Raw genomic sequence first — 57,671 nt, forward strand, 5'->3', positions numbered from 1 at the left:
GTCATCGGCGGCAAGGCGGCGCGCGGATCGATCTCAGGCAGCATCGTCAGCGCCACCGCATGGGTGGAATGAAGATGGACGATGGCGCGGGCGCTGCCGCGTGTGTCGTAGAGGGCGGTGTGCAGCGGGATTTCCTTGGTCGGTTTGTCGCCGGACAGGAGCCGGCCTTCGGCATCGAGCCTTGAAATACGCGCCGGATCGAGAAAACCGAGGGAGGCGTTGGTCGGCGTGACCAGCCAGCCGCCGTCCTCCAGCCGCAACGATATATTGCCCGACGAGCCGGGCGTCAGCCCGCGCTCGAACAGCGAGCGGCCGTATCGGCAGATTTCTTCACGCTGGCGCGCGTCGGACATGACACTTCCTCCAATATCAGGCAGTTGCCCCCTCGATCAGTTCAAAGCCGAGATCGACGGCCTGGGGCGGCGCGTTGGCGACGATCAGCTGCGCGGCTATCTCACCCGTCGCCACGCGCGGCGTCCGGATGGTCGACAAGGGTTGCGGTATCGCCCGGCCGATATCGAGGCCGTTATAGCCGAAAATGGCGAGCTGCGACGGGATCGCGATCCCCTGGGCGAGACAATGAAAATAACCGCCCAACGCCATGTCGTCATTGGAAAAATAGACGGCATCGAGATCGGTCGCCCGTGCAAGCAGTCGCTCCAGGCCCAACCTGCCGTTCTCCACCGAGGAAGGGCCGCCAAGAATTTCGTGGGCGACCAGGGGCGTGCCGTTGGCGTCGAGCGTTTCGCAAAAGCTGGAAAAGCGCTTCCCGGCGCGGGTATCACGGTTCAGGTCGTGACCGACATAACCGATCCTTCGGTAGCCGCGCCTGAGCAGGAAGGCAGCGCTCTCCCGCCCGGCCGCGCGGTTCGAGAAGCCGACCGCGATGTCGAGCGCATCCCCGTCCAGATCGAGCAGTTCCACGACCCGGCAGCCGCTGGCGCGCAGCATCTTCGCCGTGCCTTCGGTATGTTCGTATCCTGCCAGCATCACCGCCGCCGGCCGCCAGGCGAGCATCGCGGCGGCGAGCGCTTCCTCCTTGCCCGGATCATAGTCGGCGACCGAAAAAACCGCCTGATATCGGTTTTGCTCCAGAACGGCGCTGGCGCCGCGCAGCACATCGGGAAAGACGATGTTGGACAGCGAAGGGATGACGAAAGCGACGAGGCGCGAACCGGTGGAGGCCAGCGTTCCGGCGATCCGGTTCGGCACATAGCCCAGCCGCTCGACGGCGGCCATCACCCGCTCCCGGGTCTTGCCTGAAAACGAGCCATGATTGCGCAGCACGCGCGACACCGTGCTCTCGCCGACGCCGGCCGCTTCTGCGACCTCTGCAAGGGTGACCGTCGCTTGGTGTTTGAATTCCATAGTCAATTTTGAACCCGACATGAGGCAGCTTCCGGCGCGAAGCGGTCAGACAACACCGTCGCTAGGCGGGCTTCATTTTTCACTACTTCAGGCAAGAAGCAAGATTTTTTTGGCAGCGCTGCCAAATTGCGGTTGGCAGCGCTGCCAAAATGAGTTAACCAGAATGGCAGCGCTGCCAAAAAAGGCTCAGCGTACCGCGGGAGGACCTGTCGGAGACCGCGGCAACGATCGGAGGAGAGAATCATGACGCTGCATACAGAGGCGCCAATCGCTGGCGCATATCCCGCAGAGGCGACGGAAGACCGGGCCTATGGCAAGGTATTCTGGCGCATCGTGCCGTTTTTGATGTTGTGTTACGTCGTCGCTTATCTCGACCGCGTCAATGTCGGCTTCGCCAAGCTGCAGATGTCGAGCGAGCTCGGCCTCTCGGAAGCTGCCTATGGCATCGGCGCCGGTATTTTCTTCATCGGCTATTTTCTGTTTGAAGTGCCGAGCAATATTATCATGAACAAGGTCGGCGCGCGGGTCTGGATCGCCCGCATCATGATCACCTGGGGCGTCATCTCCGCCGCCTTCATGTTCACCTCTTCGGAAACCGTCTTCTATGTCCTGCGTTTCCTGCTGGGCGTGGCCGAGGCAGGATTTTTCCCCGGCATCATTTTATATCTGACATCCTGGTATCCGGCGCATCGCCGCGCCAAGATCATCACCACCTTCATGTCCGCAATCCCGGTATCCGCCATTTTCGGCAATCCGCTTTCCGGCCTTCTGATGGACGGCTTTCACGGAACGCACGGGCTTTCCGGCTGGCAATGGATGTTCCTGATCGAAGCCGTTCCGGCCATTCTTTTCGGCATCGCGACGTTCTTTTATCTTGATGATAGGATCGCTGACGCGACGTGGCTGGACGATGAGGAAAAGCGGGTGCTGACGGCCAATATTGAAGCGGAGAATCAAGCCAAGACAGCAAGCCCGCACAGCATCTCGGGCACGCTGACCGACCGTCGCGTCTGGCTGATGTGCCTGATTTATTTCTGCTTCGTGCTCGGGCAATATGGCCTGAATTTCTGGATGCCGACCATCGTGAAGGCGTCGGGCGTCAGCGGAAATCTCAACATCGGCCTCATCTCCGCCATTCCCTATATCTGCACATTCGTCGCCATGTTGGCGCTCGGGCGTTCTGCCGACAGGCTGCGCGAACGCCGGTGGCACCTCGTCGTTCCGGCTCTCATCGCCGCCGGCGGCTTCGTTGCCGCAACGATCGCGACGAGCACGACGGTGTCGATCATCTGCCTCTCGCTGGCCGCTGCGGGCGCCATCAGCTGCGCACCGCTCTTCTGGTCGCTTCCGACCGCTTTCCTCGCGGGCACGGGCGCTGCGGCCGGCATCGCCTGGATCAATTCGGTCGGCAATCTCGCCGGGTTCCTCGGACCGTTTCTAGTCGGCTATCTGAAGGACTTCACCGGTACCAACAGCGCCGGCATGTATCTGCTGGCGGCCGCACTGGTCATCGGCTCGCTGGCCGTGTTGACGGTCCCGGCGAAAACCGTCAATCGCTAAACCACAGCCCCTCCGGGACGGATTCCGGGGGGGGGCACGGATCTTTCCTCACGAGACTGGAGAACCTCCTCATGACACCGCTTGCTGAAAACCCGGGCCTTGCCGTCGTCGTGGCCGTTATCGGTCTTGGGTCCATGGGGCTGGGAATGGCCCGGTCGATGAAGCGCGCAGGTCTCGACGTCGTTGGATATGACATAACCCCGGCAGCGGTGGACCGTTTCGTCGCCGAAGGCGGGCGAGGCGCGGCGACCCCAGCCGACGCCGCCAAGGACGCCGACATCGTCGTCTCCGTGGTGGTCAACGGCGCACAGACCGAGACCGTGCTGTTCGGACCGCAGGGCGCTGCGGATACAATGAAGCCTGGCGCCGTCTTCATCTCGTCGGCAACCATGGATCCAGCCATCGCGCGCGATCTCGCGGGGCGGACGGAGGCCCTCGGCCTGCACTATCTCGACGCGCCGATTTCAGGTGGCGCGGCCAAGGCCGCGCTTGGCGAGCTGACGATCATGGCTTCCGGCTCCGGCCGAGCTTTCGATACGGCGCGCCCCGCCCTCGACGCCATGGCCGGCAAGGTCTACGAGCTCGGCGATGCCGCCGGAACGGGCGCTGCGTTCAAGATGATCAACCAGCTTCTCGCCGGCGTGCACATCGCAGCCGCATGCGAGGCGATAAGCTTTGCCGCCAAGCAGGGCCTCGACCTTGACAAGGTCTATGAAGTCATCACCGCCTCGGCCGGCAATTCCTGGATGTTCGAGAATCGTATCCCGCACGTGCTGGCCGGAGACTATACGCCGCTCAGCAGCATCGAGATTTTCGTCAAGGATCTCGGCATCGTCCAGGATATGGCCCGTTCAGAGCGTTATCCGGCACCGCTTGCGGCAGCGGCCCTGCAGATGTACCTGGCGGCCGCCGGAGCCGGCATGGGCCGTGACGACGATTCCTCGCTCGCACGCCTCTACGCGCAGCTTTCCGGCGCGCAATTGCCCGGCCCGGCCAAAGAACCGCAGAGCCGCTAAGGAACATCGACATGCCCGCTTTCGCCGCCAACCTGACGATGATGTTCAACGAATGGGAATTCCTCGACCGCTTCGACGCCGCAGCCGATGCGGGATTTTCCGCCGTCGAATATCTCTTCCCCTACGAGGCTGCACCGGAGGCCATTGCCGAACGGCTTGCCCGCAACAATCTGCGGCAGGCTTTGTTCAATCTGCCGCCGGGCGACTGGGGTGCGGGCGAGCGCGGCATCGCGGCTCTTCCCGGACGGTTCGACGACCTCAAAGCGGATGTCGAGCGGGCATTGGACTATGCGGCGGCGACGGGCGTCGGGCGATTGCACCTGATGGCGGGTATCGCCGACCCTCGTGATCAGGAGGCCGCCGCCGCCTACCGGCGCTCCGTCGCCTACACTGCCGGCCGGCTTGCGGAAAACGGCATCGATCTCCTGCTGGAGCCGATCAACGGGCGCAACATGCCGGGATACTTCCTCAACGACTTCGCCGCGGCCGAGCGGTTGATCGCCGAATCCGACCTGCCGAACCTGAAGCTGCAATTCGACATCTATCACCGTCAGATCCTCCATGGCGACATCACGATGGCATTGCGGCGCCTGCTGCCGATCACCGGCCACATCCAGATCGCCAGCGTGCCGTCACGCAACGAGCCGGACGGGGAAGAGCTGAACTATCCCTATCTGTTCGGCGAAATCGACCGGCTGGGTTACGACGGTTTCATCGGCTGCGAATATATCCCGCGCGGCCAGACGCTAGACGGCCTTGGCTGGTTCAAACCTTTTGCACGGAGCTAGACGATGGCTATATCGCTTGGATCGATCGCTGACGACTATACGGGCGCGTCCGACCTCGCCAACACGCTGACGAAGAACGGCCTGCGCACGGTGCAGACGGTCGGCATTCCCGATCCGTCGCTCGCGCTGCCGGATGTCGATGCTGTGGTCGTTTCGCTGAAAATCCGCTCCGTTCCGGCTTCGGAGGCCGTGAACGCTGCGACCGAGGCTGAGCGCTGGCTGCGCCAGCAGGGCGCGGGCCATGTGCTTTACAAGATCTGCTCGACCTTCGATTCCACCGATGCCGGCAATATCGGCCCCGTCACCGAGGCCTTGAGCGAGGCTGCGGGCGGCGGCGGCGTGCTGGTTACACCGGCCTTTCCGGAAACTGGGCGCACCGTCTATCTCGGCCATCTCTTCGTCGGCGGCCAGCCATTGAACGAAAGCCCGCTCAAGGACCATCCGCTGAACCCGATGCACGACGCCAATCTCGTGCGCATTCTCGCCCGGCAATCGCGCGGCGCCGTCGGACTGATCGATCTGGCTGCCATCGCGGCCGGACCGGCCGCCGTCAAGGTGAAGCTCGACGCGTTGTCCACGACGGGCGTGACCATGGCTATCGCCGACGCGATTTTCGAACGGGATCTGGAAACGCTGGGCGAGATCGCGCTGGAGACGCCGGTTTCCACCGGTGCGTCCGGCCTCGGCCTCGGCCTTGCCCGCGCACTTGTGCGTTCCGGCCGGATATCCGCCAGCGCGACAGGTGAAGACGCCATTCGCCCCGTAGGCGGGCTTTCAGCGATCATTTCCGGCAGCTGTTCGAAGGCGACGCTGCGCCAGCTCGACGTCGCCGAGCGATTGATGCCCGTGCTGCGGCTTGATCCGGAGCGGCTGCTGGCCGCCGGTCCGGATGAGATCGCCGCGGCGATTTCATGGGCCGGCGACCGCATTTCTGCCGGCCCGGTCGTGGTCGCCGCGAGTGCGGCGCCCGGAACCGTCTCCCGGCTGCAATCGCAATATGGGCGGGAGGCCTCCGGCCACGCGATCGAGACCGCCACATCGATCATCGCCGCCGAACTAGTGGAGAGAGGCGTGCGGCGCCTCGTGGTCGCAGGCGGCGAGACCTCGGGAGCCGCAGTCGACAGGCTCGCCATCCCGGCATTTCTGATCGGCCCCGAAATTGCTCCCGGCGTGCCGGTGCTGCGTACGGTCGGCAATACGCAGGGCGATATGCTGCTGGCGTTGAAATCAGGAAATTTCGGCGGCGAAGATTTCTTCACTGCTGCGCTGGCGATGATGCGGTGACAAGGTTTGCGAAAGGCTCGGTCCTCCAGCATAAGATGCGGCGGCCGGTGATCGCAAAGCCATAAGATACTGCCTGAACCACGGCCTTCAGACGATCTTCCCGCCGGCGCTCCGGCAGACTGGCGGGCAGGACATGAAGGACGGTCTATGCAAACACGTCAAATCGAAATCGCCGCGTTCAGGCCCGACCATCTGGGCGCCGCCGTCGCGCTCGCCCGACAGGCCGGCTGGCCGCATCGGGTGGAAGACTGGCAGATGGCCCTCGCCTTGAGCGAGGGGATGGTCGCAATCGAAGACGACAGGGTGGTCGGCACCGTGCTCGTCACGCCATACAAGCAAGATTGCGCGACCATCAACATGGTCATCGTCGACGAAACCATGCGCGGGCGCGGTCTCGGCCGCAGCCTGATGGACGCCGCGCTGCAGATCGCAGGCGACCGGCCGCTAAGGCTGGTCGCGACGACGGCCGGCCTGCCGCTCTACCAAAAGCTTGGTTTTCATGAAACCGGAACCGTGCTGCAGCACCAAGGCCTAGCCGGAGAATTCCCTGCGCCGGCCGGCACGGACGTCGCCATCGCCGACGATCTCCCGGCCATCATGGCGCTTGATCGCCTTGCCTTCGGCGCCGACCGCGAAAACCTGCTCTCCTATCTCGCCAAGGTCGGCGAATTCGCCGTCATTCGCCGCGGGGGCGGCGTTTCAGGCTTTGCCTGCCTGCGTGCCTTCGGGCGCGGCGAGGTGATCGGACCCGTGGTTGCCGCGGACATCGAGGACGCCAGGAAACTCATCGAACATCACATCGCGAGACGGCCAGGACGCTTTCTCAGGGTGGATACCACGGCCGCGGCCGGACTCTCCCCATGGCTCGCCGAACATGGCTTCGCCCATGTCGGCGGCGGCATCGCGATGAAAAAGCCATCGGTCGGCTACGCCGCCGCCCCTGCTGCCACCACCTTCGCGCTTGCCAGCCAGGCGCTCGGCTGATCGGAGACCCCATGTACGCCAACTCGCTCATCGAACTCGACCGCGCCCATCTCATCCATCCGGTGGCCTCCTACCGCAGTCACGAGAAGCATGGCGTGCGCGTGCTGGCCTCGGCCAAGGGCGCAACCGTCACCGATGCCTCCGGCAAACAGCTGATCGACGGCTTCGCCGGCCTCTGGTGCGTCAATGCCGGTTACGGCCACGAGAGCATCGTCGAGGCAGCGGCCCGGCAGATGCGGGAGCTTCCCTATGCAACGGCCTATTTCGGTCTCGGCTCCGAGCCGGCGATCCGGCTTGCCTCAGAACTCGCCGACCGGGCGCCGGGCGATCTCAACCATGTCTATTTCACGCTCGGCGGCTCCGACGCGGTGGACAGCACGATCCGGTTCATCCGTTACTACTGGAATGCCCGTGGACGGCCGGAACGCGATCAGTTCATCTCGGTCGAACAGGGTTATCACGGCTCCTCGACGGTCGGTGCGGGCTTGACCGCCTTGCCTGCCTTCCATGCCGGTTTTGGCATCCCCTTCGACTGGCAGCATAAAATTCCGTCTCATTACGCCTACCGCAACCCTGTCGGCGATGATCCGCAGGCAATCATCGAAGCCTCCCTCGCGGCGCTGAAAAGCAAGGTCGAGGCGATCGGGCCGGAGCGCGTCGCCGCCTTCTATGCGGAACCGATCCAAGGTTCGGGCGGTGTCCTCGTGCCGCCGAAAGGCTGGCTGAAGGCGATGCGCGAATTCTGCCGCGCCCACGACATCCTTTTCGTCGCGGATGAGGTAATCACCGGCTTTGGCCGCACCGGACCGCTGTTTGCCTGCAGCGAGGAAGAGGTCGTGCCGGATTTCATGACGACCGCCAAGGGCCTCACCTCCGGCTACGTCCCGATGGGCGCCGTCTTCATGGCCGATCACATCTATGAAACGATTGCCGAGGGGGCGGGCGCCACCGCTATCGGTCACGGCTACACCTATTCGGCCCATCCCGTCAGCGCCGCCGTCGGCCTCGAAGTCTTGAGGCTTTACGAAAACGGCCTGCTCGACAATGGCGTCAGGGCCGGCGCGCGGCTGATGCAGGGCCTCCAATCGCTGAGAGATCACCCGCTCGTGGGCGATGTTCGCGGCCGCGGCATGCTCGCCGCCGTCGAGCTCGTCGTCGACAAAATCAACAAGACGCCTCTGCCGGCATCCGCCGAACCCGCCCGCCGGATCTTCGATCGCGCCTGGGAAAATGGCCTCGTCATCCGCGCCTTCGGCAACGGCGTCCTCGGGTATGCGCCGCCGCTATGCTGCACCGAAACGGAAATCGATGCGATCGTCGAGCGCACGCGCATCACGCTGAACGAGACGCTTGAGGACCCGGATGTGCGCCGGGCGCTGCAGGCCTGAGAATACCGCGAAACGGTCAGATTCAGTATTTTGTGCCGCTGCATGGCGTCTTTTCGGAGACTCCGGCGCGGTGCAGGTGACAAACTGAAATCGACAAAAGGCCCGGATCCCAACGAATGGGCCTTCCATACAAGAGCGGGACGATGATCCCGCCGGGAACAGAATATTCTTCTTTGAGAAGCGTGCTCCCATCGGAGCCGAACACTGGGGAATTCGCGTGAGCAAGAGCCTTCCGGAATTCAAGTATCTGACCTTCGACGTCGTCGGCACACTCATCGATTTCGAGGGCGGCCTCAAGAGCTGTTTCGCCGAGATCGCGGCCGAACAGGGAAATGAAATCGATGGCGAACGCGCTCTCAGCCTCTATCGCGACGCCCGCTATTCCGACGACGCCGACCTCTTTCCCGACGACCTCGTGCGCGTCTACCTTGCGATCGCGCCGAAGCTCGGCCTGCCCGCCGATCGCAAATATGGCGAGCGGCTGCGGGACTCGGCGAAAAACTGGAAGGGTTTCGCAGACAGCGCCGCAGCCCTGGCAAGGCTGGGGAAAAACTACCGGCTCGTTGCGATGACCAATGCCCGCCGCTGGGCCTTCGCCTTCTTCGAGAAGGAGCTCGGCAATCCCTTCCATGCCGCCTTCACTGCCGACGATACTGGGACCGAGAAACCCGACCCCGCCTTCTTCGAAACGGTCTTCGCCTACATCGCATCGGAAGGGCATTCGAAGGATGACATCCTGCATGTCGCCCAGAGCCAGTATCACGATATCGGGATTTCCAGGAAACTCGGACTGACCAATTGCTGGATTGAGCGGCGGCACGCTGAGAAGGGTTACGGCGGCACGATCGAACCAGCCGAGTTCACGACGCCCGACTATCATTTCACGTCCATGGCCGGCCTTGCCGATGCCGTGGCCGCCGCGCGCGCCTGACTTTTAAACCGGATCGGGCTCGCCCTGCACGGCCGCCCGCCACAGAAGAAAAGGGGAATGAGATGAACGACAAGATCACCAATTGGACCAGATCCGACGACGCCATGGTCGAAACCGCCATCCGTCGTGGCGCCACCCGCCGCGAGCTGCTGCATATGATGCTCGCGGGAGGCGTGGCCATGTCCGCCGGCGGGCTCGTGCTCGGTCGCGCCGGCAAGGCGCTCGCCGCCACGCCCGTTTCCGGCGGTGCGCTGAAGGCGGCCGGCTGGTCGTCCTCCACGGCCGATACGCTCGACCCCGCCAAGGCATCGCTCTCCACCGACTATGTCCGCTGCTGCGCCTTCTACAACCGTCTCACCTATATCCAGTCGGACGGTACGCCGCGGATGGAACTCGCCGAATCTATCGAAAGCGGCGATGCGAAAGTCTGGACGATCAAGCTGCGCAGCGGCGTAACCTTCCATGACGGCAAGCCGCTCACTGCCGACGATGTAGTCTTCTCGATGAAGCGCCATCTCGACCCGGCGGTCGGCTCCAAGGTCGCCAAGATTGCCAAGCAAATGACAAGCTTCAAAGCGGTCGACAAACTGACCGTCGAGATTACCCTGGAAAACCCCAATGCCGATCTGCCGACGATTCTCGGCATGCACCACTTTATGATCGTTGCCGACGGCACAACCGATTTTTCCAAGGGCAATGGCACCGGCGCCTTCGTGCGGGAAGTTTTTGAGCCTGGCGTCCGCTCGATCGGGCTGAAGAACAAAAACTACTGGAAGACCAACCACCCGAACGTTGATTCTTTTGAGTTCTTTGCCATCAGCGAGGACAATGCGCGCATTAATGCGCTGCTCTCGGGTGACATTCACCTCGCCGCAGCCATCAATCCACGATCCGTGCGTCTGATGGACGGCAAAGACGGCTTCTTCCTCAACAAAACGACGTCCGGCAATTACACGAATCTGAATGTCCGCCTGGACATGTCTCCCGGCGACAAGAAGGGCTTCGTGGAGGGCATGAAATATCTGATCAACCGCGAGCAGATTCAGAAATCGGCCTTGCGAGGCTTCGCCGAAATCGGCAATGACCAGCCGATCTCGCCGGCCAATTTCTATTACAATGCCGACCTGAAGCCGAAGGCATTCGATCCGGAAAAAGCGAAGTTCCTATTCGAGAAGGCAGGCCTTCTCGGCCAGTCGATCCCTGTTATTGCCTCCGACGCAGCCAATTCCGCAATCGACATGGCGATGATCGTCCAGGCTGCCGGCGCCGAAATCGGCATGAAGCTCGACGTGCAGCGCGTACCGTCCGACGGCTACTGGGACAATTACTGGCTCAAAGCGCCGATTCATTTCGGCAATATCAATCCGCGTCCGACACCCGACATATTGTTCTCGCTTCTCTATGCGTCTGACGCGCCTTGGAACGAGAGCCAGTACAAGTCAGAGAAGTTCGATCGGATGCTGATCGAGGCCCGCGGCTCGCTCGATCAGGCCAAGCGCCGGGAGATCTACAACGAAATGCAAGTCATGGTGTCGGAAGAAGCCGGCACGATCATACCGGCCTATCTCTCCAACGTCGATGCGGTGTCGTCCAAAGTCAAGGGGCTTGAATCCAACCCGCTCGGCGGAATGATGGGCTATTCCTTCCCGGAATATATCTGGTTGGAATCCTGACGAGGCACCTGACCGGGAACAGGATTGTTCCCGGTCGTCCTCCCCTTTCGTGATAAGCTGTCGGACTTCGGCCGACGGGAGCATGAAGATGAACAATCCGGTCCTGTCCCTCATAGCAAGCAGGCTGCTGATCGCAGTCGTCACGCTGATTATTGTATCCTTCGCGGTGTTCTTCGCCACGACCATGCTTCCGGGCGATACGGCGTCCATCCTGCTCGGGCAAGCGGCGACGCCTGAAGCCGTCGAGGGACTGCGCAAGGCCATGCATCTCGACCAGCCGGCTTTGCTGCGCTTCGTCTACTGGATGATGGGGCTGTTGTCGGGCGACCTCGGTACTTCCTACGCCAACGATATGCCAATCGCTGACCTCATCGGCGGCCGCTTTGCAAACTCGATGAAGCTGGCGGGCATCACCGCCTTGTTTGCGGTGCCGATCGCGCTGACACTCGGCACCACGGCAGCGATGATGCGGGGGTCGCTCTATGACCGTGCAGTCACCGTGCTTACGATTGGCATAATATCGGTGCCGGAATTCATGATCGCGACGTCTGCCGTCCTGTTCTTTGCGGTCTATCTGCAGTGGCTTCCGGCAATCTCCCTGACGAATGAAGCGAAAACCTTCACCGATATGCTACGGGTCTATGCGATGCCGGTGATCACACTGACTTTCGGCGTATCGGCGCAGATGATCCGGATGACGCGGGCTGCCGTGGTTGAAACCCTGAACACGCCCTATGCCGAAATGGCGTTGCTGAAAGGCGCCTCACGCAGTCGCATTGTTTTGAAGCATGCATTGCCGAATGCGCTCGGCCCAATCATCAATGCGGTTGCGCTCTCGCTTTCATATCTGCTCGGCGGCGTCATCATCGTCGAAACGATCTTCAACTATCCCGGAATTGCCAAGCTCATGGTCGATGCGGTCGCAACGCGCGACCTGCCGCTCATCCAGACCTGCGCGATGATCTTCTGCGTCGGCTACCTCATCCTCATTACGCTTGCCGACATTGTTGCCATTCTTTCCAATCCGAGGCTGCGATGACATCCCATATCGAACAACGGCCCGCTGTGGCCCGCCGGCTTGGCTACCGCTTCAATCTCGTTGGCATCCTAGGACTTGCCATCATCCTGTTCTGGGGCTGCATCGCGATTTTCGCGCACTCGCTCATCCCCTACCCCGTGGGCGAAATCGTCGATTACGACTATTTCGGGCCGATATCCCAGCAGTTTTGGATGGGATCGGATTATCTCGGCCGTGATGTCTTCTCGCGCATCCTGATGGGCGCGCGCTACACGGTCGGCATCTCTCTCGCGGCAGTGACGATCGCCTGCTTCAGCGGCGTCGTACTCGGCATGATCGCGGCCGTCGCCGGTGGTTGGCTCGACACCTTGCTCTCCCGTTTCCTCGATGCCATGAATTCCATTCCGTCCAAGCTCTTCGGCCTGGTCGTGGTTGCAGCCGTCGGATCGTCGATCCCAGTGCTGATCCTGACGCTTTCGGTGATTTATATCCCGGGCTCCTATCGTTTCGCTCGGGCGCTCGCCGTCAACGTCAATTCCATGGACTTCATCACTGTCGCCCGCATCCGCGGTGAAAGCACCCTATATCTGATCCGCTCGGAAATTCTGCCCAATATCGTAGGTCCCGTACTTGCCGATCTCGGGCTCCGCTTCGTCTTCATCGTTCTCCTGCTCTCCGGCCTTTCCTTCCTTGGACTGGGCGTGCAGCCACCGTATGCGGACTGGGGTGCGCTCGTGCGTGAAAACATCGGCGGCCTGCCATTCGGGGCTCCCGCCGTCATGTTCCCATCGCTTGCCATCGCAAGCCTCACAATCAGCGTGAACCTGCTGATCGACAATCTGCCGCAGAAAATCCGGGATCGGAGCGAGTGATGACCAATCATGTCGAAATTCGTGACCTCCGGGTCGAAGCCACCACCGATTCCGGCCGACGCGTCGAGATCATCAAAGGTGTCAGCCTCGACATTGCCGAGGGTGAGATCGTCGCGCTGATCGGCGAGAGCGGCTCCGGCAAGACGACGATCGCGCTGACCCTCATGGGTCATACCCGCCCGGGCTGTCGCATCTCCGGCGGCACTGTGTCGGTCGCCGGCAAGGATATGGTGGCGCTGAGCGAAAAGCAGCGGGCCAAACTACGCGGCACCCAGGTTGCTTACGTGCCGCAATCGGCCGCCGCCGCGTTCAACCCGGCCACATCGATCATGGATCAGGTGATCGAAGTCACGCGCATTCATCAGCTGATGTCGCCGGAAGATGCGCGTGCCAGGGCCATCGAACTCTTCCGGGCGCTGTCCCTGCCCGAACCGGAAACGATCGGCAGCCGTTATCCGCACCAGGTTTCCGGCGGTCAGCTGCAGCGTCTGGCAGCCGCCATGGCGCTGATAGGCAACCCGACACTTGTCATCTTCGACGAGCCGACGACGGCGCTCGATGTAACGACCCAGATCGAAGTGCTGCGTGCTTTCAAATCGGTCATGAAGAAGGGCGGCATATCCGGCGTCTACGTCTCCCACGACCTTGCTGTCGTCGCACAGATCGCCGACCGCATCGTGGTGTTGAAAGGCGGGGAGACCCAGGAAACCGGCACCACCGAAGAAATCCTCAACAATGCCAAGCATCCCTATACCCGCCAATTGCTTGCAGCCTTCGAGCCGAAACCGCGCGGCGCGGCAGGCCTTGCCGAGAGTGCGACGGCGCCGCTCCTGAAGATCGAGGACGTCGTTGCGGGTTATGGGCAGCGCCAGGCCGACGGCCTTCCTCTCGTACGCGCGGTCGAGCATGTGAGCCTGACAGTGGAAAAGGGGCGCAACCTCGGCATCATCGGCGAATCCGGTTGCGGCAAGTCGACGCTCGCCCGCACCATTGCAGGCATTCTGCCGGCCGCAGTCGGCAAGATCGTCTTCGACGGCACGGAACTGCGCCGCAATGCGCGCGAGCGTTCACGCGATCAGCTGCGCGAGATGCAGATCGTTTTCCAATATGCCGACACTGCGCTCAATCCGGCAAAATCGGTGGAGGACATCCTCGCCAGGCCTCTGGTTTTTTACCACCGCATGGATCGACAGGCGCGAAACACCAGGATCGATCAACTGCTCGACATGGTGCACCTTCCCCGCAACCTGCGCCACCGCCGGCCGGGAGAACTCTCGGGCGGACAGAAGCAGCGCGTCAACTTCGCCCGGGCGCTTGCCGCCGATCCGAAGCTGATCCTTTGCGACGAGATCACCTCGGCGCTTGACACCGTTGTCGCTGCCGCCGTCATCGACCTGCTCAAGGAGTTGCAGCGCGAACTCGGCCTCTCCTACATCTTCATCAGCCACGACCTGTCGGTGGTGGAGGCGATCTGCGACGAGATCGTCGTGATGTATGGCGGCCGAAAGGTCGAGGAAATCACCCCTTCACGCGTGAAGGCGCCACAGCATCCCTATTCGCAACTGCTCTTCTCCTCCGTGCCGACGCTCGACCCGGCCTGGCTCGACGGGCTCAGGCAGGATCCGGAACTCGTGCGGGCCTATTGCCGGCACTGAGTACCGGTTCCACTTGCGAAATTTCTTGGCTCGGATTTGCCTCAAGAATTTTGCAGTCGTTCTATGCGTTACTGATCTGCCTACCTCGAAGCCATAAGCGAGGCGCTTGCCCGATCAAGCGCGCACCGGGTCGGGTCGTGCTGGAAAGCCGCGACCCCACAGCAGATCAGCAGCAAGTGGCAGCCAACATGGCTCCGGAAGGCAAGGATGAGATTTTGTCGCAAGTCCTTCCCACCAATAGGAAGCTCTTAGTTATAGGGGGAACAACCTGCGACAGAGAGAACGCTATCCACCCAGCACTGACGAGGGACGCGAAACCACTATGCCATTTTGCTGAAACAGCTCTAATGCGGAAACAGCGTGGTCAGCGGCATGTGGGCTTTGATGATCGGCGATTTCAGGACGACGAAGCTGAAATATTTGTCGATGCCGACATCCATATCGGTGAGGCGCTCCATGATCGTCTGGTATTCGTCGATGCCGGCGGTGACGAATTTCAAGAGATAATCATAGCCGCCGGAAACCAGATGGCATTCGATCACCTGATCAACCTTCTCGATCGCCGCGAGGAAACGGGCGAAGTCGATTTGCCGATGGTTTTTCAGCGTAATCTCGGTGAACACGGTGAGCGTCTGACCGAGCTTGCTGACATTGATCTGAGCCGAATAGCCTTCGATATAGCCTTCGGATTGCAGCTTCTTCACCCGCATCAGGCAGGGGCTCGGCGACAGGTTGACCAGTTCGGCGAGTTCCACATTGGTGACGCGGCCATTCTTCTGCAGTTCGTAGAGGATTTTTATGTCGATCCGATCGAGTTTCATCACGCGCCTTCGTGTGCTTGAGATCGCCAACGACGCAGCAGATTATGCTGCGGCTTTCCAACACCGAGCTTAACATATACCAAGGCGGTGTCGATCAGATTGCGGGGCATCGCGAAGCACAAATGGCTGCCGGGCACCCCGCAAGACAGAATCTTCTGCTGCCGCCGGTCGATCTCCGGCAAAGGCGCGGCTGCGGATCCGTTAGACTAGCCCTGAACCGGAGACCATGCCATGCCCGCACCGCTCACGCGCGTCGACACCACATCACAGCTACCTGCTGCCGCCGATGCGGTGGTGATCGGCGGCGGCATCGTCGGCGTTTTCGCAGCCTATTACCTCGCCCGGCGCGGATTGAGGGTCGCCCTGGTCGAGAAGGGCCTGATCGGGGCGGAACAATCGAGCCGCAACTGGGGCTGGTGCCGGCAGCAGAACCGCGACGCCCGGGAATTGCCGATGTCGACGAAGAGCCTCGATCTGTGGGAGCAATTCGCGACCGAAACCGGGGAGGACACCGGCTTCCGCCGCTGCGGTCTGTTCTATCTCAGCAACAGCGACGAGGAGCTCTCCGGTTGGGCCCGCTGGGGCGAGTTCGCACGGTCGGTCGGCGTCACGACGCATATGCTGAGCAGCGCCGAGGCAACCGAACGCGGGCGCGCGACCGGCGCCGCGTGGAAGGGCGGGGTGTTTTCACCGACCGACGGCACCGCCGACCCGGCAAATGCCGCGCCGGCCGTCGCGCGCGCGATCGTCAAGCTCGGCGGCACGGTGCATCAATCCTGTGCGGCCCGCGGCGTTGACATCGAAGGCGGCAGGCTTGCGGGCGTCGTCACCGAGCATGGCACGATCCGGACAAAGGTCGCGATCCTGGCGGGTGGCGCCTGGGCTTCCTCCTTCTGCCGGCAGCTTGGCATTCGTTTCCCACAAGCCTCGATCCGTTCGTCGATCCTTTCTGTGTCACCAGGTGCGAGCGGCCTGCCGGATGCGCTGCATACATCGGCGGTTTCCGTGACGCGTCGCGGCGATGGCGGTTACACTTTGGCGATCAGCGGCCGCGGCCGCATCGATCCCACTGCACAGCAGTTCCGTTTCGCGCCCCAATTCCTGCCGATGTTCGCCCGGCGCTGGCGGAGCCTCGCGCCCGGCGGATTGGAGGGAATTCGTTCCGGCCATGAATCCCTGGCGCGCTGGCGGCTCGACAGCCAGACGCCGATGGAGCGCATGCGCATCCTCGACCCGGCGGTCGACGCGGCCACCATTGCCCTGACACATGCGCGGGCGCTCGAGCTTCTGCCTGCCTTGAAGGATACCGGCATCAGTGCAGCCTGGGCGGGTTATATCGACAGCACGCCCGACGGCGTGCCTGGGATCGGTGCGATCGCAACCCTCCCCGGCTTCATCCTCGCTGCGGGCTTCAGCGGTCATGGCTTCGGCATCGGGCCCGGCGCCGGTCATCTGATTGCCGACATCGTCACCGGCGATGAGCCGATCGTCGATCCGCGGCCCTACCATCCCAGCCGCTTCGCGGCGTCCGCCTGGGGCAAAGTCGCCGATTTCTAAAGAGGCACGCCCCAGGGGAAAGACATAGACGCCGTTTAGGAGGCCAGGGCGATCCGCTGGTTGTCGGCCGTTGACGCCCTGCGGCTGTCAGCGGTCTGAAAGCGGGAGATGCGCTCGTTCAGCAGTTCCACCTGCTGCCGCAACCGGTGAATTTCGGCGGTGTTTTCCTCGACCATGGCGGCATTATGCTGGGTGATATGCTCGATGTCACGAACGGCGTTGTTGACCTCGTCGATCCCCTTGTACTGGGTGCTCGTGGCCGTCGAAATGACCTGCACCAGCCCGTTGATCGAGGTGAAGTGCTCCATGATCGCCGCCAGCGCCTCGCCGGTCTCCTCGACGAGCGTGACGCCGGTGCCGACCTGCGATGCGCTGTTGGAGATAAGACCCTTGATCTCGCGCGCAGCGGTGGCGCAACGCTGTGCGAGCTCGCGCACCTCCTGTGCGACAACGGCAAAGCCCCTGCCCGCCTCTCCAGCCCGCGCCGCCTCGACGCCGGCATTGAGTGCGAGAAGATTGGTCTGGAAGGCGATCTCGTCGATCACGCCGATGATGCTGGTGACCTTGTCCGACGACCGGTTGATGGCGTCCATGGCGTCGACCGCCTTGGCGACGACGGCCGCTGAATGCTCCGCCTGCCGGTGCGCCTCGGCGACGGAAACCGATGTCTGGCGCGCATTCTCCGCCGTCGTACGGACGCTGGCGGTCAGCTCGCCGAGCACGCGCGAACTGTCTTCGAGAGCGGCCGCCTGCTGTTCCGTGCGCCGCGCCAGGTCGTCGGCCGCGCCCGAAAGATTGGTGCTGCCCTCGGCGATTTCATAGGTGGTGTTGCGGACCTCGGCGAGGGTGCGGCGCAACGCATCGATCGCCTGGTTGTAGGTCCTGGCCATCGCGACATAATCGGCGGCCAGCTCTTCGCTCATCACGGCAGCGAGGTTGCCGTCGGCGAGTTTGCCGAGCATGTCGGAGAGGGCGTCCAGGGCCTCGCTCTGCTCGGCTTCGATGCGTGCCTGCTCGGCTGCGCGGCTGGCCTGTTCCTGTTCGTCCCGCGCCCTGTTCGCTTCAGCGACCTCTTCGAGCCTCGTCTTTTCGAGCGCTTGGTCGCGGAAGACCGTCACGGAGCGGATCATATCGCCGATTTCATCGCCGCGCTTGCCATCGCCGATCGGAACGTTGAGATCGCCGGCGGCAAGTCTCGTCATCGTCTGGGTGATCCGCTTCAGCGGTCCGCGCAGCGTCTCGATCAGCATCAGTCCGCCGATGATGGCAAGCACCGTGCCGGCAATCATGGCCGAGAGCGACATGGTGGCCGAGCGCTGGCTGATTTCCTTGCCGCTCTCCTGCGCCGTGCTGACGAACTGTTCGAGCGTGTGGCTAGCGGCCGCCACCAGCTCGGTCGCTGCCTGCTTGTTGCCCTGCCATTGATCCGCGATCGATATCAGTGCCGAGGTCCCCTTTTCGATCAAGGCAAGGGAAGGCTCGATCTTCTTGGCAAGATCCTTCAAAGCGGCGTTCTTGCCGCTCAAGGGCTCGAGCTTTGCAGCGCTTTCGCGCAAGGCCTTCAGATCCACCAGAACCGCATCGCGCGATTCGGCATCGACCCGCCTGTTCAGTTCGCTCAGGTGCAGTCGCAGATCGTCGATCGATTTGAACGCGGCATTGACGATCGCCACCATCGAGCGAAGCGTTGCTATGCTCGCATCCATGCCGGCAAAGCGCTCGATCGCTGTATCCGCATTGCCGGAAGCAAGCTTTGCAAACTGCTCCTCGAAACGCTGCAGATCCTGGTCGACGGGAGCATAACCGTCGAGCGACAGATTGACGCTGTCCTTCGCCATCGCGGCAAGCTTGTCCAGAACCGGCTTCAGCGGGGCGATCTGGCTTTTCGCCTTGTCGGAGCCAAGCGCCTCACCCTCGCCGACTTCCTTGACGAGCGGCGGCAGAAGGCTGCCGATGGCCTGGGCAAGCTTCTGAGGGTCGGCTGCGGCTGCGGTCGCCTTGCGCAATTTCGCAATGCGTCCCGCGAGATTTTTGTAGGCCGAGGCGTCGAGAAGAAGCGCCCGGACGAAGGCCTCCTTGCCGTTGGCCTGGTCCTGAAGCACGTCGAGCTGCTTGCGGGCGGTCTGGCTTTCCTTGAAAAGTTGCGCCACCGCCCCCTCGATCGCCAGTTCGGTATTGGCACGCTCCTGCGCTACCGCCCAGAGAGTGTCGGCACCGCCCTGCATCTTGCCGCCGAGTTCGCGCACGTCAGAAATCTGCTGTTTCTGGGCGGGATCGATCAACATGGCATCGAGTGTCGCCGCACCATTCTGCTGATCGGCGATGCTGGCGACCAGCCGATCGCGCGTGGCCGGTGTCGGAAGGTCGGTAAAGGCGGTCAGCGAGGATCGCAGCTGCTGAAAACTGGAAAGCGTATCGATCGTCTGCCGGGTCAGGGTCATCTGGCCATTCAGCGTACCAGCCGTGAAATAACCGAACAGGCCGATGCCCGCGATGAGGATGACGAGAGGCACCACGAAGAACAGGACCTTCGTCACGATCCGCATACGCTGCAACAGACGATCAATCAACGACATGAAAGGGTGGCCCCCGCCCAGGAAATTCGGCTCTTAACTCCGGCGCCCACCATGTAACGGCACGCTTATATGCGAATAGACCCGTTCCAGTCGGCGGCTGCGCCCGAGGCCATCACGATAGGCATAACTATTAAAAGAATGGTCAATGGTGTCGAGTTTGTTCGCGAGGATGACCGAAGGCATATTTTTTCTGCCTCTTCTGCCCCGATTTGCTGGCAACCTCGCCCTTTCCTCGACGTCATCCTCGGCCTTGTGCCGAGGATCTGCTGCCCTATCGACGGATAGCAGATGCTCGGGACAAGCCTGGACAAGCCCGAGCATGACGAAAGAGGGCTCTGTCAGCGGTCTTGAAGGCGGACTTTTGACGCCCTCGTCGGTTTCGGTCAGCCGATCGCCATCAGGCTGGCATTGCCGCCGGCAGCGGCGGTATTGATCGAGGTCGAGACCTCTTCCAGCAGCCAGTTCAGGCAATAGGCCTCAGGATCGCTGGCAAGTTCTTCGCTCGTGGCGGCCTGAACCAGGAGAAGCGGACCGGGCAAAGCCGCAATCCTATTGTTGACCGCTTGGACCCTGTCGCGATCCCCCTCGACGAGCGCGCCCGAGAAAGGCCCGTCTTTTTCCCAGTCCGAGGTCCAGGAAATGCGGCTGGCGACCGCCGCCGGAAGATCGGCGAGCAGCGATTTCGAGAGGGAACCGGCATCCACCGCGACATGATTGCCCGTTGCAAGGGCTGCGGCGATCTGGCGGTAGAGCCCGCTCTCCGTCTGCGGCACGAGCAGAATGCGGCCGCGCGGATGCAGCGCGTAAAGATTGCGCTCGCCGACCGGCCCGGTGAGCTCGCGTTCGAGCCCAAGTGCCGAGCGGCCGGCATAGCCGCGCGCCGCCTCCCCTTCGCCCGACAGGCCCTTCTTGTCGAGCCAGACGATGTAATCGCGAAGGGCAAGGTCCGTATGAACCGAATCCTGCTGCGGCGGCACCGGGGCGCGCTGCACCAGGCGGCCGATATAGAGCGGACCGCCTGCCTTCGGACCCGTTCCCGACAGGCCGCGGCCGCCGAACGGCTGGACGCCGACGACGGCGCCGATGATGTTGCGGTTGACGTAGAGGTTGCCGGCCTTGATGCGGCTCGTCACATGCGCGATGGTTTCGTCAAGCCGCGTGTGAAGTCCGAATGTGAGGCCGTAGCCCGAGGCATTGATGTCGTCGATCAGGCGGTCGAGCCCGTTTCTCTTGAAGCGGTAGACATGCAGGACCGGTCCGAAGACCTCCTTTGTCAGATCCGACAGCGACTTGATCTCGATGATCGTCGGCGGAACGAAAGTGCCCGCCGCAGCACTTGCGGGCAGCGCCAGCTGCTCCACCTTGCAGCCGGAGCCGCGCATCTGCTCGATATGCTGGTCGATCTCGGCCTTGGCGCCGTCGTTGATGACGGGGCCGACATCGACGCTCAGGCGATCGGTCCGGCCGACCGTCAGTTCACGGAAGGCGCCCTTCAACATGGCAAGCGTCCTGTCGGCGACATCGTCCTGAAGGCACAGGACCCTGAGCGCCGAGCAGCGCTGGCCGGCGCTGTCGAAAGCGGAGGCAATGACGTCGGCCACGACCTGCTCGGCCAATGCCGAGGAATCGACGATCATGCCGTTCTGACCGCCGGTTTCGGCGATCAGCGGGATCGGTTTGCCGCTCGACGACAGCCGTTCGGCCAGCTGCGCCTGGATCATGCGGGCGACCTCGGTCGAGCCGGTAAACATGACGCCAGCGGTTTCAGGAGCCCCGACCATGCCGGCGCCGAGCCGGCCGCTGCCGGGCACGAATTGCAGAGCGCCGACCGGCACGCCCGCCTCGTGGAGAATCTTGACGCTCTCCGAGGCGATGATCGGCGTCACGCCGGCGGGCTTGGCCAGCACGGGATTGCCGGCCACGAGGGCGGCGGCCACCTGTCCGGTGAAGATCGCCAGCGGGAAATTCCACGGGCTGATACAGACGATGGGCCCAAGCGGCGCGTGGGACGGCCCGAGGGTCTTGCGCGCCTGTTCGGCGTAATAGCGCAGGAAGTCGATCGCCTCACGCACTTCGCCGACGGCGTTGGCCGCCGATTTGCCGGCCTCGCGCATGACGATGCCCATCAGCGTCTTGATGCGGGCCTGCATGATGTCGGCCGCCCGCTCCAGGCAGGCCGCCCGCTCGGCCGGCGGCACGGCCGCCCATTGCGGTGCATAGGCGGCCGCCATCGCAACGATACGGGCCGCCTCCTCGACCTTCAGTTCGGTGACCGTGCCGACGACGTCGCGGCGATCGGCGGGATTAAGAACGTCGCGCGTCACCCCATCGGTGGAACCGTCGGCGAGGATCGGAAGCGCATGCCACGGGCTCGCGGCCGTGGAGGCGAGCGCCTGCGCCAGATCCGTCAGCGTCGCCTCGTTCGAGAGATCGAGCCCGTCCGAATTGGCGCGAGCATGGCCGTAGATCGCCTTCGGCGCAGCGATTTGCACATGAGGAGCGCCGACGACAGGCATGGCCGCAACGGTCTCGGCGGGATCGGCGATCAGCGCCTCGACCGAAACGTTCGGATCGGAGATGCGGTGCACGAAGGAGGAGTTGGCGCCGTTCTCGAGGAGGCGGCGCACCAGATAGGCGAGCAACGTCTCGTGGGTTCCGACTGGCGCATAGATGCGGCAGGGGCGGTCGAGCTTTTCCTTGCCGACGACCTCGTCATAGAGCGGTTCGCCCATGCCGTGCAGGCACTGGAACTCGTATTTGCCGACCGCGAAATCGGGACCGGCGAGATGATAGATCGCCGCCAGCGTCTGCGCATTGTGGGTCGCGAACTGCGGGAAAACCGCATCCGGCGCACCGAGCAGCTTGCGCGCGCAGGCGATATAGGCGACGTCGGTGTAGATCTTGCGGGTATAAACGGGATAGTCATCGAGGCCATCCAGCTGGGCGCGCTTGATTTCCGCATCCCAATAGGCGCCCTTGACGAGACGGACCATCATCCGGCGCCCGGACCGGCGGGCGAGATCGATAATGTAATCGAGCACGAAGGGGCAGCGCTTGCCATAGGCCTGCACGACGAAGCCAAGCCCGTTCCATCCGGCAAGCTCCGGCGCGAAGCAGAGCTCCTCGAGCAGATCGAGCGAAAGCTCCAGCCGATCGGCCTCCTCGGCATCGATGTTGAGGCCGATATCATGGGTCTTGGCGAGCACGGCGAGCGCCTTGACCTTGGGCAGCAATTCTCCCATTACGCGACCGGCCTGCGCCCTGACATAGCGGGGGTGCAGCGCCGAAAGCTTGATCGAAATGCCAGGGCCGTCATAGATGCCGCGTCCGTTCGAGGCCTTGCCGATGGCGTGGATCGCCTTTTCATAATCCTTGAAATAACGCTCGGCGTCGGCGGCCGTCGTCGCGGCCTCGCCGAGCATGTCGTAGGAATAGCGGAAGCCGCGCGCTTCGAGCGGCCGGGCGCGCTTCAGCGCCTCCTCGATCGTCTCGCCGGTGACGAACTGCTCGCCCATCATGCGCATCGCCATGTCGACGCCGCGGCGGATGACCGGTTCGCCGGCCCGCGCGATCAGCCGCGTCAGCGCTGCCGACAGGCTGCGGGCGTTGACCGTCGACGTCAGCTTGCCGGTGACGACGAGGCCCCAGGTGGCGGCGTTGACGAACATCGATTTGCCGCCGCCGATATGGGAGGTCCAGTTGCCCTCGGCGATCTTGTCGCGGATCAGCGCGTCGCGGGTGTCGGTATCGGGAATGCGCAACAGCGCTTCGGCAAGGCACATCAGCGCCACGCCTTCCTGGCTGGAAAGCGAATATTCCTGCACCAGCCCTTCGACGCCGGTGCCCTTGTGCTTGGCGCGCAAGGCTTCGATCAGCGTGCGAGCGGTGCTGCGGATGTCATAACGTTTCGCCTCGGAAACGCGCGCGGCCGCAACGAGGGGCGGCAGGCATTCGGTTTCCGGACGGCGATAGGCTGCCGTGATCGCCTGGCGAAGTTCCGATTGGGGCCGGATCGGCGGCGCAAAAGCGGCGAACGGCGCGCCGCCGGCAGGTTCTTTGGAGGATGCGGGGTCGGTCGCTGCGTTCAACATGGGAAATCCCTGATCAGTGAATGTTTCGTCTAACGGATAAATGGAACACCGGGCTCATCATCCCAGGTGGCATCGTCCGTGAAAATCGGGCCGGAATATTCCGTCTCGCGAAGCGGACGCGCATTGGGCTTGTCGCGTTTAAGAGTGAATGCCGCCGCCACGGCTTTTATCGCCAGTGGCCGATAGTGAACGAGCAGATCCGGCTTTTGATCCTCACCCGTCTCCTTCTTGTGCATGTCACTCCCCATTTTGCGTTCGGCGCCGATAGCGGCCCCGGCAAGCTGCCGGCCGGTTGGGCGCTCCTCCATTGCAGGCAGATAACCTATCACAGGCGCAAATCGCGATCTTACTTGATTTTCGCCATTTGCAGGCTGTATGAACTTATTAATTCGCCCATGAGAGTTCATATGGCTGCAGAAACCGATATTTTTAGTGAATTGGACCAGTTCGACAGAAAGATCCTCGCCGCGCTCGCCGAGGACGGCAGGCTATCGATCACCGATCTCGCCGCGCGGGTCGGATTGTCGAAGACGCCGTGCCAGATTCGCTTCAAGCGGCTGATCAGCGACGGCTATATCGAAGGCTTCAGGGCCGTCCTCAATCCATCGAAAATGCAGCTCGACCACATCGCCTTCGTCGAGGTGAAGCTCTCCGACACCCGCGAGGATGCGCTGAAAAGCTTCAATGAAGCGATCAAGAAGATCCGGGAAGTCGAAGAGTGCCACATGATCGCTGGTCGGTTCGATTATCTCCTGAAGATCCGCACCCGCGACATCGGCCGCTACCGCCGCGTGCTGGGCGAACGCATCTCGACGCTGCCCCATGTTGCCAACACCTCGACGAGTGTCGCGATGGAAACGATCAAGGAAGGCTGGGATAAGTTCGGTTCGAGCCTTTCATGATCATGAACGAATAAGCGGTTGCAATAGCGGCAATGTCTCCCAGGCAGTTCAGATGCCACTCGCTTTGCGTCCGCGTGCGCTCGGTTTCACCGGCACGCTTTTGCCGTACTCGTTCCACCACGCCGTCAACGCCTCCATCGTAGGGCCGAGGCCCCGCGCCTTTTGCGTGATCTCATATTCGACGCGCGGGGGAACCTCGGCAAAGACGGTGCGGGATATCAAGCCGTCCGCTTCGAGTTCGCGGAGTTGCGCCGTCAGCATGTGTTGGGTGATGCCGGGAATAGTCTTTCTCAACTCGCCAAAACGGTAGACCCGCTGATTGAGCAGCCACATGATTTCCAGCTTCCATTTGCCGGAGAGCAGCGCGAACGCGCGCCGCATCTCCTCATGCATATTGATTTCGCCATCGGCCATAGTCTGGTTTTCCATACTAGCAGCAAGTAATTCATCCTACTTGCAAATATAAACCTTAGGCGACATTTCTCTGCATGCACAAGGGAGCGCAGGAAAAGCGCCTCTCAAAACAAACAGACAGACCCGACAAGAGGAATGTTGCTGCGTCGGCAGCGACAGGGATGAACTCATGCCTGAATTTTACATGTACTGGATCAGCACGGCACTTCTATCCGTGCTCTACCTCGCCTCAGCCGCCATCTATGTCACCAAACGAGACAGGGTTCGCCAGGTTCTGGCGGAACTCGGATACCAAGCTTCCTATCTCATTCCGTTCATGATCGTCATCAAGGTTCTCGGCCCGGTCGCGATCCTTTCACGTGTCAGCGTGCCGCTCAGCGATCTCGCCTATGCCGGCATCTTCTTTCACCTGCTGCTCTCGGGCTTGGCGCATATCGGCATTCGAAAACCTGCCGGCGCCCTGCCCGCGGCGATCGGCCTCGCGCTATTGGTCACCTCGTTCATGACGCAGAACGACGCCCGCGACATGCCCTCCCCTTACGTCCAGGCCGCTGCGCTCTGACGTCTCGATGATTCCCAAGCCCCACCAATGGAGATACACATGGGTCGACTCAATGGAAAAGTTGCCATCGTCACAGGCGCAAGCCGCGGAATTGGCCGCGCCACCGCAAAGCTCTTTGCTGCCGAAGGCGCGAAGGTCGCAATTCTCTCGCGCACATCAGAAGGCGTCGAGCGTGTCGTCGCTGACATCGTCGAGGCGGGCGGCGCGGCACTCGCCGTCGTCTGCGACGTCGGTGAAGCCGATCAGATCACGGCTGCGGTCAACAAGGTCGTCGTAGCCTATGGCCGCATCGACGTTCTTGTGAACAATGCTTTCGACGGTTCCGCGGTCTCGTCTTCGATCATCGACCTCTCGGTCGAGCAACTGCAACGGAACTTCGATACCGGGCCGATCGCCTATCTGCTCTTTATGCAGGCCTGCTATCCTCACCTGAGAGAAAGCGGAGAAGGCCGGATCATCAACTTCGCCTCGATGGCCGCCACCAGCGGACTGGCTGGTTATGGCCCTTACAACATGGCCAAGGAAGCAGTGCGCGCGCTGACCCGCACGGCGGCACGCGAATGGGGTGCCGACAAGATCACAGTGAACAACGTTCTGCCGATCGCCGACACCTGGGGCGCCGCGGAAAAGGACGTGCCTCCGCCGACGAACGCGCTTGCGCGTTTCGGCTCACCGGAAGATGACATTGCCCCGGTGGTCCTGTTCCTTGCCAGCAAAGATTCGCAGTTCATCACGGGCTACAGTCTCACGCCCGACGGCGGCGCCATCATCGACAGCGCTCGGTAATCGCCGGTGAGCGAGGGGGCGCAACAGGTTCCGCCCCTTGAAGCGGCCCGGTGTGCTTTCGGGGTTACCCTACGACGGTAGCGAAAGGCTTCGACGAAGGCAGGCGATCTTTGCTACTTCAAGCCCTGGCGAAACCTCGCCCTCTTCTACGGCGATTACCACTGGGGAGGATTGATCCGGCCCGGCCGCTTCGGCACTGGTTTCCAGCCGCTGCTCGTACGGGGAGAATTTCCGGTGCGTATCGAACGGATCTGACAGACTTACGTGTAACGACCCACCTGACTGGATTGCCCGGTCGGCTTCGTGATCGCGACCTTTTTCGATCGAGATTATGAAACCGTACTTTTCCAGGAATTCAAATATTGTAGGAGGGTGGCGCTGAAGACGCTCCATTGTCATCATCTCCGGATCACGGTCGTAGGGGTGCCATTGGCGCGGTTTGGTCGCTCCTGTCGTCGACCGGTGTTTCTTGCCACGTTCCCCTTGCTCCCGAAAGCATATCGCCTAGCTGGCTTCCCTGTTTCCGTGCCCAGTCTGCGCTGTCATTGGTCAGCCGATAGACAACAAAACCGGTTTCGTTGTCTCCGGGCATGAAACCGGAGCCCCAAGATTCTTCCAGGCGGTATTCGATTTCAGCCACTTCAAGTGGTTCGGGAACGCGTGCGAGAAGGTTGTTTCGCTCCCCAACTTTGATGGCAACGTATGGCAGTGCGACAGCGCCCAGACCACAAGCTATGATGACGCTTCTTAAAACGAATTGGTTGGGTTGTGTCCGTCGCCAGATACGGCGCAACCCAAGAAAGACAATTGCTATGGCGGCGATGAACAGCAGGGCGCAAATGGCGAGCACGACCAGCGTAAAAACGATGAAACTCATATGGACTCGTAACTTGTCGCGGACATGATTGGATTCTCAAATAGGCGTGCGGATATTGAAATTGTGTATGCCTGACAACGTTCTACAATGGAGACAATGTCCGTTTATAGCGCATTGCTACCGAAATATAGAATGAGGAGCAGATGGATCAGGCTAACAGCTCGCCACCATTGGCGAACGAACAACGGGAAGCACGCAGGCTTCAATTTCTCCCCTGGGAGCGCATCGCGGCGGACCTCGACCATCCCGCTCATCTTGCCCGCAAAGCCGCGCTCATGCAATCCTGCGGCGCGGAGCTGGCCGAGACCTCCTACATCGCCGAGAATGCCGCGGTCTTCACCGAAAGCCTGGTGATGGGCGAGCGGTCATGGATCGCGGGGCATGCGCTCGTGCGCGGCCAAGTCTCACTCGGCGACGATTGCTCCGTCAATCCCTATGCCTGTATTTCCGGTAAGGTGACGTGCGGCAATGGGGTCCGCATTGCCTCGCACGCTTCGATCGTCGGCTTCAATCACGGCTTCGACGATCCTGATCTGCCGATACACCGTCAGGGCGTCATCAGCCTCGGCATCGTGATCGGTGACGATGTGTGGATCGGCGCCAATTGCGTGATCCTCGATGGCGTTACGATTGGAAACGGCGCGGTCATTGCTGCCGGCGCGGTCGTCACGGGAGATATTCCCCCCGTGGCGATCGCCGGTGGCGTCCCCGCCCGAGTGCTGTGGCATCGGGGCTCGGCGGCCGGCAAACCCAACGCGGGGGACATTGAAGATCGACTGATCAAGCTTGGGCAGAAGGCGAAGGAGCAATGGCCGGACATTCTCGCGCGCTGGAAAACGGAAGCGGGTTATGAATCACTGGAAGCGGACGGCGTGAGGAGACCGGCAATCCGGCATCTATGTGATGCGATCGAGATCGCCGCCGGCTTCGGCCATCTGCCGCCGGGCCTCGATGCGTCGGAGACCATCGAGCGCCTGCAAGGGATCCAGGACCGGGAGACCGGCCTTTTCCCGGAAGAACATGCGCCTGCGCATGGGACGCTGCTGAGAGATGATCCGAAGGCGCTCTACAATGTCCTGTCGGTCGGCTATGCGCTTGAACTGCTCGGCTCACGTCCGCGGTGCCCTGTCCACGCGGCTGCGCTCGAAGCCGCAGAGCTCGACGAATGGCTGAGAGCGCTGCCCTGGCAAAGCCGGGCGTGGCATGCCGGCAGCGTGGTCGATGCGATCGGCACCGCCATGTATTTCAACGCAAGGTATTTCGGCATTCGGCAATCGCGGCAGGCGCTATTCGAATGGCTAAACCGCCATGTCAACATTGTCTCCGGCTTGTGGGGCGAGCCGACGGCGCTGGAGGGATGGCTCCAGCCGGTGAACGGCTTTTATCGCCTGACGCGTGGCACCTATGCCCAGTTCGGCAATGCGCTTCCGCACCCGCACGCGTCGCTTGAGACAATTCACCTCAATTATCGCAGCCACAAGGGCTTCGTTGGCGCGACATACAATGCGTGTAACCTGCTGGATACGATCCATCCCCTGCTGCTGATTGCCCGGCAGACCGATTATAGGCGCACAGATGGCGAGAAGATCGCGCGCAATCTCATATTGATGGCTCCGGACAGATGGCGGGACGGCGAGGGATTTCCTTTCGCCGACGATGGCGAACCCAGTCTACAGGGGACGGAGATGTGGCTTTCCGTCATTCACCTGGCAGCCGATTTCCTCGGCCTTGCGGATCAGTTCGCCTTCGTTCCCAAAGGTGTGCACCGGACGGCAACTCCCGGGCTCGGCCTGTGATCAACCGTGCAGCGCGGCCGTCAACCAGGCGGCGGCGAGATTGCGCGCATTGCTTCGCTTGGCCTTGACGGGCACGATCACGTTGTAGCGGTCCTCGGCGGCAAGCTCGCTTGCCTCAGCGCTCACCAGGGTTCCGTCCTCCAGGAAGGTGCCGATCAGCATGCGCCATCCTAGGGCGATTCCCTGCCCCGCGCGCGCGGCGGCGATGGTCTCGGTATAATGGTTGAAGCGAAGCGACGGTTTGATCTCGATATTGGCGCCGGTGAGCGATACCCATTGCGACCAGCTGTACCAGGAACGATCGAGGACATCCGTCTCGATGAATTCGTCGGCCGAGCCCAGCGGCCCATCTGCCCGCCGGTTGAGATAGTCGGGCGAACAGACAGGAGTAATGACGTCGCCGCGCGAGGCGATTACCGTACCATCGCTGAAGGGAGGCATGCCGTAGCGGATGGCCACGTCGATCTCCCCGTCGTCGAGAGCGATCGGACTGTCCTGAGAGATCACCCGCACCAAAATCCCGGGATTTGCCTTGCGGAACTCCGCCAGCCTCGGCAGCAGCCAAAAGGACGAGAATGCGACGGTCGCCCCGATCGTCACGACATCCTGGCCGCGCGACTGAATCGCCTCCACGCTTTCTGCGATATCGCCGAAGCTCTTGGCGAGGGTTGCCCCAAGGTTGACGCAAGCCGCGGTCGGCTCGATCGCCCGGTGCTTGCGCAGGAACAGCGGCTGGCCAAGCTCCTCCTCGAGGGCAGCGATCTGCCGGCTGACCGCGGCCTGGGTGACGCCGAGTTCGCCTGCCGCAAGCGTGAAGCTTTTCCGCCTGAGCACCGCTTCCAGCGTCACCAGCGCCGTCAGCGAGGGAAGCCGCCTTCGAAACTGCATCTCAATCCTCCTCGCATAAAAAAAAGTCATGCGAACGTGATTTTTTATGCCGTTGAAACCTTGTAACTGCAAGCGCAATCTGGGGAAACTCTCACATAAGAGGTTCTCATGCTAAACAAGCTTCCATCTTCCATTTCAGCCCTTCTCGACGCTCGCGCCGATGGCCACTCCCTACCGGCCGGGCTATACACCAGGGAAGATGTGTTCGAAGCTGACATTGACGTCTTCTTCCACAAGCACTGGATCTGCGTTGGCCTCGACTGTGACGTCCCAGAACCCGGTGACGCCACGGTGATTGATATCGGCAAGACAAGCCTGATTCTCCTGCGCGACGACGACGGCGAACTCCGCGTGCTGCACAATGTCTGCCGCCATCGCGGCTCTCGCCTTCTCGATCCGGGCAAGACGATTGTCTCTAAGCTCGTCTGTCCCTATCACACCTGGACCTATGAGCTGACCGGGGAGCTCAGCTACGCGCCCCATATGGGCAAGGATTTCGACAAGGACTGCCACGGCCTGAAACCCGTCACCTTCAAGTCCATCGGTGGGCTGATCTATGTATGCCTCTCCGATAATCCGCCGGAAGACATCGCTCTCCTCGAGCAGACGATGACGGAGCGCCTCGCTCCCTACGACATCCGCAATGCCAAGATCGCTCACCAGACAGACGTCGTCGAGGACGGCAACTGGAAGCTGACGATGGAGAACAATCGCGAATGCTACCATTGCTCCGCGAATCATCCGGAACTTTGCGTCTCCTTCGTCGACCTCGATTTCGGCTTCGATCCGGAAACGCTGAGCCCCGAGGATCGTGAGGAGGCCGAGGAGCATTTCCGGCTCTACGAAGAGCGGACCAAGGCATGGGAAGTCGACGGCTTTCCCTCGGCAGCCGTTGAGCAGCTCGCCGACTGCGCCACGAACTTTCGCACGCAACGGCTGATCATCGCTGGCGCCGGTGAATCCCAGACCCATGACGCCACCGCCGCATCGTCCAAACTGCTCGGGCAGATGACCCGGAAGGATCTCGGCGACACGCATCTCTGGGGCCACAACAGCTGGAACCACTTCATGGGCGACCATGCGGTCGTGGCGATCGTCATTCCGCTATCGGCCGGCAAGACGCTGGTCCGCACCAAATGGCTGGTACACAAGGACGCCGTCGAAGGGATCGACTACGATCTCGACAAGCTGACGGATGTCTGGATTCAGACGACGGACCAGGATGCCGACCTCGTTGCCCGCTCGCATGCCGGCACGCTCGATCCCGCCTATCGGCCGGGCCCCTACTCCCGCTTCTCCGAGACCAACCTCGACAAGTTCGCCGCCTGGTACATCGATCGGATGCGCGCCCATGGATACTAGGAGCCCGCAGGGCTTGTCCGTTAAAGCCACCCCCGCCGACCTCTGGGATCCCGAGGAAGACGACGCACTCGTCTGCCTCGACGTCCAGCAGGAGACCCATGACGTCAAGACCTTCACCTTCGCATCCCGCGATGGCAAGCGTTTCGCGTTTAAGGCCGGGCAGTATTTCCTGTTCGACCTCGAACACAATGGAGAGGCTGAAAGCCGGTGCTACAGCATCTCCTCATCGCCGCATCGCACGAACGCTTTTTCGGTAACGGTGAAACGCGTTCCAGGCGGCAAGATTTCCAACTGGCTGCACGATACGCTGGTGGCCGGAGCATCGGTCAAGGCGAACGGCCCGCTCGGCCATTTCGTGCGATCCGGCACGGGCCAAAAGCTCCTGCTGCTCTCCGGCGGTTCCGGCATTACGCCTGTCATGTCCATTCTGCGAGAGATCGCCGATAGCTGCGAACCGGCCGATGTCGTCTTCATGCACGCCGCTCGCACGCCGCAGGATCTGATCTTCCGCGACGAGTTCGCCTGCATCGCCCGCAGGGTGAAAGGTCTTCGGCTGCACTTTCTTCCCGAGACCGTCGTCGGCGAAGCATCGTGGCCGGGGCTGACCGGCCGTATTTCGGCGGAGTATATGCGGCTTGCGGTACCCGACATCGCCGACCGCACCGTGATGTGCTGCGGCCCCGCTCCGTTTATGGCGGCGGCGCGCCGTATTGCCGGCGAACTCGGCGTGCCCACTTCGAACTATGTGGAAGAAAGCTTCGACGCCGCAGTGATCGATGAGCCGGAGATCCCCGCCGTTCAAGAGGCGGCCGCCAAGGTTTTCCAGGTCACCTTCTCGAAGCAGGCCCGCAACATCGACGTATCGGGCGATCAGAGCGTGCTTTCCTGCGCCAAGAAATCAGGCGTCAGGATTCCATCCTCTTGCGCCAACGGCGTCTGCGGCACCTGCAAGTCGAAGCTGACTTCGGGCACGGTCGATATGAACCACAATGGTGGGATCCGCCAGAGGGAAATCGACGCCGGCTTCTTCCTGCCGTGCTGCTCCAAGCCGCTCAGCGATCTCGTCATCGAGCGCTGAAGGTCGGTCACCTCACCCTATTCACGGATGGAAAGATGTACTCGGATGCTGCGAGACGAAAGCTGTTCCGCCGAGCTGGCCGGCTCGACCGTCTTCAAGGACGAGAGAAAGCAGGCCTACCTCAATCCCGAGGGAGGGGATCGGCCTCTCATCAGCCCGCTGCCGGCCGCGACGCTTGATCGGGCGCGCCGCTATCGTCTCGAGCGACTGCGCCTGAAGATGCGCGAATGGGACTGCGGCGCCCTGCTCCTCTACGATCCCGTCAATATCCGCTATGCCTTCGATTCCTCGAACATGAGCATTTGGACGATGCACAATGCATCGCGCTACGCTCTGATCCTGGCCGATGGGCCTGCAATCCTTTTCGAATTCGAAGGCGCCGAACACGTCAATGACGGGCTCCCCGGCATTGACGAGATCCGGCCGGCGAAGTCGTGGATATTCTTCACTGCAGGAAACCTCATGGAGCCCCGCATGAGAGCCTGGGCGGATGAGGTCGCGGACCTCGTGCAGCGCAACGGCGGCAACAGACGTATTGCCGTGGACAGGCTCGAACCAGCTGGCGCCTTCGAACTCAGGGAACGCGGATTGATGCTCCTCGACGGCCAGGAACTGGCCGAACGGGCGCGGTCCATCAAGTGCGCGGAGGAAATCGAGCTGATGCGGTGGACCATCCGCGTCTGCGAAGCGGGCATGGCCAGGATGTACGAGGCTTCGGAGCCCGGCCGGACAGAACGAGAGATCTGGGCGGAGCTTCACTTCGAAAACGCCCGCAGTGGCGGCGAGTGGCTGGAGACGAAGCTCTTGACCGCGGGCCCCAGAACCAATCCCTGGTATCAGGAATGTTCGGATTACGTCATTAAACGCGGCGAGATGATATCCTTCGACACCGATATGATCGGGCCCTACGGCTATTGCGCCGATCTTTCGCGATCATGGACATGTGGACATGTCGCGATGAACGCCAAGCAGAAGGAACTTTACGCCGCCGCCAAGGATCAGATCGAGCACAATCTCGCCATCCTGAAGCCCGGCATGACGTTCGAAGAGTTCAACGCGCTGTCGTGGCGGATTCCAGAAAAATACCAGCCTTATCGATACACGCTTGCTCTGCATGGGACCGGAATGGCGGACGAATGGCCGGGGATCCTTCTGCATCCGGATTTCGACCCGAACTTCAGCGGCATCATCGAGGAAAACATGGTGCTCAACGTCGAAAGCCTGATTGCCGAAGCCGGATCCGAGAGCATCAAGCTGGAAACCCAGGTTTTGATCACGGCAAGGGGAGCCGACCGGCTGGACACGTTTCCCTGGGAAAATATATGAAGAGCGTTAAAGCATGTCGCGCAAAAGTGTGCAGCGGCGACAACGGCATGCGTAAAAACAAAGACCTAAAGCGCGAGGAGCGAATCTGAAAGATTGCGACGCGCTCTAGTGCGCTCTCGAAACGGCTGCGCGATGCTGCGATGGCGTTTGCCCGAATGTGCGCTTGAACGTTCTGGTGAACTGCGAGGCATTTTCAAATCCGACGTCGAGTGCAATCTCGATCAGTGGCGCTTTCGACTGGGCAAGGATCGATTTTGCCCGCTCCATGCGGACGCGGTTATAGGCCTTGGCGGGAGACATCCCGGTCTTCTCGATGAAGATTCTCTCCAGCTGCCGCCTTGAGAGCCCGACCATGGCGGCGAGCTTCTCGATCGGCATGCTGCCGTCGACGAACTGCTCCATGGTAATCATCGCCGCCTTGACGCGAGCGTCGTCGTAGTCGTCATAAAGCGGGCGCCGAGGCTGAATATCCGATGTAGTTCGGGCCTTCTCGATCTGAAGCACTTCAAGCGCGTTGCGTTCGGCGTCGCGGCTTATGTATTTCCTTACCAGCAATGCTGCCATGTCAGCAGCGCTGCTGCCTCCAGCGCAGGATCCGCGCTGCCGGTCGAGATTGAAGAGCCGGTCGGAGCGGACGCTGAGATCGGGGAAGCGCTCACGAAACTCCTTGTAGTGCAGCCAGCTCACGCAGGATTCGTGCCGCTTCATCAGGCCCGCCGCAGCAAGTATGAACGAGCCGGTGCAAACGCCGATCAGCGGCACTTTCTTCGCATCCGCCAGGCGCAGAAAGGCGATGGTCTGTTGGTCGACCGGATTTTCCACCGACAGCAAGCCGCCGACGACGACGATATAATCGAATCTTGACGGATCGACGAAATCCGAGGTCGGTGCGACCTGGACGCCGCAGCTCGAGGTGATCAGGTGCCGCGTACTGCCGATCACCTGCCAGTCGGCAAGCACCCTTCCGGAACGATCCTGCTCGTCGCTGGCAAGCCTCAGCGTATCCACAAACAGTGCGAAAGCCGACAGTGTGAAGCACCGCGACAGAACGAACCCCACCTTGAGCCGGGCCGCCTGCTTTGCGCCACCGTCTACCAACCGATGCTCAGGTCGTATGTTCATCTCCTGCCCTCCAAACGCGCTCATCGAATCTGAAAACCGTGCGCCAGCGGATCGCGATCGTCGACGAAAATAGTGTTGTGGCCAACGACCCGCGCCCAGCCTCCAATGCTCGGAAGAATGCCGGCATAAGGCCCAATGCTCACCTCGGCTTCGATCCTGCCTTCGAAGATCGTGCCGATCAGGCTCTCATGACGGTATTTCGAACCGACGGCAAGCCGTCCCTTTCGGTGAAGCTGCGCCATGCGCGCGGACGTGCCGGTGCCGCCTGGCGACCGGTCGATCGCCTTTTCTCCGTAGAAGACGGCGCAACGCCCGTCCGCGACGTCATTGATAGGGCCGTCGCACCAGATCGCATGATGCACGCCGGAAATCCTGGGATCGTCCGGGTGAACGGGATTGCAGACGTCGGCGAGTGCTGCCCTGAGCTTCTGGCTGCATCCGACAATGTCGGACGCGCTCATGCCGTCAAGTCCACTCCAGTTCTCCTGCGGTTCGACGACCGCATAATAGTTGCCGCCATAGGCGATATCGACGTGCATACGGCCCATTCCAGGCACATCGATCTCGACATTGGCATCATGGAGATAGCTCGCCACGTTGTGGAGACGAACGGAATCGACATATCCGCCCTTCTCCTCATAGGTAACATCGACCCTGCCGGCCGGCGTTTCGATCGCGACCCTTCCGGCTTCGCGCGGCTTGACCAGTCCCTCTTCGATCGCGGCGGTCACGGTGCCGATCGTGGCGGCGCCGCACATCGGCAGGCAGCCGCTGACCTCGATGAAAAGAACGGCGAAATCGCAGTCGTCCCGATAGGCCGGGTAGATGATCGAGCCCGACATGATGTCGTTCCCCCTCGGCTCGAACATCAGCGCCTTTCGAACCCAGTCGTGGTCGCGGACAAAGATTTCTCGGCGCTCCCACATCGGCAGATGCGGCAACAGCGGACCGCCGCCGGCAACGAGACGGACCGGGTTGCCGCAGGTATGGGCATCGATGCAGAAGAAGCTGGTTCTCATTCCGGCATGTCCTTGCTATCTCGCCTCCGGCAGCCTGTTGCGGTCGAGAAGGCCGCGGGACAACCGGTCTAGCAGAAGGGCAACCGCGACGATCGCCAGGCCCGCTCTGAGGCCAAGCCCCATTTCCATGCGCGTCAGACCACGTGTCACCTCCGCCCCGAGCCCGCCTGCGCCGACGAGGCCGGCCAGCACGACCATTGCCAGCGACAAAAGAATGCACTGGTTGAGCCCCACCAGCAGAGTCTGCTTGGCGAGGGGTATTTCGATCTTCCAGAGGATCGAACGCGGCGGCGCGCCGATGGCGCTGCCGAGCTCGATGAATACCTTGGGCACCTGGTTGAAGGCCAGCGTCGTCAGGCGCAGCATCGGCGGAATGCCGTAGACGATGGTGGCAATAATCGCCGGCACGCGCCCAAGGCTGAAGATCATCACCGCGGGAATGAGATAGACCCATGGGGGCACGGTCTGCATCACGTCGAGAAATGGCCGAACCACCGCTTCCAGCGTCTTGTGCCGCGAGCACAGGACGCCGATCGGAAAGGCGATGAGCACCGAGATCATGACAGCGACGCTGACCAGCGCTAGGGTCTGCATCGATGCCGTCCACAATCCGACAAGCAGGCAGAAGCCGAGGCAGAGACCGGCAAGGATCGCGGCGCGCAGGCTGACGGCAAAGAATGCCAGGAGGACGACGATCGCGATCAGCGCATAGGGCGGCACGAAGAGCAGTGCCGCCTCGATTGCCGAAAGCACCGTTTCCACAAGATAGCTGATGGCCGCAAACAGCGGGTGAAGATTGGTGTTGAGCCAATCGACGGCCGGGGCCAGGAACGCGCCGGGCGAAAACTGCAAGGTCGAAAGATTCATGCTTTCCTCCCTGTTCCCAGGCGAGCGGCACTCTGGGTTATCCGGTCAATCACCATGGTCAATACCACGATGGCGATCGCTCCATTGATAGAGGTGGCGATGTCGAGTGTCCTGATCGCGCCGTAGATCGTTTCTCCGAGTCCGCCGGAGCCGACGATGCCGGCGATGACCACCATGCCGAAGGCCATCATCAGGCTCTGGTTGATGCCCGCCATGATGCTCGGCAGGGCAAAGGGAAGGCGGATCTTGAAGAACATCCTTGCCGGCGTCATCCCCAGTGCCTCCCCAAGCTCGATGAATTCCTTGGGAGTCATGCGGATACCGAGCGAGGTAAGGCGGATTGCCGGCGGCACGGCGACGATCACGGTCGCGATCAATGCCGTTGCCGGCCCGTAGCCGAGCAAGGCGATCGCCGGCAGCAGGTAGATATAGGGCGGAAGTGTCTGGATCAAATCGAGGCCCGGCTCGATGAAGCGATCGAGGGCGGTGAAGAAGCCGGCGGCAATGCCGATCGGGATGCCAATCACCAAGGCGATGACAGTCGCTGTCAGAACCAGAGCCAGCGTGCTCATCGTCTCCGGCCACAGTCCCATCGAAAAGCAAAGCGCCAGCGCAACGCCGCTCAAGAGGGCGAACCAGACATTGACCAGCCGCCAGCCGATCAGCGCCACGATGAGGGCGACCACATAAAAGGGCGGAAGTTCCAAGAGCCAGAGGATCCCATCATAGAGCCCTTCGAGAAGCTGTCTGATGTAGTCGAAAAGGAACTCCCCGTTGTCGCTCACCCATTCGAGCGCCGAGTCCGTCCATTCGTCGAAAAGATCGGTGAAGGCTGAAGTACCCATGTCGATAACTCCAGGTGGGCTCACGCTGCCGAAAGATTGTGGGCGGAGGTTCCCTTGACACCCATCAGGAGGCTGCGCGGCGTGACCACGCCGACGACCTGATCCCTGTCCACGACAGCGATGGCGTCGCGGTCCGACTGCATCGTCAAGGAGATGAGCTCATCGATGTCGGCATCCGGCGTCGTGCGCGCCAGCGAGGCGATGTCGGAATTCGGCGCGCTCTGCTGGAACTCGGCGACGCTGCGCATGACGGAATGCGCCTTGATCAGATGCAGGCGGGATATGCCGGCCACGAATTCGGCGACGTAGTCATCGGCCGGATTGAGGATGATTTCCTCGGCCGTACCGGTCTGGATGATGACGCCATCCTTCATGATCGCGATGCGGTCGCCAATGCGGATCGCCTCGTCGAGATCATGGGTGATAAAGACCGCGGACTTGCCGAGAGCTTTGGTAAGCTGGCGGAACTCGTCCTGAAGCTGGCGCCGGATCAGCGGATCGAGGGCGCTGAACGGCTCGTCCATCAGAATTATCTCGGGATCGGAGGCGAGCGCGCGGGCAAGTCCGACGCGTTGCTGCATACCGCCGGAAAGCTCGCTGGGATAGCGGCTCAGCCAGTCGGCGAGGCCGACCTTTTCGAGAGCGGCGGCGGCGGTCTTGTTTCGCTCCGTCCTGGCAATTCCCTGGACCTCGAGGCCGAAGGCGGCATTTTCCAGGACCGTGCGGTGCGGCAACAAGGCGACGCTCTGAAACACCATGCCGATATTCTTGGCGCGCATCTGCCTGAGATCGACCGGCGACAGACTGGCAAGGTCGCGTCCCTTGACGAGGACCTTGCCGGAACTCGGCGTGATCAGCTTGTTGAGAAGGCGGATGAGCGTTGATTTTCCGCTTCCCGACAATCCCATGATGCAGAAGATTTCGCCGCGCCGGACCTGAATGCTCGCGTCGGAGACGCCGACGACACAGTTGAATTCCTGCAGGACCTCTTTCTTGCCGAGACCGCGCTCCCTGATCGACTTCATCGCCGCCACCGACTTGCCTCCGAAAACCTTCCAAAGGCATTGGCAGTCGATCAGGACATCCTTGGCATCGATATTGACAGCTTTCATAGCGATCCCCTTTGAGCCAATGGCGCTGGCTTCTTCATTCGGTTTCAAAATGGCCGCCCGAAATGTCGGGCGGCCACGAGATGCTTACATCTTCTTGATGTTTTCCCAGCGCTTGATCAGGTCGGCATGGGCGCCGATCCAGTCCTGCACGGCCTGGTCCATCGTCTTGCCGTCCTTGACTTCACCGTTGATGGCGGTGATGTCGGCAATCGGCACGTAGACGCTGGCCATGACTTCGCGAGCATGCGGGTACTCTTCGGAGAAGCCCTTATGGCCGATCCAGTAATAGCTCTGCGGCGGCGGGAAGACGCCCTTCGGGTCCTTCAGGTACTTGACGTCGTACTTCTGGACCATCCACGACGGCTCCCAGATCGTGACCGCAATCCATTCCTGGCGGTCGTAGGCAGACTTCAGCGCCGCCGTCATCGCAGCCGTGCTGCCTTCGACGAGCTGGAGCTTGAGGCCATATTCCTTGACCGCATTCGAGGTATCGCGCATCAGGCCAGCGCCCGGTTCGATGCCGATGATCTTGCCGCCGAACTTGTCGGCGTTGTCATTGAGCTGTTCGAGCGAGTCGATTGGAACATATTTCGGAACGGCCACGCCCTGATAAAGGCCGTGCGAGACCGGAGAAATCTTCTCGAGGCGGCTCTTGTTCTTGTCCCAATAGTCGTGAGCAACGTAGTCGGTCTGCGAGGTGAGAGCCTGGATGTCGCCCTTGGCAAGAGCGGCATAGGCAATGCCCCATTCGGAAAATTCGGTGACCTTCACGGTATAGCCGGCGTCTTCGAGAACCTTCTTGGTGATGCCGGTGATCGGCGTCAGGTCTTCCCATGACATCGTGCCCAGATTGATCGTCTTTTCCTCAGCACGGGCAGGCAGGATGCTCATCCCGATCACCGCAGCGGCGCAGAGAGCCTTCCACAGAGTTTTCATTGTTATTACTCCTGGTTTTCGTTCCCATTCTCATGAAGTCTGCAGACTGCAGTCTTCCTATTGCGTGAGCCGAGGGATCATCCCTCACGGCCTGCACGCAATTCCTGAAAGCGGATGACCGAGTTGATGCCGAGCCAGGCGATCGGCTCGGGCGGTAGTCTCGTCGGTTCCGCCTGGTTCTTGAATCTGTCGAGCTCCGGGCTTGCGGTTCCTGTCGCGAGATCGGCCGCCATGATCCCGGCAAGCGTGCTCTTGACGGTGCCGAGGCCGTTTTCGCAGCAGGCGGAAAATAGCCCTTCTTCGACTTCGCCGAATGCGGGCACATGGTTTCGGCTGAGGCAGAGCGCACCGGCCCAGCTGTATTCCATCGGCAGGCGCTCCAGCCCCGGGAAACGGGCATCGAATGAGCGGCGCTGTTCGGCCGCGATGACGGCAACGCGCTTCTCCGACACTTTGAGGCTCGGGTCGTAGGTGAACCGCGACCTGACCACGATTCTGGAAAGGCCGTTCTTGGTGATCTTGCGCACGGTCGCGCCCATCGGGTCGGCCGGCAGCAGCGCCCAACGATCCACACCGGTGACATCGCCGCCGAATTCGTTCTGGGAAAAGGCCGCTGTCATCGACGCGTAGGTGAAGATGTGCATCAGCCGGCCGCGGAAATGGCCGAAGCTCTGAATATGGCCGTTCACGCCCAGGATGACCTTCGGTGCCGAGACGGAGCCGCGGGCGGTCTTCGCCTTCCAGGTCATGCCTGCGCGGCAAAGCTCGAGCACCGGCGAGTGCTCATGGATGGCGACCTTCGATCGGAGGCCGCGCGCCAGGCCACGAATATAGTCAGCGGGTTGGATCATCACCGCGCCCGGCGTATAAAGACCGCCGCTATAATAGTGCGAACCGGTCATCTCCCGCATCTGGTCCGCATCGAGGACGCGATGTTCCTCGCCGATCTTTTCGAGCGACTTGCAGTAATTCTCGTTGAGTCTCATCCCTCGGTCGGAAGCTGCGGCATTCACCTTGCCCGCCGGATCGAAGGTCTCGCGCGACAGGCCATATTCGGCTGCAGCATCGGCTGCGAAGGAGATCGCCAGGCGGTTCTGGCGGATCTCGTCCTTGGTAGCCGCCTCGTCCGCCACCGAATACTCGCCGGAGGAGAGGTTGTGCGGCACGTCGATCATGAAGCCGGAATTCCGCCCGGCCGGACCCTTCGCGAGCTCCTGCGCCTCGAGGACAACGATCTTGTCCTGAGGCCGCGATTGCGAGAGACGGCGAGCCGCCGAAAGGCCGGCAAACCCGCCGCCTATGATCAGCCAATCGGCGGTGATGTCGTGTTCAAGCGCCGTTACGGGAAAGGCGCGTTCGCTGGTCGCCTCCCATCCCGAAACGCCGGTATCGGTCGGCAGGTGCTTGATCACATGGCGGCTCATCGGATCGTCTCGTCGACGGAGCGTTCCGAAATGTCGATCCAGATGGTCTTCAGCTCGCAGTAATTGTCGTGGGCGAAGACCGACTTGTCGCGGCCGCCGAAGCCGGACTCCTTGTAGCCGCCGAACGGCGTGGTGGCGTCGCCTTCCCCGAAGCAGTTGACCGTGATCAGGCCCGCCCGGATATCGCGGGTCAGCCGGATCGCATTGCGCAGGCTGCCCGTATAGACGGATGCCGTCAGGCCGTAATTGGTGTCGTTGGCCAGAGCGGTCGCCTCGGCCAGCGTGTTGAACGTCGTGACCGACAGGATCGGCCCGAAGATCTCCTCCTGGAACAGGCGGCTCGCCGGCGTCACGTCCTCAACCAAGGTCGGCTCGATGAAGATGCCGTTATAGGTCTCGCCACCCTGGGTGACGGACAGTTTCTCCGTCTTTGCATCGTCGAGGAAGGATTTCACCTTCTCGAAGTGCGACTTGCTGACGAGCGCGCCGATGCGGTTTTCCGGATCGAGCGGATCGCCCGTCTTCCATTCGCGCATATAGGCGCCGATGCGCTTCATCAGCTCGTCCTTGACCTTGGCATGGACGATGAGACGCGACGTGGCCGAGCAATTCTCGCCCATGTTCCAGAAGGCGCCGTTGACGACCTGCTCGGCGACGAGATCCAGATCCTCGGCATCGTCGAGAACGACGGCGGGGTTCTTGCCGCCGCATTCGAGCACGACCTTCTTCAGGTTCGAATCCGCCGCATACCGCAGGAAGCGGCGGCCGGTCGGCGTCGAGCCGGTGAAGGCGACCATGTCGACATCCATATGCAGGCCGATCGGCTCGCCGACCTCGCGGCCGGAGCCGGTGACGACGTTGAAGACGCCGGCCGGGATGCCGGCCTCAAGGGCAAGCTCGGCGACGCGCAGCGCGGTGAAGGTCGTTTCCTGCGCCGGCTTGACGATGACCGAGCAGCCGGCGGCAAGCGCCGGGCCAATCTTCCAGGCGAGCATCAGCAACGGGAAATTCCACGGCAGCACGCAGCCGACGACGCCGATCGGCTCGCGCACGATCATCGTCAGCGCGTTGGCGCCGACAGGAGCGGTGTTGTCGTAAAGTTTGTCGATCAGTTCGGCGTGCCAGCGCAGCGTATGAATGGTATCGGGAACATCGACTGTCTGGCATTCGCGGACCGGCTTGCCGCTGTCGAGGCTTTCCATGACGGCGAGTTCGTGCCTGTTGCGCTCCAGGAGCTTGGCAAGCCTCAGAAGCAGTTCCTTGCGCTCACCCGGCGAGCGAAGCCGCCAGCGTCCATCTTCGAATGCCTCTTTCGCCTTCTGCACTGCGAAATCCACATCGCTGGAATCGCAGGCGGAGATTTCGGCCAGGACCTCGCCGGTGGCGGGATCGGTCGAAGTGAAGGTCTTGCCGGAATTCGCCGGACGGAATGCGCCATCGATGAAGGCATTCGTCGGAAGTTGAAGACCGGCGGCAATCGCCTTGTATTCGGCTGCGGTCAAGGGTTCATGCATGGTTGGCTCCCGACGTGATCTGCCCGACCGTCCGCTTCAACGTGGCGACAACGGTCTCAAGCGTTCTCTTCTCTTCGGAGTTCAGTCCGCGCAGCGGCGCCCGCACCGGGCCGGCTTTGAGGCCGATGATCTCGCATCCGTGCTTGATCGACTGGACGAATTTGCCGCATTCGAGGAAATCCATCAGCGGCAGCATCGCGCTCATGATCGCCCGGCCCTTGTCGAAGTTCTTCGCGACGACGCAGGCCTCATAGAGGGCGACATGTTCGCGCGGGAGGAAATTGGAGCCGGCACAGACCCAGCTTTTCGCACCCCATGCGAAGAATTCGAGCGCCTGGTCGTCCCAGCCGCAGGAGAGCGAAATGTGCGGAAACTTCCGGGCGAGCCGGTGAAGATTGCCCATGTCGCCGGAACTTTCCTTGATGGCGACGACATTCTTCGATTTGCCAACGCGGGAGAAATATTCCTCGCCCATCACCACGCCCATACGGGCGGGATAGTTGTAGAGCATGATCGGCAGGTTCGCGGCGCGATCGACAGTCAGGGCGTGAACGGCATTTTCGCGTTCGGTCGGCAGCGCATAGGGCGGGGACGACACCAGGATCGCATCGGCGCCGATTTCCTTTGCCGATTTTGCGTATTCAACCGAATCCTCGGTGCGGGTGGCGCCGGTGCCGATGATGAGCGGCAGCCGCGTGCCGATGACTTGCTTGGCAAAAGCAGCGAGCTCGAAACGCTCCTGGCTGCTCTGCGCATAGTATTCGCCCGTCGATCCGCCGACGATGATGCCGTGCACGCCCGCCTCGATCAGCGACTCGAGCACTGCGGCGAAGGCCGGCCTGTCGATCTGACCATTTTGACCGAGCGGCGTGACCGCCGGCGTGTAGATCCCCTCGAATTTCACGACGACTTCTCCAATAATTGGGTGGCAGGACCGCCCACGAAGGCGTCGGCCTTGAGACCTTGCGGGGCGATGAACATCTCCATGTTCTCGCGAGACAATTCCCAGTGTTCGAAAACAAGATCGACGACAGCATCCTCGTCGTGGGCGCCGAGCGCTGCGATAAAGCCGTCATGATGGTCGACGGCCAGTTGAAGCCGCCGCCGCATATCGTCGTTTCTCGGCCGGAAAAACGTGTGGCCGATACGCGCGTGGTCGATCAGCAGCCGGCCGAGGCTCGGCTGCATATAGACGTTGCCCGACATCTCGCCGAAGATCTCGTGAAAGCGATTATTCTCCAGCACCATGGCCAAAGCGTCCATGCTCTCGCTGGCAGCGCGGAACCGCTCCTGGGTCTGCGTCAGGTCGGCAAGCTGCGCAGGCTTGAAGTTCTGCACGGCGAGACGGCCGATTGCCGCATAGATCATCGGCGCGACGAGAAAGAAATTGCGAAGCGTGGAATGGTTCATCGGGATAACCCGCGCGCCTCTGTTCTCGCGGATGTCGATATAACCCTCGCCGGCAAGGCGGCGGAATATGTCCCGCACCGGCGTCCGGGAAAGCCCATACTTTTCGCTCAAACTCGCCTCGTCCAGATCGGTGTCCGGGTCCAGCTCCATCGTCAGAATCTGACGTTTCAGATCTTCGTAGAGATTGCTTTTCGGTGTCTTCGCCATCGTCGATCTCCAGCCATTCGTGGCTCTACGGCCGCGAAGATGGCACGCGTTTCGACGAGAGTCAATCAATTGTGTACTTTGCGTACACAATTGATATTCGGCAAGAATACAATTCCGCATCGCATTGGCCAGCTTGGTCGCCGCGAAAAGCTCTCGACGACGCGCGTGGTCGAGACCCGCGGCGCTTGACGCCATCGCGGAACCCGTTCCAGGCTTATTATCGGGAGCAAATTGTGTGAAAAACCGGCGTCGGAGCGGGTTATCGAGCCGCAGCCATTGAGGGTAAGGCGGCGGACCGCAGGGCCGGCCCTCCAGCGGGGAGCGCCGGTGGGCGCTCCCCGCAAGACTTATGCGGCCAGCGCGCCGCTTTTCTTGGCCGTCCAGGTCGCGATGTAGTCCATCAGGCCCGGCGAGAGGCAGTCATAGGGTTCGAGGCCCGACGCCTTCAGCTGCGCCCGGACGGCGTCCATCTTGGCGGGATCGAAGCCGCTTTCGATGATCGACGACACGAAGGCCGCGAAGGTGGGCTTTGCCCAGCCGCTTTCCTGGAAGCGCTCCGGATGGACGAAGGACAGCCCCTGGAAGGGATGTTCGCGCTCGACCGGCCCATACATATGCACGCCGCATTGCTTGCAGGCGTGCCGCTGGATCAGAGCGGCGGGATCGACGACGGCGAGCTTGTCGCCGTTCTCGAGCACCTCGACGCTCTCGGTCGGAGCGACCGCCACGACCGAAAAGACTGCTCCCTCCGGCTTCCAGCACTTGGTGCAGCCGCAGGCGTGATTGTGGGCGATATCGCCCTTGATCCTGACCTTGACGGGATTGCTCGTGCATTTGCACACGAGCGTCCCACCTGTGAAAGCAGCGTCCGTCGCTCGAAAGCCTGAATCCACTGCCGGATGAATGGCTATGCTGCTCATTGCTTTTCTCCCTTTCCTCCCTGGCCGTTTGCGTTATGCCCGGCCGAGCCCTGCAATCACTTTTCGAGCTTCTGCGCGTGCCAGCGCAGATGGTCTTCCATGAATGTCGAAATGAAAAAGTAGGAGTGGCCGTAGCCTTCCTGCATGCGAAGCTTGAGGGGAATACCCGCTGCCTCGCAGGCTTGCCGGAGTTCGTCGGGACGCAGCCCATCCTCCAGGAATGAATCCGCCGTCCCCTGATCGACGAAGAATTGTGAGAACCGGTGCCCGTCTTCGATCAGCGAGCAGGCGTCATAGGCCCGCCAGCTCTTCTCATCGGGCCCGAGATATTTCCGGAACGCCGGTTTCGACCAGCCGGAGACCGAGGGGTGGCTGATCGGCGCGAAGGCCGAGCAGCTCCGGAAGCGGTCCGGGTTCTTGAGCGCGATGGTGATCGCGCCATGTCCGCCCATCGAATGGCCGAAGATCCCCTGGCGATCCATGTCGACGGGAAACTCCTCGGCAAGCAGCCGCGGCAGCTCGTCCGTGATGTAGCTATACATGCGATAGTTCGCCGAAAACGGCGGCTCGGTGGCATCGACATAAAAGCCGGCGCCCTTGCCGAACTGCCAATTGTCGGATTCATCGGGAACATGGTCGCCGCGAGGGCTGGTATCCGGGCAGACGACGATCAGCCCGAGCTCGGCGGCAAGCCGCCGATACTCGCCCTTGTCCATGACATTGGAATGCGTGCAGGTCAGGCCGGACAGGTACCACAGCACCGGCAGCTTTCCCTTCGCCGCCTGCGGCGGCACGAACACTGCGAAAGTCATGTCGCAGCCGCAGGCTTCAGAGCGATCGACGTAGACCCCTTGCGTGCCGCCGTAAGACTTGTCGGTCGAGATGGTCTTCATGGCTTAGTATACGACCACGCCGCGGATGCTTTCACCCTTGTGCATCATCTCGAAGCCCTTGTTGATGTCTTCGAGCGGCATGGTGTGGGTGATCATCGGGTCGATCTGGATCTTGCCCTGCATGTACCAGTCGACAATCTTGGGCACGTCGGTGCGGCCGCGCGCGCCGCCGAAGGCGGTGCCCATCCAGTTGCGGCCGGTGACCAGCTGGAACGGCCGGGTGGAGATCTCCTGGCCGGCGCCGGCAACGCCGATGATGATCGACTTGCCCCAGCCGCGGTGCGATGCTTCCAGCGCCTGGCGCATCACCTTGGTGTTGCCGGTGCAGTCGAAGGTGTAGTCGGCGCCGCCGATCAGGTCGCCATTGCGCTTCGTCATGTTGACGAGATAGGGCACGATGTCGTCGCCGACCTCCTTCGGATTGACGAAATGCGTCATGCCGAATTTCTCGCCCCAGGCCTTGCGGTCGGGATTGATGTCGACGCCGATGATCATGTCGGCGCCGGCAAGCCTTAAGCCCTGCAGCACGTTGAGGCCGATACCGCCGAGACCGAAGACGATGGCGGTGGCGCCGATCTCGACCTTGGCGGTGTTGATCACCGCGCCGATGCCGGTTGTCACCCCGCAGCCGATGTAGCAGATCTTGTCGAAGGGCGCGTCGGGATTGACCTTGGCAAGGGCAATCTCCGGCAGCACGGTGAAATTGGCGAAGGTCGAGCAGCCCATATAGTGATGGATCTTGTCCTTGCCGATCGAGAAGCGCGAGGTGCCGTCCGGCATCAGACCCTGGCCCTGGGTCGAGCGGATGGCGGTGCAGAGATTGGTCTTGCGCGACAGGCAGGAATAACATTCGCGGCATTCCGGCGTGTAGAGCGGAATGACGTGGTCACCCTTCTTCACCGAAGTGACACCGGGGCCGACATCGACGACGATGCCGGCACCCTCATGGCCGAGAATCGCCGGGAACAGGCCTTCCGGATCGGCGCCCGACAGGGTGAAATCGTCGGTGTGGCAGATGCCGGTCGCCTTGACCTCGACCAGCACTTCGCCGGCCTTCGGCCCCTCCAGCTGCACGGTCATCACTTCCAGCGGTTTTCCGGCCTGAACGGCTACGGCGGCGCGAACATCCATTTGATATCTCCCTGTTAATTCAATTTCGGTTGTTAAATATGCGGAGATACGACCGAGAGATCGAAACGATCCGCTTCGGCCTCACCTCGTTCATCCCGGCTCGACCTGACACCACACCGCAAGAAGCGGCTGGGCCGTACACCTTATCGCGAAGGATTGCCCGGCATCATTCGCGAAGACCGTACCGGTCGCGGCAGAAAACCACTGGGAATCGCCAAGGCAGATTTCTCCCGGCGAAAGCAGAATGAAGGCGCGCGGCTGCGTCTGAACATGGTCGGGGAAGCGGGTGTAGCGATCCATGTAGATCACTCCGACCCGGAGATCGGCGCGCTCTTCCATGCCGCCAGGACCGACCACAACCGCATGGGAGTGCGTGTTGCCGAAGTTCAGGCTTGCAAACGGGCCAGTGCGGCCGCGTCTCCACAGCAGCCTGCCGGCGAGATTGTTGAACTGATCGGCGATTGCCTCGTATTTCCGCCCGGATTTCGCCAGATGGCTGACGGCGTCGTTCAGCCCTTCGGGCACCCCGGGAAGAGGACCTCCCTCCGGGCGCACCTTGCCTGTCTTGAGCAGTCTTTGAAGGACCTTTCCGGCAACAAAACTGGCAACGGCGGGAGCGTCGGCCGACAACATCAGCCCACCGACATCGTTGAGAAATTCCTGCAGCGGCTGGGGGCGCCTTTCCCTTCCGATGTCGTGCAGCCGGATATAAGCCGGCTTTTCGTCATCGTTCAGGAGAAGGTCAGCACCAGGTCTGATTGGACGTCCCACCACGCGCACCACGTTCGATCTCCCCGTTAAAGCGCCTTTTCCAATTCCGGCAGGGCGTCGAACAGATCGGCGACGAGGCCGTAGTCGGCGACCTGGAAGATCGGCGCCTCCTCGTCCTTGTTGATGGCGACGATCACCTTACTGTCCTTCATGCCGGCCAGATGCTGGATGGCCCCGGAGATGCCGGCGGCGATATAGAGATCGGGCGCCACCACCTTGCCGGTCTGACCGACCTGCCAGTCGTTCGGGGCATAACCGGCATCGACGGCCGCCCGGCTTGCGCCGACGGCAGCCCCCAGCTTGTCGGCAACCGGCAGGATGACCTCCTTGAACTTCTCGGCCGAGCCGAGCGCGCGGCCGCCGGAGATGATGATCTTCGCCGAGGTCAGCTCCGGACGGTCGGAGGCCGACAACGCGTCCTTGACGAAGCGCGACAGACCCGGATCGGAGATCGCTGCGATCGCCTCCACCGTTGCCGAACCACCTTCCGCGGCGGAAGCAAATGAGGCGGTGCGCACGGTGATGACCTTCTTGGCATCGCTTGCCTGCACCGTCTGAATGGCATTGCCGGCATAGATCGGCCGCTTGAAGGTGTCGGGGCTGACGACCTCGATGATCTCCGAGACCTGGGCGACATCGAGCAGGGCAGCGACGCGCGGCAGCACCGTCTTGCCGACCGAGGTGGCGGCAGAAAGGATCGTGTCGTAGCTGCCTGCCAGTGAGACGATCAGATCGGCCAGCGGTTCGGCGAGATTGTTGGCAAGCGCGTCGCTTTCGGCGAGCAGCACCTTGGTCACACCGGAAAGCTTGGCGGCCTGATCGGCCGCAGCCTTGGCGGCCTTGCCGGCGACGAGGATGTGCACGTCGGAGCCGATCTGGTTTGCTGCCGTCAGCACCTTGGCGGTCTGGTCGGAGAGGTGATTGCCGTCATGGTCGGCCAGAAGAAGAATGGTCATGATGGTGTTCTCTCTTTCCTGGCTTACAGCACGCCGGCTTCGTTTTTGAGCTTGTCGATGAGTTCGGCGACCGACTTGACCTTGACGCCGGCCTTGCGGCCGGACGGCTCCTCGGTCTTCAACACCTTCAGCCGCGGCGTCGTATCGACGCCGAAATCGGCCGGGCTCTTCTTGTCGAGCGGCTTCTTCTTCGCCTTCATGATGTTCGGCAGCGAGGCATAACGCGGCTCGTTCAGCCGCAAGTCGGTGGTCACCACCGCCGGCAGCTTGATCTCGATCGTCTGCAGGCCGCCATCGACCTCGCGCGTGACCTCAGCCTTGCCGTCACCGATCTCGATCTTCGAGGCGAAGGTCGCCTGGGCCGAACCGAGCAATGCCGCCAGCATCTGGCCGGTCTGGTTGGAATCGTCGTCGATCGCCTGCTTGCCGGTGATGATCAGCCCCGGCTGCTCGGCATCGGCGACCGCTTTGAGGATCTTGGCGACGGCGAGCGGCTCGACTTGATCGTCGGTCTCGACCAGGATCGCCCGGTCGGCGCCCATGGCAAGCGCCGTCCTCAGCGTCTCCTCGGCCTTGGCCGGGCCGATCGACACCACCACCACTTCTTCCGCCTTGCCGGCTTCCTTCAGCCGCAGCGCCTCTTCCACCGAGATCTCGTCGAACGGGTTCATTGACATCTTCACATTGGCAAGCTCGACGCCCGAACCATCCGGCTTCACTCGGATCTTCACGTTGTAGTCGACAACCCGTTTGACGGGCACGAGAATCTTCATCTGCAAATCCCCTTTGTTATTCCGAATGTTAGGCCCTTACAGCGCCGGTGTCTTGCCAGACAAGCTGAGGACACCGTGAGACCTGTGCCTTGCGCTAGTGCGGCCGATCAGAAAGCAATGCCCAGAAAGCAAAGAGCGGTGTGTCGACCGACCTCATTGCGTGTTTGATCCCTGGGATATTATAGAACGATCCGCCGATGCCAGGCGAAAACCAGTTCCCCTCCCCCTGCTTGAACTCCCCCTCGGAAAGCACGAGATAGACCTCCTCCGGCGCATGGTCATGATCCGGATAGCGCACATGCGGCGCCATCAACGTCACCCCGAGCCACAGGTCGCTCCGCTCCTCCAATCCGCCGGGGCCGATGATCATCGCATTCGCATGCCCATCGGCAAAATTATCGCTGGCCGAGTGGCCATACTTGGTGCGCCGACGCCATTCAAGCATTGGCTCGATACCTTTGAACGCCTCGACCAATCGCCCCAGCGAAGGATCATAGGAGGTATCAATCGCGAGCGCCACATCAAGGTGAGCGCAGACCGGCAACCGGCTCCCGTCCCCCGCCCGTGCGGTCCCCGGCTGCTCCAGCCTTGCGAGAAACTGCCGGATCGAGCGCCGGGCCTCCGGGGCTGTCGCAAATGTCTGGAAAGCCTGAGACGCTGCGTCCAGGAAAAGCTGCAGGCTCTCCCCGCGTAAACTCATGCCATCCCCTCCCTAAAACAGGACGATTTTAGCCCGGCCAGCCAGTGGCCTCTCCTGCAATCATATATCTTTCGCGAGACGCAGGCCGTCATAGACGGCGGCATGCGTGTTGCGCGCAGCGACAGCGTCGCCGATCCGGAATAGCTGGAATTTGCCCTCGGGATTGCGCACGACGGACTGCGGTTCGCCGGCCAGAAGCTGGTCGTGCGACATCTCGCCGAAGTTGCTCGAATTGGGCTTCAGCTCGAAATAGAGCTCATCGAGCGGAATGGTCCCGTGATTGACGACGATCTGGTCGTAGCTGCTCTGCTTGGCGATCCCGCCGTAATCGCTGCCGACATGGGCGACGAGCTGATTGCCGCTCTTCTCGACCGCCTCCAGGCGATAGGTGACGGTGAAGGTCACGTCATGCTTCTGAAGCGAGCGCATATAGGGCACGAGGTTCATCGCCATGACCTCCGGCGCAAAGGACCGGTCGGGCGTCATGATCTCGACCTTGGCGCCCGCCTTGGCGAGAAATTCCGCCGCCTGAAGGCCGGCATGGTCGCCGGCATCGTCGAAAATCAGGACGTTGGTGCCAGGCTTCACGTCGCCGGAGATGATGTCCCATGAGGAGACCACCAACTCATTGCCTCTCGAAAGAACTTCGGTATGCGGCAGGCCGCCGGTCGCGATAATGACGACATCGGGGTTTTCGGCTTCGATCGTGTCGGCTTCCGCCCAGGTGTTGAAGTGGAAGGTCACGTCGTATTTCTCGCACTGGCTCATGCGCCAGTCGATGATGCTGATCATCTCCCTGCGGCGTTCGCTTTGGGCGGTGAGACGGATCTGGCCGCCGGGATTGTTCGCCGCTTCGAAAACGACGACCTTGTGGCCGCGCTCCCCGGCGACCCGCGCCGCCTCAAGACCGGCTGGGCCGGCGCCGACGATAACGACCTTCTTCTTCACATCGGCCTTCGCCAGGATATGCGGCATGGTCAGTTCGCGGCCGGTGGCGGCATTGTGGATGCAGTAGGCGGCCCCGCCCTGGTAGATGCGGTCGAGACAGTAATTCGCGCCGACGCAGGGCCGAATTTCTTCTTCCCGCTTTTCGATGATCTTGCGAACGATATGCGGGTCGGTCATGTGGGCGCGGGTCATACCGACCATGTCGACCTTGCCGGCCGCGATCGCGTGGCGCGCCGTGGCGACATCCGGAATTTTCGCAGCATGAAAGGTCGGAAAATTGGTCGCGGCACGAATTTCGCCGGCGAAATCGAGGTGCGGGGAATTCGCCATTCCCTGGATCGGGATCACGTCTGTCAGACCGGCGTCGGTATCGATGTGGCCCCGGATCACGTTCAGGTAATCGATGAGGCCGCTCTCCTTCAGTCGCTTGGAGATTTCGATGCCTTCGGCCTTGCCCGTGCCGCCGGGAAGACATTCGTCGGCAGTATAGCGCAGGCCGAGAATGAAATCCTCGCCCACCCTTTTCCGGATCGCCTTGAACACGTCGAAACAGAAGCGCAGACGGTTGTCGAGCGAACCGCCATAGGGGCCGTCGAGCTCATTGGTGAGCGGAGACACGAACTGGTCGATCAGGTGGCCGTAGGCCTCGAGTTCGACACCGTCCATGCCGCCCGCCTTCATGCGCTCGGCCGCATCGGCGAAATCCTTGATGATGCGCTCGATGTCCCAGTCTTCCACCTTCTTCGGGAAGGCGCGATGGGAGGCCTCGCGATGATGCGACGGCGCCACGACCGGCAGCCAGTCGCCCTTGTCCCAGCGCGTGCGGCGGCCGAGATGGGTGAGCTGGATCATGATCGCCGCACCCTCTTCGTGGACGGCGTCCGTCATTTCCCTGATCCAGGGTACGATCTCGTCCTTATAGACCAGCAGGTTGTTGAAAACAGGCGGACTATCCCTGGAAACCGCGGCTGAGCCTGCAGTCATTGTCAAGGCCACCCCGCCTTTTGCCCGCTCCACCGTATAGGCCCGATACCTCTCCTTCGGCATGCCGTCCTCGGGATAGGCCGGCTCGTGCGAGGTTACGATGATACGGTTACGCAGCGTCAAATGCTTGAGCTGGTAAGGCTGAAGAAGAGGATCGTTCGACATGGGCCGTGGTTCCGGATTAAACATCGAAGCAAACGCTAAGGGCAATGTACATATGTGTCAATATTGAAAACAGGAAGGTCATTATTTTTGACACTAATGTACATTTTTCTTGTACCAAGCCGCGGAAGTTGATAGGAGATGATGCATGGACCAGGCTTTGAACGACACCGGCTGGCGCGGATCGCAGGAGGGTTGGCTGGAAGCAGCCTACCAGTCACTGCTGGAATCCGGCGTGGATTCGGTGAAAATTCTGCCGCTCGCAAAGAAGCTCAATCTCTCGCGAACGAGCTTCTACTGGTTTTTCAAGGATCGGGAGGAACTGTTGAGCGCGCTGGTTGCGCGTTGGCGCGATAAAAACACCGGCAATATCGTCAAGCAGTCCGAAGCCTATGCGGAGTCGCTCGCCGAAGCGATGCTCAACGTTTTCGATTGCTGGCTGGACACCGAACTCTTCGACGCCAAGTTCGAATTTGCCGTGCGCAGCTGGGCGCTGCAGTCGGACGAGCTTCTGGCCGAGGTCCACAAGGCCGATCAGATCCGGCTGGAGGCGCTTAAACGAATGTTTATGCGGTTCGGGGTACCAGAAACGACATCAGATGTCAGAGCGCGGACAACTTATCTCGTTCAGATCGGCTATATCTCCATGCAGTCGAAGGAGGAACTCGCCATCCGCATGAAACGGATTCCGGAATATATTGCGATCTACACGGGCGAAGTGCCGCAGCAGAGGGAGCTCGATCGCTTCTTCGCGCGGCATGGCTATAGGCCCGGATGAGGGAAGCCGAAATGAGCGTTTCCTTGAGGATCGGTATTATTGGCGGTGGTGGCTGGCTCGGCGGGGCCATTGCCGGCTCGATCCTCGATTCCGGCCTGGTCGACCCTCGAAATCTCTGCCTCTCCTATCGCAGCCGGCAGCCCGACCGTTTCCCGAACTCCTTCTGGACCACCGACAGTCAGGAACTTGCCGACCGCTCGGATGTGATTCTTCTCTCCATCCGCCCCGATGACTGGCATCCGTTCGCCCTCGATGCTTCCGACAAGCTCGTTATTTCGGTCATGGCCGGCATTCGCCTCGCAGCCCTTTCGGAGCGGCACAAGACCGGCCGCGTCGTCCGCGCCCTGCCGAATGCCGCTGCCGAAGTTGCGAAATCCTATACGCCTTGGATCGGCACGAGCGGCATCACGGAGGATGACCGTGCCACGGTCCGCGCCATATTCGAGAGCTGCGGATCTCAGGACGAGGTCGCAACCGAAAGCGACATCGACTACCTCACCGGCCTTTCGGGCTCCGGCCCGGCGTTTCCGGCGCTGCTCGCCGCTGCCATGATGAGCGACGCCATCGCCCATGGCCTGCCGGTCGAGGTTGCGCGCCGCGCGGTCAACACGGTGGTCGCGGGCGCCGGTCGGCTGCTGGAGCGCCGCAGCGAATGTCCCGAAGACGTCGTTCAAATCTTTCTCGACTATCGCGGCACGACGGCGGCAGCCATCGAAGGCATGCGCGCCGCCGGGTTCGATGCTGCGGTGGCAGACGGACTATCGGCAGCATTCAAGAAATCGGTGAGTATGGGAGACGCTTCCTGACAACCGTTGAGGGTGGGTACTGCGGCACCCCGCTCGGTAGTATTGGCCGCTAAATAGAGGGAACGAAAATGAAGAAACTACTCGCATCGACATGTTTGACGTTCGGCCTGCTCGGCGGCGCGTCCTACGCCAGCGCCGCCGAGTGCGGCAGCGTCACCATCGCCAGCATGAACTGGCAGAGCGCCGAAGTTCTCTCCAACCTGGACAAGTTCATTCTGAACGAAGGTTACGGCTGCAGCGCCGATATCACCGTCGGCGACACCGTCCCGACGATCACCTCCATGGCCGAAAAGGGCCAGCCGGACATCGCGCCGGAAGCCTGGATCGACCTGCTGCCCGACGTCGTCAAGAAGGGTACGGACGAAGGCCGCATCATTCAGGTCGGTTCGCCGCTGCCCGACGGCGGCGTGCAGGGCTGGTGGATTCCCAAATATCTCGCCGACGCCCATCCCGACATCAAGACCATCGGCGACGTGCTGAAGCATCCTGAACTCTTCCCCGATCCGGAAGACCCGAAGAAGGGCGCTATCTTCAACGGGCCACAGGGCTGGGGCGGCACCGTGGTGACCACGCAGCTCTTCAAGGCGTTTGAGGCTGACAAGGCGGGCTTTACCCTCGTCGATACCGGTTCGGCCGCCGGGCTTGATGGCTCGATCTCCAAAGCCTACGAACGTAAGGAAGGCTGGGTCGGCTATTACTGGGCTCCGACGGCTTTGCTCGGCAAGTATCAGATGGTCAAGCTCGAAGCCGGCGTGCCGAACGACGCCGCCGAATGGAAGCGTTGCAACACCGTCGCCGATTGCCCTGATCCGAAGCCGAATGCATGGCCGGTCGACAAGATCGTGACGCTGGTCGCCAAGCCCTTCTCGGAAAAGGCTGGCCCCGAAGTCATGGACTATCTGACGAAGCGCTCCTGGTCGAACGACACGGTCAACAAGCTGATGGCATGGATGACCGACAACCAGGCGACCGGCGAAGACGGTGCCAAGCACTTCCTGAAAGAAAACAAAGACATCTGGACCAAGTGGGTCTCGCCGGAGGCAGCCGCGAAGATCGAAGCTGCTCTCTAAAGCCAAAAATAGCGGTGCGCGAAAAGCGCACCGCTTCTCACGCGCCGACAAAACAAAAAGACTGCCACGGCTGTTTGACGAAAGGGGAACCGAGATGGAATGGTTTTACAAATTCCCGCACATGAACGATGACGCGCTTCGCAATCTGAAGAAGGCGATCGATGACGGCTTTCGCGGATTTACCCGCAGCTATGGCGACGGCATCGAAAGCCTGTTCGTGCCGCTGCAGCATTTCCTTATCGCCGCCGAGCGCTTCATGACGCAGACACCGTGGCCGATCATCACCGCGATCATTCTGACCATCGCCTGGCTTGGCAGCCGCAGCCTGAAGGTTGTCGCCGGCTGTCTGGTGACGCTGATGCTGATCGGCTATTTCGACATGTGGGACGACACGATGCGGACGGTCTCGATGATCTTCGTCTGCACGGTTCTTTCCATCGCCATCGGCATTCCGATGGGCATCCTGATGGCCCGTTCCGACCGGCTGCAGCGCATCGTCAATCCGATCCTCGACGTCATGCAGACCATGCCGAGCTTCGTCTACCTCATTCCGGTCGTCATGCTGCTCGGCATCGGCAAGGTGCCCGGCCTGATCGCCGTCGTCATCTACGCCATCCCGCCGATGATCCGCCTGACCGATCTCGGCATCCGCCTCGTCGACAAGGACGTGCTCGAAGCCGCCGACGCCTTCGGCACCTCGCGGTCGCAGAAGCTGTTCAAGGTGCAGCTGCCGCTGGCGCTGCCCACCATCATGGCCGGCATCAACCAGACGATCATGATGGCGCTCGCCATGGTGGTCATCGCCTCGATGATCGGCGTCCAGGGCCTCGGCCAGCCGGTGCTGAAAGCGATCGCCAACCAGTACTTCACGCTGGGCATTTTCAACGGCCTTGCCATCGTCGGCATCGCCATCATCTTCGACCGGGTCAGCCAGGCATATGGCAAAAGGCTCCAGAAGCATCGGGAGACCGTCCATGGCTGAGCAGCATTTCGGCGGCATCAAGATCCGCCACCTCTACAAAATCTTCGGCCCCAACCCCGCGGCCCATGTCGAGGCGGTGCAGAAAGGCCTGACGAAGACCGAGCTCAACCAGAAGCACGGCCACGTGCTCGGGCTGCGGGACATCAATATCGAGATCCCCTCCGGCTGCATCCAGGTCGTCATGGGCCTTTCGGGATCGGGCAAATCCACGCTGATCCGCCATATCAACCGGCTGATCGACCCGACATCCGGCGAAGTGCTCGTCGACGGCGTCGACGTCGTGAAGATGAACGAGACCGAATTGCGGACGTTCCGCCGGCAGCAGACGGCGATGGTTTTCCAGAAGTTTGCGCTGCTGCCGCACCGCAACGTCCTCGACAACACCATCTTCGGCCTCGAAGTGCAGGGCATGGAGCGGGCGAAAGCCATCGACATCGCCATGCGCTGGCTGGAGCGAGTCGGGCTCAAAGGCTTCGAGCAGCGCTACCCCAACCAGCTTTCCGGCGGCATGCAGCAGCGTGTCGGCCTGGCGCGGGCGCTTGCCAACGATGCGCCGGTGCTTCTGATGGACGAGGCCTATTCGGCCCTCGATCCACTGATCCGCACGGATATGCAGTCAGTGCTTCTCGACATCCAGAAGGAAATCAAGAAGACCATCGTCTTCATCACCCACGATCTCGACGAGGCGCTGCGCCTCGGCGACCAGATCGCCATCCTGCGCGACGGCGAAGTCATCCAGCAGGGCACGAGCCAGGACATCGTACTGCGCCCGGCCGACGAATACATCGCCAACTTCGTCAAGGAAGTGAACCGGGGACGGGTCGTCCATGTCGAAGCCGTCATGACGCCGCTGCATTCCGCAGCACCCGGCGGATTGACGATCGTATCGGGCACGACGGTCGAAGAGGCCGTCCGCATGCTGGCCGCCACGCCGGACGACGATGCCAGGGTGGTGTCGCCGTCGGGGGAAACCCTGGGGCTCGTCACCTTCCGTCAGCTCGCCGGCGCAATGGTGAATTCGCAGGAGGTCGCTGCCCGACGCGAGAATACCCTTTCGGTCGCGCTCTGACGCTCCACGCGGCCTCTTTCAGTTTGGCCGGCGACACCGAGTTTCGGTGCCTCGCCGCGCCACTCAACCGGCAAGCCGGTTGTCTGAGACATTACGATGTCGAAGCTTGCGCAACCGGATCGTCTTCGCATACGGCAAACATGGCCAGGGACGGCGTGCCGGGTGACCAGCGCGTCGCCTATTATGCCGAACGCGCCATCGGCGGCGCCTAGTGACGATGCTTTCACCCGACGCCTTCATCGGCAAGGAGCTTCAGCGCACGACCGCGGACGTACCGCTTCGCCGCACCTTGAAGAGGCTCTGAGTCAAGTGGCTGCTGGAGGTCGGCGTGCTGGGATGGCACGGCAATGGCGTCACCTTGCTGGATCACAATACCGGTGGGCGTTTTTTCGAGGAAGGCGACAGCCTGGTGCCCGCCACCACCAACGGCGCGGCCGCTTGGCTGGGCGGGGAATTGCGTTTGCAGCGTATCGATGCCGTGGAGATCTGCGCCGTACCGCGCCACGCACCCTATGCATTCTATGACGGCCGACGAGTCGGATTGGAACTCTGATGCGCAGCGGCGAAGCCGGGAGAGCGGAGCGCCGGCCTATACATTTTGCGCAGGACCAGTCCAGACTGCGTCGCGAAAAGCCGATCGACCGACAATATCGACGCGCGACAATTGCTCCCTGGCAGCGGAACACTAAAGTAACGATG

At 61.7% G+C, this 57,671-nt stretch carries 52 protein-coding genes and 1 pseudogene (1 of these 53 cut by a window edge); 26 read left to right on the top strand and 27 right to left on the bottom strand.

Annotated elements, in window-relative coordinates; all coding sequences use genetic code 11:
* Positions 1-353 carry the 5' portion of a 3-oxo-tetronate 4-phosphate decarboxylase gene (gene otnC / locus K6M89_RS00790; RefSeq protein ID WP_097581027.1) on the bottom strand. 316 nt of this gene lie to the left of the window's left edge, so 353 of the gene's 669 nt are visible here — the first part of the coding sequence; its start codon is at positions 351-353; the stop codon falls past the left edge of the window.
* 16 nt (positions 354-369) lie between these two features.
* The gene (locus K6M89_RS00795; RefSeq protein ID WP_222138069.1) at positions 370-1,368 is read right to left on the bottom strand and encodes a LacI family DNA-binding transcriptional regulator; all 999 of its coding nucleotides are present in this window, start codon (positions 1,366-1,368) and stop codon (positions 370-372) included.
* Between the two features lie 243 nt (positions 1,369-1,611).
* Here K6M89_RS00795 and K6M89_RS00800 point away from each other — a divergent pair, with 243 nt between their 5' ends.
* From K6M89_RS00800 to K6M89_RS00850, 11 genes are all read left to right on the top strand, one after another.
* On the top strand, positions 1,612-2,928 hold the full coding sequence (locus K6M89_RS00800) for an MFS transporter (RefSeq protein ID WP_097581029.1): 1,317 nt from the start codon (positions 1,612-1,614) through the stop codon (positions 2,926-2,928).
* Between the two features lie 71 nt (positions 2,929-2,999).
* The gene (ltnD, locus tag K6M89_RS00805; protein ID WP_222138070.1) at positions 3,000-3,944 is read left to right on the top strand and encodes an L-threonate dehydrogenase; all 945 of its coding nucleotides are present in this window, start codon (positions 3,000-3,002) and stop codon (positions 3,942-3,944) included.
* 11 nt (positions 3,945-3,955) lie between these two features.
* Positions 3,956-4,732, top strand: coding sequence for a 2-oxo-tetronate isomerase (gene otnI / locus K6M89_RS00810; RefSeq protein WP_222138071.1), 777 nt, complete (start codon positions 3,956-3,958; stop codon positions 4,730-4,732).
* Between the two features lie 3 nt (positions 4,733-4,735).
* Positions 4,736-6,016, top strand: coding sequence for a 3-oxo-tetronate kinase (gene otnK, locus K6M89_RS00815; RefSeq protein WP_222138072.1), 1,281 nt, complete (start codon positions 4,736-4,738; stop codon positions 6,014-6,016).
* A gap of 147 nt (positions 6,017-6,163) precedes the next feature.
* On the top strand, positions 6,164-7,000 hold the full coding sequence (locus tag K6M89_RS00820; RefSeq protein WP_097581033.1) for a GNAT family N-acetyltransferase: 837 nt from the start codon (positions 6,164-6,166) through the stop codon (positions 6,998-7,000).
* 11 nt (positions 7,001-7,011) lie between these two features.
* Entirely contained in the window at positions 7,012-8,388 is a 1,377-nt protein-coding gene (locus K6M89_RS00825) for an aspartate aminotransferase family protein (protein WP_222138073.1), read from the top strand.
* Between the two features lie 217 nt (positions 8,389-8,605).
* Positions 8,606-9,319: an HAD-IA family hydrolase gene (locus K6M89_RS00830; protein WP_222138074.1), complete on the top strand. Its 714-nt coding sequence runs from the start codon at positions 8,606-8,608 to the stop codon at positions 9,317-9,319.
* 62 nt (positions 9,320-9,381) lie between these two features.
* Positions 9,382-10,992, top strand: coding sequence for an ABC transporter substrate-binding protein (locus tag K6M89_RS00835; protein ID WP_097581036.1), 1,611 nt, complete (start codon positions 9,382-9,384; stop codon positions 10,990-10,992).
* Positions 10,993-11,080: 88 nt separating this feature from the next.
* Positions 11,081-12,031, top strand: a complete 951-nt coding sequence (locus K6M89_RS00840) for an ABC transporter permease (RefSeq protein WP_097581037.1) — start codon at positions 11,081-11,083, stop codon at positions 12,029-12,031.
* Entirely contained in the window at positions 12,028-12,882 is an 855-nt protein-coding gene (locus tag K6M89_RS00845) for an ABC transporter permease (RefSeq protein WP_222138075.1), read from the top strand. The genes K6M89_RS00840 and K6M89_RS00845 overlap by 4 nt, the downstream gene beginning before the upstream one ends.
* Complete coding sequence (locus K6M89_RS00850) at positions 12,882-14,537, top strand: ABC transporter ATP-binding protein (RefSeq protein WP_097581039.1); 1,656 nt, start codon at positions 12,882-12,884, stop codon at positions 14,535-14,537. The genes K6M89_RS00845 and K6M89_RS00850 overlap by 1 nt, the downstream gene beginning before the upstream one ends.
* A gap of 344 nt (positions 14,538-14,881) precedes the next feature.
* Here K6M89_RS00850 and K6M89_RS00855 read toward each other — a convergent pair whose 3' ends face one another.
* Positions 14,882-15,358 carry an Lrp/AsnC family transcriptional regulator gene (locus K6M89_RS00855; protein ID WP_004679019.1) on the bottom strand — a complete coding sequence of 159 codons (477 nt, stop codon included), beginning with the start codon at positions 15,356-15,358 and terminating at the stop codon, positions 14,882-14,884.
* A gap of 231 nt (positions 15,359-15,589) precedes the next feature.
* On the opposite strand from K6M89_RS00855, the gene K6M89_RS00860 reads away from it, so the two are divergent.
* The gene (locus tag K6M89_RS00860) at positions 15,590-16,915 is read left to right on the top strand and encodes an NAD(P)/FAD-dependent oxidoreductase (RefSeq protein ID WP_222138076.1); all 1,326 of its coding nucleotides are present in this window, start codon (positions 15,590-15,592) and stop codon (positions 16,913-16,915) included.
* A 35-nt stretch (positions 16,916-16,950) separates the two neighbouring features.
* On the opposite strand, the gene K6M89_RS00865 is transcribed toward K6M89_RS00860, so the two are convergent.
* The 3 genes from K6M89_RS00865 to K6M89_RS30865 form a co-directional block, all read right to left on the bottom strand.
* Entirely contained in the window at positions 16,951-19,491 is a 2,541-nt protein-coding gene (locus K6M89_RS00865) for a methyl-accepting chemotaxis protein (protein ID WP_222138077.1), read from the bottom strand.
* Between the two features lie 383 nt (positions 19,492-19,874).
* Positions 19,875-23,582, bottom strand: coding sequence for a trifunctional transcriptional regulator/proline dehydrogenase/L-glutamate gamma-semialdehyde dehydrogenase (gene putA / locus K6M89_RS00870; RefSeq protein ID WP_222138078.1), 3,708 nt, complete (start codon positions 23,580-23,582; stop codon positions 19,875-19,877).
* Positions 23,583-23,611: 29 nt separating this feature from the next.
* Positions 23,612-23,818, bottom strand: coding sequence for a hypothetical protein (locus K6M89_RS30865; protein ID WP_040112551.1), 207 nt, complete (start codon positions 23,816-23,818; stop codon positions 23,612-23,614).
* Positions 23,819-23,989: 171 nt separating this feature from the next.
* Between K6M89_RS30865 and K6M89_RS00875 the strand changes: the two genes are divergently transcribed.
* Positions 23,990-24,484 carry an Lrp/AsnC family transcriptional regulator gene (locus tag K6M89_RS00875; RefSeq protein WP_222138357.1) on the top strand — a complete coding sequence of 165 codons (495 nt, stop codon included), beginning with the start codon at positions 23,990-23,992 and terminating at the stop codon, positions 24,482-24,484.
* Positions 24,485-24,532: 48 nt separating this feature from the next.
* Here K6M89_RS00875 and K6M89_RS00880 read toward each other — a convergent pair whose 3' ends face one another.
* Positions 24,533-24,913: a winged helix-turn-helix transcriptional regulator gene (locus K6M89_RS00880; RefSeq protein ID WP_222138079.1), complete on the bottom strand. Its 381-nt coding sequence runs from the start codon at positions 24,911-24,913 to the stop codon at positions 24,533-24,535.
* Between the two features lie 154 nt (positions 24,914-25,067).
* On the opposite strand from K6M89_RS00880, the gene K6M89_RS00885 reads away from it, so the two are divergent.
* The 3 genes and pseudogenes from K6M89_RS00885 to K6M89_RS00895 form a co-directional block, all read left to right on the top strand.
* On the top strand, positions 25,068-25,460 hold the full coding sequence (locus K6M89_RS00885; protein WP_222138080.1) for a DoxX family protein: 393 nt from the start codon (positions 25,068-25,070) through the stop codon (positions 25,458-25,460).
* Positions 25,461-25,499: 39 nt separating this feature from the next.
* The gene (locus K6M89_RS00890) at positions 25,500-26,246 is read left to right on the top strand and encodes an SDR family NAD(P)-dependent oxidoreductase (protein ID WP_222138081.1); all 747 of its coding nucleotides are present in this window, start codon (positions 25,500-25,502) and stop codon (positions 26,244-26,246) included.
* Between the two features lie 102 nt (positions 26,247-26,348).
* Positions 26,349-26,501 (top strand): annotated as a pseudogene (locus K6M89_RS00895) (cyclophilin-like fold protein); the annotation flags it as partial.
* 154 nt (positions 26,502-26,655) lie between these two features.
* Here K6M89_RS00895 and K6M89_RS00900 read toward each other — a convergent pair.
* The gene (locus tag K6M89_RS00900; protein ID WP_222138082.1) at positions 26,656-27,123 is read right to left on the bottom strand and encodes a hypothetical protein; all 468 of its coding nucleotides are present in this window, start codon (positions 27,121-27,123) and stop codon (positions 26,656-26,658) included.
* Between the two features lie 143 nt (positions 27,124-27,266).
* Here K6M89_RS00900 and K6M89_RS00905 point away from each other — a divergent pair, with 143 nt between their 5' ends.
* The gene (locus K6M89_RS00905) at positions 27,267-28,919 is read left to right on the top strand and encodes an acyltransferase (protein WP_222138083.1); all 1,653 of its coding nucleotides are present in this window, start codon (positions 27,267-27,269) and stop codon (positions 28,917-28,919) included.
* Here K6M89_RS00905 and K6M89_RS00910 read toward each other — a convergent pair whose 3' ends face one another.
* A complete protein-coding gene (locus K6M89_RS00910; RefSeq protein ID WP_222138084.1) occupies positions 28,920-29,807 on the bottom strand; it encodes a LysR substrate-binding domain-containing protein in 888 nt (295 codons plus the stop codon). It abuts the gene before it with no gap.
* A gap of 108 nt (positions 29,808-29,915) precedes the next feature.
* Between K6M89_RS00910 and K6M89_RS00915 the strand changes: the two genes are divergently transcribed.
* From K6M89_RS00915 to K6M89_RS00925, 3 genes are read left to right on the top strand one after another with little or no spacing between them, the layout of a single operon-like run.
* Positions 29,916-31,169, top strand: coding sequence for an aromatic ring-hydroxylating oxygenase subunit alpha (locus tag K6M89_RS00915; protein WP_222138085.1), 1,254 nt, complete (start codon positions 29,916-29,918; stop codon positions 31,167-31,169).
* Positions 31,159-32,247 (top strand): FAD-binding oxidoreductase, encoded by a 1,089-nt coding sequence (locus K6M89_RS00920; protein WP_222138086.1) that lies wholly within the window; start codon positions 31,159-31,161, stop codon positions 32,245-32,247. Before K6M89_RS00915 ends, K6M89_RS00920 begins: the two co-directional genes overlap by 11 nt.
* A 45-nt stretch (positions 32,248-32,292) precedes the next feature.
* Positions 32,293-33,573 carry a M24 family metallopeptidase gene (locus K6M89_RS00925; RefSeq protein ID WP_222138087.1) on the top strand — a complete coding sequence of 427 codons (1,281 nt, stop codon included), beginning with the start codon at positions 32,293-32,295 and terminating at the stop codon, positions 33,571-33,573.
* Between the two features lie 105 nt (positions 33,574-33,678).
* On the opposite strand, the gene K6M89_RS00930 is transcribed toward K6M89_RS00925, so the two are convergent.
* From K6M89_RS00930 to K6M89_RS01015, 18 genes are all read right to left on the bottom strand, one after another.
* Complete coding sequence (locus K6M89_RS00930) at positions 33,679-34,689, bottom strand: GlxA family transcriptional regulator (protein WP_222138358.1); 1,011 nt, start codon at positions 34,687-34,689, stop codon at positions 33,679-33,681.
* A 26-nt stretch (positions 34,690-34,715) separates the two neighbouring features.
* On the bottom strand, positions 34,716-35,714 hold the full coding sequence (locus tag K6M89_RS00935; protein WP_222138088.1) for a 4-hydroxyproline epimerase: 999 nt from the start codon (positions 35,712-35,714) through the stop codon (positions 34,716-34,718).
* Between the two features lie 15 nt (positions 35,715-35,729).
* Positions 35,730-36,581: an ABC transporter permease gene (locus K6M89_RS00940; RefSeq protein WP_222138089.1), complete on the bottom strand. Its 852-nt coding sequence runs from the start codon at positions 36,579-36,581 to the stop codon at positions 35,730-35,732.
* Positions 36,578-37,426, bottom strand: coding sequence for an ABC transporter permease (locus K6M89_RS00945; protein ID WP_222138090.1), 849 nt, complete (start codon positions 37,424-37,426; stop codon positions 36,578-36,580). Before K6M89_RS00945 ends, K6M89_RS00940 begins: the two co-directional genes overlap by 4 nt.
* A gap of 20 nt (positions 37,427-37,446) precedes the next feature.
* On the bottom strand, positions 37,447-38,538 hold the full coding sequence (locus K6M89_RS00950; protein ID WP_222138091.1) for a quaternary amine ABC transporter ATP-binding protein: 1,092 nt from the start codon (positions 38,536-38,538) through the stop codon (positions 37,447-37,449).
* Between the two features lie 84 nt (positions 38,539-38,622).
* Positions 38,623-39,474, bottom strand: a complete 852-nt coding sequence (locus tag K6M89_RS00955) for a glycine betaine ABC transporter substrate-binding protein (RefSeq protein WP_222138092.1) — start codon at positions 39,472-39,474, stop codon at positions 38,623-38,625.
* Positions 39,475-39,551: 77 nt separating this feature from the next.
* Complete coding sequence (locus tag K6M89_RS00960) at positions 39,552-40,898, bottom strand: NAD(P)/FAD-dependent oxidoreductase (protein ID WP_222138093.1); 1,347 nt, start codon at positions 40,896-40,898, stop codon at positions 39,552-39,554.
* Positions 40,895-42,412: an aldehyde dehydrogenase gene (locus K6M89_RS00965; RefSeq protein WP_222138094.1), complete on the bottom strand. Its 1,518-nt coding sequence runs from the start codon at positions 42,410-42,412 to the stop codon at positions 40,895-40,897. Before K6M89_RS00965 ends, K6M89_RS00960 begins: the two co-directional genes overlap by 4 nt.
* The gene (locus K6M89_RS00970; protein ID WP_097581052.1) at positions 42,405-43,316 is read right to left on the bottom strand and encodes a dihydrodipicolinate synthase family protein; all 912 of its coding nucleotides are present in this window, start codon (positions 43,314-43,316) and stop codon (positions 42,405-42,407) included. The genes K6M89_RS00965 and K6M89_RS00970 overlap by 8 nt, the downstream gene beginning before the upstream one ends.
* Positions 43,313-44,029, bottom strand: coding sequence for a GntR family transcriptional regulator (locus tag K6M89_RS00975; protein WP_097581053.1), 717 nt, complete (start codon positions 44,027-44,029; stop codon positions 43,313-43,315). Before K6M89_RS00975 ends, K6M89_RS00970 begins: the two co-directional genes overlap by 4 nt.
* A gap of 347 nt (positions 44,030-44,376) precedes the next feature.
* Positions 44,377-44,949 (bottom strand): S-(hydroxymethyl)glutathione synthase, encoded by a 573-nt coding sequence (gene gfa / locus K6M89_RS00980; protein ID WP_097581054.1) that lies wholly within the window; start codon positions 44,947-44,949, stop codon positions 44,377-44,379.
* 56 nt (positions 44,950-45,005) lie between these two features.
* Positions 45,006-45,842 (bottom strand): S-formylglutathione hydrolase, encoded by an 837-nt coding sequence (gene fghA, locus K6M89_RS00985; protein WP_222138095.1) that lies wholly within the window; start codon positions 45,840-45,842, stop codon positions 45,006-45,008.
* Between the two features lie 3 nt (positions 45,843-45,845).
* Positions 45,846-46,973 carry an S-(hydroxymethyl)glutathione dehydrogenase/class III alcohol dehydrogenase gene (locus tag K6M89_RS00990; protein WP_222138096.1) on the bottom strand — a complete coding sequence of 376 codons (1,128 nt, stop codon included), beginning with the start codon at positions 46,971-46,973 and terminating at the stop codon, positions 45,846-45,848.
* A gap of 90 nt (positions 46,974-47,063) precedes the next feature.
* Positions 47,064-47,756 carry a dimethylsulfonioproprionate lyase family protein gene (locus K6M89_RS00995; RefSeq protein WP_222138097.1) on the bottom strand — a complete coding sequence of 231 codons (693 nt, stop codon included), beginning with the start codon at positions 47,754-47,756 and terminating at the stop codon, positions 47,064-47,066.
* Positions 47,757-47,770: 14 nt separating this feature from the next.
* Positions 47,771-48,700, bottom strand: coding sequence for an electron transfer flavoprotein subunit alpha/FixB family protein (locus K6M89_RS01000; RefSeq protein WP_222138098.1), 930 nt, complete (start codon positions 48,698-48,700; stop codon positions 47,771-47,773).
* A 23-nt stretch (positions 48,701-48,723) separates the two neighbouring features.
* A complete protein-coding gene (locus tag K6M89_RS01005) occupies positions 48,724-49,473 on the bottom strand; it encodes an electron transfer flavoprotein subunit beta/FixA family protein (protein ID WP_222138099.1) in 750 nt (249 codons plus the stop codon).
* A 94-nt stretch (positions 49,474-49,567) separates the two neighbouring features.
* Positions 49,568-50,173, bottom strand: coding sequence for a dimethylsulfoniopropionate lyase (locus K6M89_RS01010; protein ID WP_222138100.1), 606 nt, complete (start codon positions 50,171-50,173; stop codon positions 49,568-49,570).
* Between the two features lie 60 nt (positions 50,174-50,233).
* Positions 50,234-52,270, bottom strand: coding sequence for an oxidoreductase (locus K6M89_RS01015; protein ID WP_222138101.1), 2,037 nt, complete (start codon positions 52,268-52,270; stop codon positions 50,234-50,236).
* Between the two features lie 145 nt (positions 52,271-52,415).
* On the opposite strand from K6M89_RS01015, the gene K6M89_RS01020 reads away from it, so the two are divergent.
* From K6M89_RS01020 to K6M89_RS01045, 6 genes are all read left to right on the top strand, one after another.
* A complete protein-coding gene (locus K6M89_RS01020; RefSeq protein WP_222138102.1) occupies positions 52,416-53,045 on the top strand; it encodes a TetR/AcrR family transcriptional regulator in 630 nt (209 codons plus the stop codon).
* A gap of 11 nt (positions 53,046-53,056) precedes the next feature.
* A complete protein-coding gene (locus K6M89_RS01025) occupies positions 53,057-53,851 on the top strand; it encodes a pyrroline-5-carboxylate reductase family protein (protein ID WP_222138103.1) in 795 nt (264 codons plus the stop codon).
* A gap of 68 nt (positions 53,852-53,919) precedes the next feature.
* Positions 53,920-54,921 (top strand): ABC transporter substrate-binding protein, encoded by a 1,002-nt coding sequence (locus tag K6M89_RS01030; protein WP_222138104.1) that lies wholly within the window; start codon positions 53,920-53,922, stop codon positions 54,919-54,921.
* Positions 54,922-55,015: 94 nt separating this feature from the next.
* A complete protein-coding gene (locus tag K6M89_RS01035) occupies positions 55,016-55,903 on the top strand; it encodes an ABC transporter permease (protein ID WP_222138105.1) in 888 nt (295 codons plus the stop codon).
* Positions 55,896-56,972: a quaternary amine ABC transporter ATP-binding protein gene (locus K6M89_RS01040; protein WP_097581072.1), complete on the top strand. Its 1,077-nt coding sequence runs from the start codon at positions 55,896-55,898 to the stop codon at positions 56,970-56,972. The genes K6M89_RS01035 and K6M89_RS01040 overlap by 8 nt, the downstream gene beginning before the upstream one ends.
* Positions 56,973-57,300: 328 nt before the next feature.
* Positions 57,301-57,525 (top strand): hypothetical protein, encoded by a 225-nt coding sequence (locus K6M89_RS01045; protein ID WP_246642270.1) that lies wholly within the window; start codon positions 57,301-57,303, stop codon positions 57,523-57,525.
* The last annotated feature ends 146 nt before the right edge of the window (positions 57,526-57,671 follow it).

Source organism: Rhizobium croatiense, assembly GCF_019793465.1.
GTDB classification, from domain to species: Bacteria; Pseudomonadota; Alphaproteobacteria; order Rhizobiales; family Rhizobiaceae; genus Rhizobium; species Rhizobium croatiense.

Coding starts and splice junctions, on each gene's coding strand:
- K6M89_RS00795 (WP_222138069.1), bottom strand. CDS start 1,368: ATGGAATTCAAACACCAAGCGACGGTCACCCTTGCAGAGGTCGCAGAA.
- K6M89_RS00800 (WP_097581029.1), top strand. CDS start 1,612: ATGACGCTGCATACAGAGGCGCCAATCGCTGGCGCATATCCCGCAGAG.
- ltnD (WP_222138070.1), top strand. CDS start 3,000: ATGACACCGCTTGCTGAAAACCCGGGCCTTGCCGTCGTCGTGGCCGTT.
- otnI (WP_222138071.1), top strand. CDS start 3,956: ATGCCCGCTTTCGCCGCCAACCTGACGATGATGTTCAACGAATGGGAA.
- otnK (WP_222138072.1), top strand. CDS start 4,736: ATGGCTATATCGCTTGGATCGATCGCTGACGACTATACGGGCGCGTCC.
- K6M89_RS00820 (WP_097581033.1), top strand. CDS start 6,164: ATGCAAACACGTCAAATCGAAATCGCCGCGTTCAGGCCCGACCATCTG.
- K6M89_RS00825 (WP_222138073.1), top strand. CDS start 7,012: ATGTACGCCAACTCGCTCATCGAACTCGACCGCGCCCATCTCATCCAT.
- K6M89_RS00835 (WP_097581036.1), top strand. CDS start 9,382: ATGAACGACAAGATCACCAATTGGACCAGATCCGACGACGCCATGGTC.
- K6M89_RS00840 (WP_097581037.1), top strand. CDS start 11,081: ATGAACAATCCGGTCCTGTCCCTCATAGCAAGCAGGCTGCTGATCGCA.
- K6M89_RS00845 (WP_222138075.1), top strand. CDS start 12,028: ATGACATCCCATATCGAACAACGGCCCGCTGTGGCCCGCCGGCTTGGC.
- K6M89_RS00850 (WP_097581039.1), top strand. CDS start 12,882: ATGACCAATCATGTCGAAATTCGTGACCTCCGGGTCGAAGCCACCACC.
- K6M89_RS00855 (WP_004679019.1), bottom strand. CDS start 15,358: ATGAAACTCGATCGGATCGACATAAAAATCCTCTACGAACTGCAGAAG.
- K6M89_RS00860 (WP_222138076.1), top strand. CDS start 15,590: ATGCCCGCACCGCTCACGCGCGTCGACACCACATCACAGCTACCTGCT.
- K6M89_RS00865 (WP_222138077.1), bottom strand. CDS start 19,491: ATGTCGTTGATTGATCGTCTGTTGCAGCGTATGCGGATCGTGACGAAG.
- putA (WP_222138078.1), bottom strand. CDS start 23,582: ATGTTGAACGCAGCGACCGACCCCGCATCCTCCAAAGAACCTGCCGGC.
- K6M89_RS30865 (WP_040112551.1), bottom strand. CDS start 23,818: ATGCACAAGAAGGAGACGGGTGAGGATCAAAAGCCGGATCTGCTCGTT.
- K6M89_RS00875 (WP_222138357.1), top strand. CDS start 23,990: ATGGCTGCAGAAACCGATATTTTTAGTGAATTGGACCAGTTCGACAGA.
- K6M89_RS00880 (WP_222138079.1), bottom strand. CDS start 24,913: ATGGAAAACCAGACTATGGCCGATGGCGAAATCAATATGCATGAGGAG.
- K6M89_RS00885 (WP_222138080.1), top strand. CDS start 25,068: ATGCCTGAATTTTACATGTACTGGATCAGCACGGCACTTCTATCCGTG.
- K6M89_RS00890 (WP_222138081.1), top strand. CDS start 25,500: ATGGGTCGACTCAATGGAAAAGTTGCCATCGTCACAGGCGCAAGCCGC.
- K6M89_RS00900 (WP_222138082.1), bottom strand. CDS start 27,123: ATGAGTTTCATCGTTTTTACGCTGGTCGTGCTCGCCATTTGCGCCCTG.
- K6M89_RS00905 (WP_222138083.1), top strand. CDS start 27,267: ATGGATCAGGCTAACAGCTCGCCACCATTGGCGAACGAACAACGGGAA.
- K6M89_RS00910 (WP_222138084.1), bottom strand. CDS start 29,807: ATGCAGTTTCGAAGGCGGCTTCCCTCGCTGACGGCGCTGGTGACGCTG.
- K6M89_RS00915 (WP_222138085.1), top strand. CDS start 29,916: ATGCTAAACAAGCTTCCATCTTCCATTTCAGCCCTTCTCGACGCTCGC.
- K6M89_RS00920 (WP_222138086.1), top strand. CDS start 31,159: ATGGATACTAGGAGCCCGCAGGGCTTGTCCGTTAAAGCCACCCCCGCC.
- K6M89_RS00925 (WP_222138087.1), top strand. CDS start 32,293: ATGCTGCGAGACGAAAGCTGTTCCGCCGAGCTGGCCGGCTCGACCGTC.
- K6M89_RS00935 (WP_222138088.1), bottom strand. CDS start 35,714: ATGAGAACCAGCTTCTTCTGCATCGATGCCCATACCTGCGGCAACCCG.
- K6M89_RS00940 (WP_222138089.1), bottom strand. CDS start 36,581: ATGAATCTTTCGACCTTGCAGTTTTCGCCCGGCGCGTTCCTGGCCCCG.
- K6M89_RS00945 (WP_222138090.1), bottom strand. CDS start 37,426: ATGGGTACTTCAGCCTTCACCGATCTTTTCGACGAATGGACGGACTCG.
- K6M89_RS00950 (WP_222138091.1), bottom strand. CDS start 38,538: ATGAAAGCTGTCAATATCGATGCCAAGGATGTCCTGATCGACTGCCAA.
- K6M89_RS00955 (WP_222138092.1), bottom strand. CDS start 39,474: ATGAAAACTCTGTGGAAGGCTCTCTGCGCCGCTGCGGTGATCGGGATG.
- K6M89_RS00960 (WP_222138093.1), bottom strand. CDS start 40,898: ATGAGCCGCCATGTGATCAAGCACCTGCCGACCGATACCGGCGTTTCG.
- K6M89_RS00965 (WP_222138094.1), bottom strand. CDS start 42,412: ATGCATGAACCCTTGACCGCAGCCGAATACAAGGCGATTGCCGCCGGT.
- K6M89_RS00975 (WP_097581053.1), bottom strand. CDS start 44,029: ATGGCGAAGACACCGAAAAGCAATCTCTACGAAGATCTGAAACGTCAG.
- gfa (WP_097581054.1), bottom strand. CDS start 44,949: ATGAGCAGCATAGCCATTCATCCGGCAGTGGATTCAGGCTTTCGAGCG.
- fghA (WP_222138095.1), bottom strand. CDS start 45,842: ATGAAGACCATCTCGACCGACAAGTCTTACGGCGGCACGCAAGGGGTC.
- K6M89_RS00990 (WP_222138096.1), bottom strand. CDS start 46,973: ATGGATGTTCGCGCCGCCGTAGCCGTTCAGGCCGGAAAACCGCTGGAA.
- K6M89_RS01000 (WP_222138098.1), bottom strand. CDS start 48,700: ATGACCATTCTTCTTCTGGCCGACCATGACGGCAATCACCTCTCCGAC.
- K6M89_RS01005 (WP_222138099.1), bottom strand. CDS start 49,473: ATGAAGATTCTCGTGCCCGTCAAACGGGTTGTCGACTACAACGTGAAG.
- K6M89_RS01010 (WP_222138100.1), bottom strand. CDS start 50,173: ATGAGTTTACGCGGGGAGAGCCTGCAGCTTTTCCTGGACGCAGCGTCT.
- K6M89_RS01015 (WP_222138101.1), bottom strand. CDS start 52,270: ATGTCGAACGATCCTCTTCTTCAGCCTTACCAGCTCAAGCATTTGACG.
- K6M89_RS01020 (WP_222138102.1), top strand. CDS start 52,416: ATGGACCAGGCTTTGAACGACACCGGCTGGCGCGGATCGCAGGAGGGT.
- K6M89_RS01025 (WP_222138103.1), top strand. CDS start 53,057: ATGAGCGTTTCCTTGAGGATCGGTATTATTGGCGGTGGTGGCTGGCTC.
- K6M89_RS01030 (WP_222138104.1), top strand. CDS start 53,920: ATGAAGAAACTACTCGCATCGACATGTTTGACGTTCGGCCTGCTCGGC.
- K6M89_RS01035 (WP_222138105.1), top strand. CDS start 55,016: ATGGAATGGTTTTACAAATTCCCGCACATGAACGATGACGCGCTTCGC.
- K6M89_RS01040 (WP_097581072.1), top strand. CDS start 55,896: ATGGCTGAGCAGCATTTCGGCGGCATCAAGATCCGCCACCTCTACAAA.